General features: G+C 69.5%; 56 protein-coding genes and 1 pseudogene (2 of these 57 running past the window's edge). 34 read left to right on the top strand and 23 right to left on the bottom strand.

The features are described 5' to 3' along the window. From ND450_RS15575 to ND450_RS15565, 3 genes are all read right to left on the bottom strand, one after another. Positions 1-308: the 5' end (the start) of a tryptophan 2,3-dioxygenase family protein gene (locus ND450_RS15575; RefSeq protein ID WP_253326832.1), read on the bottom strand. The gene continues 892 nt to the left of window position 1, outside the view; the window shows 308 of its 1200 coding nt (coding positions 1-308); the start codon lies at positions 306-308; its stop codon lies beyond the left edge, outside the window. Next, positions 301-1350, bottom strand: a complete 1050-nt coding sequence (locus tag ND450_RS15570) for an acyl-CoA dehydrogenase family protein (RefSeq protein ID WP_253327929.1) — start codon at positions 1348-1350, stop codon at positions 301-303. Before ND450_RS15570 ends, ND450_RS15575 begins: the two co-directional genes overlap by 8 nt. A 145-nt stretch (positions 1351-1495) precedes the next feature. Next, positions 1496-2713, bottom strand: coding sequence for an MFS transporter (locus ND450_RS15565; protein WP_253326831.1), 1218 nt, complete (start codon positions 2711-2713; stop codon positions 1496-1498). Positions 2714-3532: 819 nt separating this feature from the next. Between ND450_RS15565 and ND450_RS15560 the strand changes: the two genes are divergently transcribed. The 4 genes from ND450_RS15560 (at position 3533) to ND450_RS15545 (ending at position 7989) form a co-directional block, all read left to right on the top strand. Beyond that, positions 3533-4513, top strand: a complete 981-nt coding sequence (locus tag ND450_RS15560; RefSeq protein ID WP_253326830.1) for a thiamine pyrophosphate-dependent dehydrogenase E1 component subunit alpha — start codon at positions 3533-3535, stop codon at positions 4511-4513. Beyond that, a complete protein-coding gene (locus ND450_RS15555; protein ID WP_253326829.1) occupies positions 4510-5523 on the top strand; it encodes an alpha-ketoacid dehydrogenase subunit beta in 1014 nt (337 codons plus the stop codon). The genes ND450_RS15560 and ND450_RS15555 overlap by 4 nt, the downstream gene beginning before the upstream one ends. Then, positions 5520-6689 carry a 2-oxo acid dehydrogenase subunit E2 gene (locus ND450_RS15550; RefSeq protein ID WP_253326828.1) on the top strand — a complete coding sequence of 390 codons (1170 nt, stop codon included), beginning with the start codon at positions 5520-5522 and terminating at the stop codon, positions 6687-6689. Before ND450_RS15555 ends, ND450_RS15550 begins: the two co-directional genes overlap by 4 nt. Positions 6690-6900: 211 nt before the next feature. Then, complete coding sequence (locus ND450_RS15545) at positions 6901-7989, top strand: GRAS family protein (protein ID WP_253326827.1); 1089 nt, start codon at positions 6901-6903, stop codon at positions 7987-7989. Between the two features lie 653 nt (positions 7990-8642). On the opposite strand, the gene ND450_RS15540 is transcribed toward ND450_RS15545, so the two are convergent. From ND450_RS15540 to ND450_RS15510, 7 genes and pseudogenes are all read right to left on the bottom strand, one after another. Next, positions 8643-9503 carry a hypothetical protein gene (locus ND450_RS15540; protein ID WP_253326826.1) on the bottom strand — a complete coding sequence of 287 codons (861 nt, stop codon included), beginning with the start codon at positions 9501-9503 and terminating at the stop codon, positions 8643-8645. Between the two features lie 809 nt (positions 9504-10312). Continuing rightward, entirely contained in the window at positions 10313-11065 is a 753-nt protein-coding gene (locus tag ND450_RS15535) for a WecB/TagA/CpsF family glycosyltransferase (protein ID WP_253326825.1), read from the bottom strand. Positions 11066-11390: 325 nt separating this feature from the next. Beyond that, a pseudogene (locus ND450_RS15530) lies at positions 11391-11729 on the bottom strand (cytochrome b); the annotation flags it as partial. A gap of 236 nt (positions 11730-11965) precedes the next feature. Continuing rightward, on the bottom strand, positions 11966-12448 hold the full coding sequence (locus tag ND450_RS15525) for a MarR family winged helix-turn-helix transcriptional regulator (RefSeq protein WP_253326824.1): 483 nt from the start codon (positions 12446-12448) through the stop codon (positions 11966-11968). 32 nt (positions 12449-12480) lie between these two features. Further along, positions 12481-12927: an SRPBCC family protein gene (locus ND450_RS15520; RefSeq protein WP_256557555.1), complete on the bottom strand. Its 447-nt coding sequence runs from the start codon at positions 12925-12927 to the stop codon at positions 12481-12483. A gap of 265 nt (positions 12928-13192) precedes the next feature. Continuing rightward, positions 13193-14557, bottom strand: a complete 1365-nt coding sequence (locus ND450_RS15515) for a cell wall metabolism sensor histidine kinase WalK (RefSeq protein WP_253327928.1) — start codon at positions 14555-14557, stop codon at positions 13193-13195. Then, complete coding sequence (locus tag ND450_RS15510; protein ID WP_253326822.1) at positions 14557-15240, bottom strand: response regulator transcription factor; 684 nt, start codon at positions 15238-15240, stop codon at positions 14557-14559. The genes ND450_RS15515 and ND450_RS15510 overlap by 1 nt, the downstream gene beginning before the upstream one ends. A 256-nt stretch (positions 15241-15496) precedes the next feature. Between ND450_RS15510 and ND450_RS15505 the strand changes: the two genes are divergently transcribed. From ND450_RS15505 to ND450_RS15495, 3 genes are all read left to right on the top strand, one after another. Then, positions 15497-15688, top strand: coding sequence for a hypothetical protein (locus ND450_RS15505; protein ID WP_253326821.1), 192 nt, complete (start codon positions 15497-15499; stop codon positions 15686-15688). A gap of 98 nt (positions 15689-15786) precedes the next feature. Then, the gene (locus ND450_RS15500) at positions 15787-16581 is read left to right on the top strand and encodes a DUF4142 domain-containing protein (RefSeq protein WP_253326820.1); all 795 of its coding nucleotides are present in this window, start codon (positions 15787-15789) and stop codon (positions 16579-16581) included. A gap of 169 nt (positions 16582-16750) precedes the next feature. Then, the gene (locus ND450_RS15495) at positions 16751-17254 is read left to right on the top strand and encodes an NAD(P)-binding protein (RefSeq protein ID WP_253326819.1); all 504 of its coding nucleotides are present in this window, start codon (positions 16751-16753) and stop codon (positions 17252-17254) included. A 466-nt stretch (positions 17255-17720) separates the two neighbouring features. On the opposite strand, the gene ND450_RS15490 is transcribed toward ND450_RS15495, so the two are convergent. Further along, complete coding sequence (locus ND450_RS15490; protein ID WP_253326818.1) at positions 17721-19109, bottom strand: KamA family radical SAM protein; 1389 nt, start codon at positions 19107-19109, stop codon at positions 17721-17723. Between the two features lie 130 nt (positions 19110-19239). Between ND450_RS15490 and ND450_RS15485 the strand changes: the two genes are divergently transcribed. Both ND450_RS15485 and ND450_RS15480 read left to right on the top strand, forming a co-directional pair. Continuing rightward, positions 19240-19704, top strand: a complete 465-nt coding sequence (locus tag ND450_RS15485) for an FxsA family protein (protein ID WP_089911510.1) — start codon at positions 19240-19242, stop codon at positions 19702-19704. Next, positions 19701-20261, top strand: coding sequence for a GNAT family N-acetyltransferase (locus tag ND450_RS15480; protein ID WP_253326817.1), 561 nt, complete (start codon positions 19701-19703; stop codon positions 20259-20261). Before ND450_RS15485 ends, ND450_RS15480 begins: the two co-directional genes overlap by 4 nt. On the opposite strand, the gene ND450_RS15475 is transcribed toward ND450_RS15480, so the two are convergent. Continuing rightward, positions 20258-20653, bottom strand: coding sequence for an SsgA family sporulation/cell division regulator (locus ND450_RS15475; protein ID WP_089911504.1), 396 nt, complete (start codon positions 20651-20653; stop codon positions 20258-20260). The two genes, ND450_RS15480 and ND450_RS15475, sit on opposite strands and share 4 nt — an antisense overlap. Before the next feature lie 102 nt (positions 20654-20755). On the opposite strand from ND450_RS15475, the gene ND450_RS15470 reads away from it, so the two are divergent. The 18 genes from ND450_RS15470 (at position 20756) to ND450_RS15380 (ending at position 40104) form a co-directional block, all read left to right on the top strand. Then, positions 20756-21715 carry a TIGR03885 family FMN-dependent LLM class oxidoreductase gene (locus tag ND450_RS15470; RefSeq protein ID WP_253326816.1) on the top strand — a complete coding sequence of 320 codons (960 nt, stop codon included), beginning with the start codon at positions 20756-20758 and terminating at the stop codon, positions 21713-21715. Continuing rightward, positions 21712-23220 (top strand): alpha-amylase family protein, encoded by a 1509-nt coding sequence (locus ND450_RS45855; RefSeq protein WP_305885221.1) that lies wholly within the window; start codon positions 21712-21714, stop codon positions 23218-23220. Before ND450_RS15470 ends, ND450_RS45855 begins: the two co-directional genes overlap by 4 nt. A 70-nt stretch (positions 23221-23290) precedes the next feature. After that, on the top strand, positions 23291-24301 hold the full coding sequence (locus ND450_RS15455) for an L-erythro-3,5-diaminohexanoate dehydrogenase (RefSeq protein WP_089911495.1): 1011 nt from the start codon (positions 23291-23293) through the stop codon (positions 24299-24301). Beyond that, entirely contained in the window at positions 24294-25841 is a 1548-nt protein-coding gene (locus ND450_RS15450; RefSeq protein ID WP_253327926.1) for an amidohydrolase, read from the top strand. The genes ND450_RS15455 and ND450_RS15450 overlap by 8 nt, the downstream gene beginning before the upstream one ends. Positions 25842-25844: 3 nt before the next feature. Next, a complete protein-coding gene (locus ND450_RS15445) occupies positions 25845-27413 on the top strand; it encodes a lysine 5,6-aminomutase subunit alpha (protein ID WP_253326815.1) in 1569 nt (522 codons plus the stop codon). Continuing rightward, positions 27410-28162, top strand: a complete 753-nt coding sequence (locus ND450_RS15440; protein WP_253326814.1) for an OAM dimerization domain-containing protein — start codon at positions 27410-27412, stop codon at positions 28160-28162. The genes ND450_RS15445 and ND450_RS15440 overlap by 4 nt, the downstream gene beginning before the upstream one ends. A gap of 26 nt (positions 28163-28188) precedes the next feature. Continuing rightward, positions 28189-28557, top strand: coding sequence for a hotdog fold domain-containing protein (locus tag ND450_RS15435; protein ID WP_253326813.1), 369 nt, complete (start codon positions 28189-28191; stop codon positions 28555-28557). A 68-nt stretch (positions 28558-28625) separates the two neighbouring features. Beyond that, positions 28626-30038, top strand: a complete 1413-nt coding sequence (locus ND450_RS15430; RefSeq protein ID WP_253326812.1) for a DUF4331 domain-containing protein — start codon at positions 28626-28628, stop codon at positions 30036-30038. 16 nt (positions 30039-30054) lie between these two features. Further along, positions 30055-31080 carry a hypothetical protein gene (locus ND450_RS15425; protein WP_253326811.1) on the top strand — a complete coding sequence of 342 codons (1026 nt, stop codon included), beginning with the start codon at positions 30055-30057 and terminating at the stop codon, positions 31078-31080. After that, positions 31077-32393, top strand: coding sequence for a nickel/cobalt transporter (locus tag ND450_RS15420; protein ID WP_253326810.1), 1317 nt, complete (start codon positions 31077-31079; stop codon positions 32391-32393). The genes ND450_RS15425 and ND450_RS15420 overlap by 4 nt, the downstream gene beginning before the upstream one ends. Positions 32394-32408: 15 nt before the next feature. Beyond that, the gene (locus ND450_RS15415) at positions 32409-32723 is read left to right on the top strand and encodes a hypothetical protein (protein ID WP_253326809.1); all 315 of its coding nucleotides are present in this window, start codon (positions 32409-32411) and stop codon (positions 32721-32723) included. 74 nt (positions 32724-32797) lie between these two features. Further along, complete coding sequence (locus tag ND450_RS15410) at positions 32798-33145, top strand: GntR family transcriptional regulator (RefSeq protein WP_089911465.1); 348 nt, start codon at positions 32798-32800, stop codon at positions 33143-33145. Positions 33146-33338: 193 nt separating this feature from the next. Next, a complete protein-coding gene (locus tag ND450_RS15405; protein ID WP_253326808.1) occupies positions 33339-33947 on the top strand; it encodes a trans-aconitate 2-methyltransferase in 609 nt (202 codons plus the stop codon). A 226-nt stretch (positions 33948-34173) separates the two neighbouring features. Then, on the top strand, positions 34174-35337 hold the full coding sequence (locus tag ND450_RS15400) for an acyl-CoA dehydrogenase family protein (protein ID WP_253326807.1): 1164 nt from the start codon (positions 34174-34176) through the stop codon (positions 35335-35337). After that, positions 35334-37325, top strand: a complete 1992-nt coding sequence (locus tag ND450_RS15395; RefSeq protein ID WP_253326806.1) for an acetate--CoA ligase family protein — start codon at positions 35334-35336, stop codon at positions 37323-37325. The genes ND450_RS15400 and ND450_RS15395 overlap by 4 nt, the downstream gene beginning before the upstream one ends. Positions 37326-37512: 187 nt before the next feature. Beyond that, positions 37513-38538, top strand: a complete 1026-nt coding sequence (gene rho, locus ND450_RS15390; RefSeq protein ID WP_371927710.1) for a transcription termination factor Rho — start codon at positions 37513-37515, stop codon at positions 38536-38538. Positions 38539-38549: 11 nt separating this feature from the next. Next, on the top strand, positions 38550-39674 hold the full coding sequence (locus ND450_RS15385; RefSeq protein WP_253326805.1) for a Glu/Leu/Phe/Val dehydrogenase dimerization domain-containing protein: 1125 nt from the start codon (positions 38550-38552) through the stop codon (positions 39672-39674). A gap of 10 nt (positions 39675-39684) precedes the next feature. Continuing rightward, on the top strand, positions 39685-40104 hold the full coding sequence (locus ND450_RS15380) for an SRPBCC family protein (protein ID WP_253326804.1): 420 nt from the start codon (positions 39685-39687) through the stop codon (positions 40102-40104). Here the strand turns inward: ND450_RS15380 and ND450_RS15375 are convergent. From ND450_RS15375 to ND450_RS15355, 5 genes are all read right to left on the bottom strand, one after another. Continuing rightward, positions 40101-40655: an EF-hand domain-containing protein gene (locus ND450_RS15375; protein ID WP_253326803.1), complete on the bottom strand. Its 555-nt coding sequence runs from the start codon at positions 40653-40655 to the stop codon at positions 40101-40103. The two genes, ND450_RS15380 and ND450_RS15375, sit on opposite strands and share 4 nt — an antisense overlap. A 17-nt stretch (positions 40656-40672) precedes the next feature. Next, entirely contained in the window at positions 40673-43066 is a 2394-nt protein-coding gene (locus ND450_RS15370; protein ID WP_253326802.1) for an excinuclease ABC subunit UvrA, read from the bottom strand. Between the two features lie 52 nt (positions 43067-43118). Further along, positions 43119-43835, bottom strand: a complete 717-nt coding sequence (locus ND450_RS15365; RefSeq protein WP_089911436.1) for a GNAT family N-acetyltransferase — start codon at positions 43833-43835, stop codon at positions 43119-43121. A 1-nt stretch (position 43836) separates the two neighbouring features. Continuing rightward, positions 43837-44391, bottom strand: coding sequence for an EF-hand domain-containing protein (locus tag ND450_RS15360; RefSeq protein ID WP_253326801.1), 555 nt, complete (start codon positions 44389-44391; stop codon positions 43837-43839). 69 nt (positions 44392-44460) lie between these two features. Then, entirely contained in the window at positions 44461-46521 is a 2061-nt protein-coding gene (locus tag ND450_RS15355; RefSeq protein WP_253326800.1) for a hypothetical protein, read from the bottom strand. Positions 46522-46783: 262 nt separating this feature from the next. Between ND450_RS15355 and ND450_RS15350 the strand changes: the two genes are divergently transcribed. From ND450_RS15350 to ND450_RS15340, 3 genes are all read left to right on the top strand, one after another. After that, a complete protein-coding gene (locus ND450_RS15350; protein ID WP_253326799.1) occupies positions 46784-47563 on the top strand; it encodes a DUF4239 domain-containing protein in 780 nt (259 codons plus the stop codon). Positions 47564-47655: 92 nt separating this feature from the next. Beyond that, positions 47656-48474 (top strand): helix-turn-helix transcriptional regulator, encoded by an 819-nt coding sequence (locus ND450_RS15345; RefSeq protein ID WP_253326798.1) that lies wholly within the window; start codon positions 47656-47658, stop codon positions 48472-48474. A 10-nt stretch (positions 48475-48484) separates the two neighbouring features. Next, a complete protein-coding gene (locus tag ND450_RS15340) occupies positions 48485-48652 on the top strand; it encodes a DUF397 domain-containing protein (RefSeq protein WP_253326797.1) in 168 nt (55 codons plus the stop codon). Here ND450_RS15340 and ND450_RS15335 read toward each other — a convergent pair. The 3 genes from ND450_RS15335 to ND450_RS15325 form a co-directional block, all read right to left on the bottom strand. After that, entirely contained in the window at positions 48630-48824 is a 195-nt protein-coding gene (locus tag ND450_RS15335; protein ID WP_253326796.1) for a PspC domain-containing protein, read from the bottom strand. The two genes, ND450_RS15340 and ND450_RS15335, sit on opposite strands and share 23 nt — an antisense overlap. A 120-nt stretch (positions 48825-48944) precedes the next feature. After that, positions 48945-49550 (bottom strand): TetR/AcrR family transcriptional regulator, encoded by a 606-nt coding sequence (locus tag ND450_RS15330; RefSeq protein ID WP_089911415.1) that lies wholly within the window; start codon positions 49548-49550, stop codon positions 48945-48947. A 27-nt stretch (positions 49551-49577) separates the two neighbouring features. Continuing rightward, positions 49578-50954 carry a class I adenylate-forming enzyme family protein gene (locus ND450_RS15325; RefSeq protein WP_253326795.1) on the bottom strand — a complete coding sequence of 459 codons (1377 nt, stop codon included), beginning with the start codon at positions 50952-50954 and terminating at the stop codon, positions 49578-49580. Positions 50955-51048: 94 nt separating this feature from the next. Between ND450_RS15325 and lnt the strand changes: the two genes are divergently transcribed. Genes lnt through ND450_RS15305 form a run of 4 tightly spaced genes read left to right on the top strand, consistent with a single transcriptional unit; the run spans position 51049 to position 54124 of the window. Next, a complete protein-coding gene (gene lnt, locus ND450_RS15320) occupies positions 51049-52539 on the top strand; it encodes an apolipoprotein N-acyltransferase (protein ID WP_253326794.1) in 1491 nt (496 codons plus the stop codon). Next, positions 52523-53290 carry a polyprenol monophosphomannose synthase gene (locus ND450_RS15315; protein WP_089911405.1) on the top strand — a complete coding sequence of 256 codons (768 nt, stop codon included), beginning with the start codon at positions 52523-52525 and terminating at the stop codon, positions 53288-53290. Before lnt ends, ND450_RS15315 begins: the two co-directional genes overlap by 17 nt. Before the next feature lie 58 nt (positions 53291-53348). After that, positions 53349-53633 carry a hypothetical protein gene (locus tag ND450_RS15310; RefSeq protein ID WP_089911401.1) on the top strand — a complete coding sequence of 95 codons (285 nt, stop codon included), beginning with the start codon at positions 53349-53351 and terminating at the stop codon, positions 53631-53633. Between the two features lie 17 nt (positions 53634-53650). Beyond that, positions 53651-54124, top strand: coding sequence for a TspO/MBR family protein (locus tag ND450_RS15305; protein WP_253326793.1), 474 nt, complete (start codon positions 53651-53653; stop codon positions 54122-54124). Here ND450_RS15305 and ND450_RS15300 read toward each other — a convergent pair. The 3 genes in view from ND450_RS15300 to ND450_RS15290 are tightly spaced (at most 48 nt apart) and all read right to left on the bottom strand, a layout consistent with a single transcriptional unit that may run on beyond the window. Continuing rightward, complete coding sequence (locus ND450_RS15300; RefSeq protein WP_253326792.1) at positions 54117-54545, bottom strand: DUF4383 domain-containing protein; 429 nt, start codon at positions 54543-54545, stop codon at positions 54117-54119. The genes ND450_RS15305 and ND450_RS15300 overlap by 8 nt on opposite strands. Before the next feature lie 8 nt (positions 54546-54553). After that, the gene (locus ND450_RS15295; protein ID WP_253326791.1) at positions 54554-54835 is read right to left on the bottom strand and encodes a hypothetical protein; all 282 of its coding nucleotides are present in this window, start codon (positions 54833-54835) and stop codon (positions 54554-54556) included. Positions 54836-54883: 48 nt separating this feature from the next. Further along, on the bottom strand, positions 54884-56567 hold the 3' portion of the coding sequence (locus ND450_RS15290; RefSeq protein WP_253326790.1) for an AAA family ATPase. 872 nt of this gene lie beyond the right edge of the window; only the last 1684 of its 2556 coding nucleotides appear in the window; its start codon lies off the right edge, out of view; it ends in the stop codon at positions 54884-54886.

The raw sequence follows: 56567 nt of genomic DNA, 5'->3' as shown, positions 1-56567 counted from the left end.
TGGACGTTCTCCGCCGTGGGGAGGAGGGGCTTCAGGACGTCCAGTGCCAGGTAGCTCCGGTAGGAGTACCGGTTCTCTGCTTTGTCCAGAACGCAGTTGTAGAACTGCGCCACCACCGGTCCGGTCGCGGTGTCGGCGCGGCTCGCTCTGACCTGTTCCAGGGTCTCGTCCCCGAGCCGGTCCTTGCCGTGCCGCAGAATCCGCAGGCGTGTCGAGCTCGCCAGGCCCGGTGTAGTGCTGCCTTGCTGTGCGTCGGTGACGGAGGCTGTCGCGGGCTCGTCCACTGTTGTCCCCCGTGGCTCAGACATCACGCTGGAGGCTGGGGGGAACCGCCGCGCCCATCCTGGTCAGCGCATAGGCTTGGTACGGTCCGGAGTAGACGTTGATGGCGTGGTTCAACCCGGCATGCGCATCGCGCCAGAAGCGCTGCAGGGGCCGATCCGACCGCAGGGCGTTTCCGCCTGAATGGCTGTAGAGGCGGTCCAGTGCCTCCACGGCGCGCCGGCTGCCGCGGACCTGGTCGCAGCGAGCGGCCGCGCGGAGCTCGAACGGCACCTCCTTCCCGGAGTCGACCATGTCCCACATCCGGCCCACGTTGGCCATCATCTGGACTCGCGCCGACTCCACCTCGGAGCAGCACTCGCTCAGCTGCGCCAGGAGAAAGTTGTCCTCGCGCACCAGCTGGCCGGACTCGTCGACCCGGTCGCGCTGGTAGTCGAAGGACGCGGCCAGGGCGCCGCGGCACATGCCGATGATGGAAGCGGTGATCGCGTTGGGGAAGATGGCGGACCAGGGCATGCGGAAGAGGTTCTCGGTCCTGCCCGCGTCCCGCGCCGCGTCGCCGTTGACGACCTTCTGCTCGGCGATGACGCGCTCGGCGGGAACGAACGCGCCGCTCACCGTGACGTCTTTGCTTCCGCTGCCACGCAGGCCGACCGCGTTCCACGACCCGTCGATGATCGTGTAGTCGCCACGGGGCAGCAGCATGTGCAGAGTGCCGTCGGAACCGACGCGATCGCCTTCGGCATCGACCACGGTCGCCCCCAGCCACGCCCAACCGCAGTGGTCCGTGCCGGACGAGAACGGCCACCTGCCGCTCAGCAAGTAGCCTCCCTCGACCTTCCGCGCCTTGCCGAACGGTGAGAACGGCGACGCGATCCAGGTGTCCGGGTCAGCCGCCCACACGTCGTGCTGAACGGACTCCGGCATCAAAGCCATCTGCCACGGGTGTGAACCCAGGACGCCCGCGACCCAGCCCGCAGCGCCGCAGGACTCGGCGGTCAGGATCACCGCGTCCAGGAATTCGCGCGGATCGGCCTCGAGACCACCGTGCTTGGCGGGTTGCAGCATGCGCACCACGCCGGTCTTCCGCAAGATGTCCGCGGTGTGCTCGGGAAGTGTGCCCATTTCCTCCGCTTCAGCGGCCTGGATCCCGAGCTGCACACGGGAACCCTCGATCTTCTCAAGAACATCGTTCACCATGTGATCTGGTCCTTCATCGTGAAGTGTTCAGTGCTTCTGTCTTCGTTCGGAGCTTCGATCGCGAATGCAGCAGATGCGCGGCCGCGGCAGCCGACAACGCGCAGAGGACCGGGAGGAGGAAGGTGGGTCGGGCCCCCAGCTCGTCTGCGATCGTGCCGACGGCGGCGGTGCCCGAACCGAAGCCGAGCGAGAGGCTGGACCACACCCAGTTCATCCCCTCGGTCTGGATCGCCACCGGAATCAGCTCGTCGAGCAGGTGAAAGGCGTTGATGACGGTCGGCGCCATGCTGAGACCGTTGACCGCGGAGCAGGCCATGAGAGCGAGAAGGCTGTCCGCGGTCAGGTAGAGGACGGGGAGCAGGCCGAACACCGAGGCGCTCAGGGCGAGCCGAAGCGACGCCGGCCCACTTCGCGTCCGTGAGCCGAACAGGATGGCCGCGACGCCACTGCCCACCGCGAAGCACGCCAGCACGAGACCGGCACCACCGGGCCGGTCCAGCTCGGCGGAACGTGCGACGAGCAGCACTTCCGCGGCGCCGCAGGTGGCTCCCACCGCGACGAGCATGACGAGCAGCAAAGGCATGCCTGGATACCGTGCGGCGAGGCGCCGATGCACTCGCGCGACAGGAGGTCGTCGGGGCGGTTCGGTGTGCCGCTGGAAAAGCAGCCAGGTCGCGCCGGCGGCGGTGAGGAGAAAAGCCGAAGCGACGGCCAGGTACGGGGAGACCTGGATTGCGAGAGCTGCCGTCAGAAGAGGACCGATCGCGAAGACGACCTCGTCCAGACCTGTCTCGACCGAGTAGGCGGCAGACCGCTCAGGGCTGTCGTCCGGCCACATCGTCGCCCACCGCGCTCGCGTCATCGGGCCGGTGTTGACCACCGAAGCGCCCAGGAGAGAAGCCAGGAGCAGGGTGATCGGAAGAGGTGTGCCCAGCGCGACCGAACCGAGCATCGTCGTGGCCAGCACGAAATGCGCGAAAATCGACAGGAGCAGCGTTCTGTGCTGTCCGAAGCGGTCCGCGACGATCCCCGCGGCGGGACTGCCGAGGGCGTTGCCGATGGTCCAGCAACCGCTCACCAACGCGGCTTCCCCGTACTGGCCGGTGGGCAGGGCCAGCAGCAAGAGCAGGCCGAGCGGATAGATTCCGACGAAGAGACGCGACAGCACGCCCGCGATGCAGAATGAAGCGGCACCTCGCTTGGAGAAGGCGCTGCGGTAACCGGCGAACACAGCGGACCTCCAAGGTTTTCGGACGAGTTGCTGGACCATTCCACGACAATTCACCGGGCTTGTGGAGATCATGTCGACGCAGCGTTCCGACACTGTGCATCGCGGATGGTCGCGAATGCGAGCGCCGTTTCACCTAGCGGAACGGTGCTCTGAGGAACCGGTCGGCGATGGTGCCGGCCGTGTCCGATCGGGAAGCTCGCCGAGGCGAACGGGCAACGTCTTCGATCCGAGGTTGACGGCTGGTGTCGATCCCGCGCTGAGACCGGAGGGCGGCCGCGCGGTGCGGGCGCCGGTGGACCCCTGCCTCGCGGGGACGGGCGAGTGCTGTAGTAGTCCGTCCGGCCGGGAACGCAGGCACGGCGATGGAGGTCCCGGCTCGAGGCTTGACTGCTCCCGATGCCGTCCTCGGGCCTGTGCCGGGTCGCTAACACGAGCTGTCGAATCTCAAAAGCAACTTTCGTACACAATCGTCGGGGAATTGTGTCGACTGGGGCCGATCTTCGTCGTGACGTGGACGGTGCACCTCCGAGGAAGTTGCAGATCATGTCCCTGCCTATTGCTCTTCCGGGGCCGCGTGCAGTTCCGAACCTGTCCCATGCGTTGGAATGAAGGCTTCTGCGGAACGGCGCGGCGTGCCAGGCTTCGAAAGGCCTGCTCCAGTGGTTCAAAAAGGACCGCTGCCGAGGTTTCTCGGATTTGTTCGAACGTTGTCGTCCAGTTGAACCGCAACGGGTGCTTCACGTGATCTCGCCCCCGCCGTGTACGAAAGTCAGTGCACCTGGTGTGCCCAGGTGGTCGTATTTCTGTGAGGAGACGAATGTGACCAGTGCAGCACCCCGGCTCGTCGGCGGCAGCGCCACCGCGACGGAGTTCACGGCACCCCGGCCCCGCACGGGCGCCGAGCCCCTGTCGCGGTTGTCGGCCGAGGACCTCGACACCTTGCTGATGATCCGCCACTTCGAACTGGCCCTGCTGGAACTGTTCTCACAGGGTCTGCTGCACGGCACCACGCACACCTGCCTCGGGCAGGAGTACATCCCCGTCGCGCTCTACCCGTTGCTGGACGAGGGCGACTACGTCTTCAGCAACCACCGCGGGCACGGCCACTACCTGGCCCGCTTCCAGGACCCGCACGGCCTGCTGGCGGAGATCATGGGACGCGAGGGCGCCGTGTGCCACGGAGTGGGCGGCAGCCAGCACATCTACCGCGACCGCTACCTGTCCACCGGCGTGCAGGGCGAGAGTCTGCCGGTGGCCGCGGGCGTCGCCCTGCACCTGCGACGGTCCGAGCCCGGACGGATCGCGGTGGTGCACGTCGGCGACGGCACCTGGGGCGAAGGCGCGGTGTACGAGGCGCTCAACATGGCCCAGTTGTGGCGGCTTCCCCTGCTGGTCGTCGTCGAGAACAACAAGATCGCCCAGTCCACCCCGACCGAGCGGCAGATGGCCGGCACCATCCAGGCGCGTGCGGCGGCTTTCGGCATCCGTCACCACCACGTCCTCTCCCAGGACGTCGCCAGGGTGCGCCGGGAGTTGTCGGGCCTGGTCGACGAAGTCCGCGCCCAGAACCAGCCTTTGGTCGTGGAGTTCGCCACGAACCGTGTGGGCCCGCACAGCAAGGGAGATGACTCCCGTCCCGCCGAGGTGGTGCGGCACGCGGCCGCGCACGACTGGTACCGCCGGTACGAGGAGCGGTATCCGGAGCAGTTCGCCGAGGCGGACCGGAGCCGGCGGCTGGCGATCGCCGAGGTCGTGCGCGAGGTCCAGGCCCGTCCCGTGTCCCGCTGGGAGCACTCGTGACCAGGCCGGAGCGGGTGATCGCCAACCTCAACCGGGCCCTGCACACGCTTCTCGAGGACGATCCCCGCGCTTACGTCATCGGTGAGGACATCGCCGACCCGTACGGCGGCGCCTTCAAGGCCGCCCGTGGCCTGTCGGACCGCCACCCGGAACGGGTGATCTCCTCGCCGATCAGCGAGGGCGGCATCGTAGGTGTGGCGGCCGGGCTCGCCCTGACCGGTAACCGCCCGGTCGTGGAGATGATGTTCTCCGATTTCGCCGCTCTCGCTTTCGACCAACTGCTGAACTTCGCCAGCAAGTCCGTGTCGATGTACGGCCGCGCCGTTGCGATGAGCATGGTGGTCCGCTGTCCCACCGGCGGCAACCGGGGTTACGGGCCGACCCACAGCCAGAGCCTGCAGAAGCACTTCATCGGCATTCCCGAGCTCAGCCTGCACGAGATGTCGCCGTTTCACGACAACGCGGACGTCCTCACCGCCATGTTCTCCCGTGAGCAACCGTGCATGCTGTTCGAGGACAAGACGCTCTACGCCCGCACGATGCACCAGGGCGGGATCGTCGACGACCTCTTCCGGTACGAGCTGCTCGACGACCCGAGCCGGACCGCGCGCGTGTTCCCCGTGGACTGCGCCGACCCGGACTGGATCATCCTGGCTCCCGGTGGCCTGACCGAGCGAGCCGTCGCCGCCATGCGCACCCTGCTGCTGGAGGAGGAGGTCACCTGCGAGCTCCTGGTGCCCTCCCAGCTCTACCCGTTCACCGTCGAACCGCTGCTCGAGACGCTCTCCCGGGCCCGCCGCATCTGCGTCGCGGAGGACAGCGCGGCAGGCGGCACCTGGGGCGAACTGCTCGCCCAGCAGTTGCACGAGCATCTGTGGCGCCGGCTGGCCCGCCCCGTGCTGCTGCTCAGCGCCCGACCGAGCGTCATCCCCACCGCCGCGCACCTGGAGCACACCGTCCTGCTCCAGGCGACCGCACTCCGCCGCGCTCTCACGGAGGCTTCCCAGTGATCAGCGTCAAGCTGCCCACCCTCAACACCAACGACGCCAGTTACGTCCTGGTCGAGTGGCTCGCCGAGCACGGCGCCCGCATCGAGAAGGGGCAGCCGCTGGTGGTGGTGGAGACCTCCAAGGCCCAGGAGGAGATCGACAGCGCCGCCGACGGCATCCTCCACACCCTCGTCGCGGGCGGCGCGGACTGCCGTCCCGGCCAGACCGTCGCCCACGTCTTCGACTCGGCGGACGAACGCCATGCCTACCTCTCCGCGCCGGCCGCCGGCCCCCCGGAGCCGGCAACCGATGCCGGCCCGACGCTCACCAAGGCGGCACGCGCCCTCGTGGAGCAGCACGGCCTGACCGACGACGTGCTGCGCGGACTGGGCCGCACCGTGATCCGCGCGGCCGACGTCGAGGCGCTGCTGCCCGGCGCCGCGCAAGCCGGTGCCGCCACCGGCCGGCACCTGTCGGCGCAGCAGCGGGCGGTGGGCTCCGTGGTCACCGAGTCGATGCGCACCATCCCGGCCGCTGCCGCCTACGCCAAAGTCGACGTCGGCCGGGCCCAGGACCTCGCCCGGCACCTGCGTCAGCGCACCGGCAGCGTCGTCTCCCTGCTCGGCCTGCTCGTCAAGGCGGTGGCGGACCAGCTCCCGGCGCACCCGGACCTGTTCGCCCGGCTCCTCGACGACGGCACCGTCCAGCCCGCCCCCCGCGCACACGTCGCGGTGGCGGTGGACGCCGGAAAGGGGCTGTACACCCCGGTCGTGCACAACCCCGCCGCGCTGAACGTCGCTCAGATCGCCGACCTGATAACAGGATTCCGCGACAAAGCCGTCCGCGGCACCTTCCGGACCGACGAACTCACCGGCGCCAACATCCTGATCTCCGCGCACACCGCCGAAGGCGTGGTCTTCGCTACCCCCATCGTCTTCCCCGGCCAGACCTGCGCGCTCTCTTTGGGCGGCATCGACGAGCAGCTCGTCCTGGACCAGCGGGGCAGGCCCGAAGTCCGCCGGTTCACCTACCTCGGTGTGGTCTACGACCACCGCGTGGTCAACGGCCGCGACGCGATGGCGTTCCTCGGCGACCTCAAACGAGCGCTGGAGGCGCCGGCCGCCCTGGCGGCCGGCGCCGAGGGTGACGAGGACGCGCCGGAGCAGGCGGGCGAACGCCCGGCCTGACGGCCCGACCTCGGCGCCCGGCGGTCCAGCCGGGTCGGGCCGCGAGGTTCGTGTCCAGCGCTCCACGAAGAAGCCATCGACGGCATTCGGATGCCGCTGGTGACGATGATCCCGTCGAAGGACCGGGTGTCCGGCTGGTCCGGCCGGTCGGCCTTCGGCGGTGCTCCGCAATGCCGAGAAGTTCCGGTCGTTCCTAGGAGGCTGCTGCCCGATGGAGAAGTTCGCCCTGCTGTGCGACGCCGTCGCCCACATCCACACCGGCCGCTGCGCGCAGGCCCGTCCCGCGCTGCGGAGCCTGCAGAAGCTGATCGGGCCCGAGGTGCGGCCCCAGGACGCGGCGTACGAGTTCTACCGCGCCGCACTGGTGAACCGCGTCGAGGAGCACGGCAGCCCCTCGGAGACCAACCTGTACACACAGGACTACGACCAGCCGCAGATCGATCTGTACTACCTGCTCACGACCCACCTGCCGTTCATGGACACGAGCCGGGTCGTCAACGAGCTGCTCGCCGGGCAGGTGGGCGCCGCGGACGACTTCGCCCTGATGTCGGTCGGCATCGGGCACGGCCGCCAGGAGAGCGCGCTGCTGCACGGCCTCGCGGCCGCGAACCCGGGACTGCGCCACTGCACGGTCATCGGTGTCGACCCCGACCGGGAGAGCCTGGCCACCGCCGAGGCCACCCTGCGGAAGGCCGCGGCCGAGCACGGTGTCGATCTGGACTTCCTCCCCGTGGCGAAGGTGGCCGAGGAACTCGACGACGACGACTGGATGAGCCTGTCCCGCATCGACGTCCCTCTGGTGGTCAACGCTTCTCTTGCGCTGCACCACATGCAGGACCCGAGTCCCGGGCACGACGCCCGGGACGAGTTCTTCCAGCGGTTGCGCATGCTGGACCCGTGCGGGGTGGTGCTGAACGAGTTCGACACCGACCATCACGAGGTGTCCTTCCCGCAGCGGTTCTTCAACTCGTGGCGGTTCTTCGGCACCATCCTGCGCGCCATCGAGGCCGCGCCCGCCACCCAGCGGGAGAAGGACCACATGAAGACGTTCTTCGCCCGCGAGATCATGAACATCGTCGGCTCGCGCACCGACGACCAGCGCTTCGAACGGCACGAGCCGGCCGCCACCTGGATCAACCGGCTGCGCCGCTGCGGCTTCGAGCCCTACGGTGACACCCCAGGGCTTCAGACACCCCCGCTCCCCGCGGACTTCACGGTTCGCGTACTGCCCGAGCAGGTCCGGCTCGGCTATCGCGGCGCTACGGTCTGCTCGGTCATCGGCGCACGCCCTGCCGGATGAGATCTCCCGGAGGCGGCCTCCGGACAACCGAACGCGCGGCCGTGCTCGGCGAACAGGTGCATGCCCTGAGAGGTCGAGAACGCGGCTGGCGTGCGGCTTGCCTGCAAGTGCGGTGTGACCGCCGTTGGGGTCGGCTGAGGTCTGGACCTCGTCGCGAAACGCTGGTCCACTCGCTTGCGTGAGCACCGGGGTGAGGGGCTGGACCGGCGTCGTCCAGCCCAGGCCTCCGCGCGGACGGTGACCGCGTTCCGCCGCGAGTCGGTTGGTGCAGGGAGCGGTGTGGCGGGTTCCTTCGGACAAGTCTCGGCGCAGCAGGCCGTCGACGTACCCGTTGGAACCGCGTCGTCGTCGGGGTCTGCCTGGCCGCGAAAGTAGGCCGGAACGCCGGTGGTGATGCCGAACTGCTGGTGACAACCCTTCTCTCCGCCTTGACCCCCAGATCGAGGTGCGGTGAACGACACCGACTCCGGCAGGCCGACCAAGATCCAGTGCCCGGGCTGGATGAGGTGAGCCGCTCGCTGGTCGCCCCGCCGTCGGCGTTCGCGACGCAGGCGACAGCCGCGCGGCGAGGGTTTAGGCGCCCTCCGGTCAGCAGGTGCTCTGGTCGGCAGCGGACATCAGGGGTGGACGCCGAGCGGAGGAGCAGGGGAGCGTCAGGAGCCGGATGAGCCGATCATCTCCCGCGGCCGCACGAGTGAGTGCTGCAGCAGTTCGTCCAGCCGGGAGCGCAACAATGCGCGGTACGGGTTCGGTCCGCACAGATCCGCCAGGGCGCTGACCGCCCGCGAGTGCAGGTCGCGGATCTCGCGGTCGTACAGTTGCACGGCATCCGGGGTGCTGGAGAGGTCGCGGAGCGCGATCCTGGCGTTGCTGCCGGCCTCCTCGCCGAGCCGGATCAGGTGCTGTCTGCGGTGGGTGCTCGCGATCTTGCACGCGCTGGCGAGCAGCAGCGGTGGTGTGCGGTCCGTTCCGGAGGAGTTCGCGGCGGCCTGATCGACCAGTGACCCGTAGAGCTTTCCGAATTCGCGCCATCGCGAACCGTCCGAGGGCGCGCAGGTCCTCGCTGCCATGACCGCGTCGCGTGCGTAAGCGTTGCTTCGGGTGCTTGACTTCGAATCGGCGTCGTTCGCCATGTCTTCGAGGTCGGTGGTCCACCCGCGGCGGAGGTCCTCCGAGATGTCGAGAGAACGCAGGTGGAGCAACGGCAACCCGGCCGCCGCCGCGCTCGTGCGGGTAGCCGCGCCGGCCCACCACAACGACGACATCACCGACACCGGCATGGCGTCGTGCGGAGAACCTCCCGCTGCCGCGGCGACGATGACGGCGAACAGCCGGGCGAACACCAGAGGAGGCTGCACCTGCGAGAGGAGTTCGGTGCTCGACGGGGGAGCTACCGCGGTGGCCCGGAGACCGGTCGCGAGGCGGAGGTCCGCGTCGACGCAGCGAACGGCGATGCGCAGGGTCCTGGCGAAGTTGCCGAGTGGAGGCTGGGCGCGTTTCTCGGTGATGGGCATGGTGGATCCCGACTGCTCAGCTGGAAGGAAGGGCCGGAGGTACCTGTGGCGCCGCTACAGCGCGCATCACAGCACGCCGTTCCCCGGCGGTGAAGCGATGCCCCGCGTCCCGTCATCTTCGGGCCGATGATCCTGGTAGATCGGGCATCGGGACGCGGGTTCGTGACCGACTCCCACAGCATGCCGCCAGAGGAGGACGTGGGACGAGACGGCACCCCGGGGGAGAGTCCCGCCGAGACCGCCACAGGGCATGACTTGCCGCGTCTGTGCCGCGCGGACACGGAGCCGGGGCACGGCGTCGGCGTCCGGGAACGACGGCGGGCTGTCCCGCCCTGAGCCCAGCGGGGCCGAACGATCCCGTCGCTGCCGTTCCGGCGTTCTGGTCGGCGTTCTCCGCTTGCACGTCCGGCTCTCGCGGTATGCCCGGCAGCCCGAGGCCGCGATGACAGCCGCTGTGGTCGGACAGCCCTCGGCGAGTGCTCGTGGCGATCTCAGGTTCAGCTGACGACGGACCACAGCCCACGACGGACCGAGCGCCCGAACTGCGTGCGGGACAGGACAATCTCGTACGGCTCGGAGGAGCGGCTTCCGACGACCGATGTCGGCTCCGGTCCCACCGCGGTGCGGACATCCGCTGCTGGTTGGTCACTCGGCCGGCAGGAGCGAGTTCGTCGGCGCTTCGCGGTGACGAGCCGCCGGTAGGTGCGGCGGCAGGGGAACAGCGCCGATTCGGTCGCTGATGGTTGCAGTGCAACGGTGTTGACGCCCACGCGCCGGTGCCACCGAAGCACCTCGCACAGCGCCACGAGTCACCGGCGGGTGGAGATCCGTTCCGCGGCGACCCTCCCCAGGAACAGCAGGTTGCCCAGCACGTACCGGCGGAACAGCCGCTTCGGCTCCAGCATCAGGCGGTACACCCACTCGACTCCTGCCTCGCGCATCCAGCTGGGAGCGCGGGAGACCTTGCCCGCGGCGAAGTCCAGGAACGCGCCGACCGCGACGCCCAGATGTGCCCCGGTGGCACCGAGGTGCTGGTTCAGCCACAACTCCTGCTTCGGGTTGCCCATCGCCACGATGAGCACCCTCGTGCTGCTTTCCCTGATCTGGCGCAGGATTCCGGCCTCCTCGGTCCGGCCGAAGAACCCGTGCCGGCAGCCCGCGACCCGGAGCCGGGGGATCTGGGCGGTGAGCTTCTCGGCGGCGGCCTCCGCGATTCCCGGTTCCCCGCCGAGGAAGAACACCGGTGCGTCGCGCTCCGCGGCCAGTTCGAGGATCCTCGGGGTGAAGTCGGTGCCGTTGAGGTTGTCCGGGAAACGTTTCCCCTGCGCCTTCGCGGCGATCGCCAGCCCGGACCCGTCGTTCAGCACGAGGTCCGCGGTGTCGAGGACTCGCCGGTAGGCGGGGTTGACACTGGTCACGTTGAGGGAGTGGGCGTTCACGTAGACCAGCAACGACTGGCCAGGCGAGTCGATGAGCTCGCCGACGGCGGCGAGCACCTGGTTGCTGGGCAGGCAAGCCACCCGGACGCCGAGCACGGTCACTGAGGGGACGCGCGAGCGCATGCTCCCATGGTGCCGTCGAGCGAAAGGGAGCTGAATCGGCTGATGTGGTGACGAAGAAGAATGGACACCGAATGTGGACATTCGCAGATCACAGGAATATTGGAATCGCTTCGATTCCACCACCGCACGAAAGTGAGCGACGATTATCCAGGCATTGTGTCGACGCCATGAACATCGAGTTTCCTCCTGGTCGGGGAATCGTGCTGCCGCGTGACTTCCCTGAATCGCGCATGACCTACCGCCCGGGTCACCGAGCTGCCGAGCATCGGGGAACACAGGACGAGACTCCGCGACCGGGTCACGGGGTCTCGTCCTGTCCAGCGGATCAGGCCTTCGGGTCGGAGGGCCTGCCCACGAGCTCGCTCGCCTCGTCCTGGGAGCTGGTGCCCTCCGAGGCGTGGATGTGCCTGCGCGCGTTCTGCAGGGCCACGGTCTCCTCGACCAGGTCCGGCGACAACGTGCTGCCCGCGACCGGGTGACCGGCCGAGCCCAGCTTGTTCTTCGGCACCGACGCGCCCTGATAGGCCGGCGGGATCGGGTGGCCGTGGTCGTCCACCGGGCCTAGCGGCTGGTGGATCTCGATGAACTCACCGTGCGGCAGCCGCTTGATGATGCCCGTCTCCACACCGTGCTCGAGCACCTCATGGTCCCCGCGCTGCAACCCCGCGCCGAGGCCGACGAGCAGTGCGCAGCCGCCGATGTCAAGATCTTCTGGGACCGCGACCGCGATGGTTCCGGCGAACAGGTCGTGAACATCGGTCTGGCAGGGGCGCTCGTCGCGGTGGAGTTCGTCGTGCGTACCGATGTCAGCTCGGTGGTCCCGAACAACCAGGTGGCGTTCGGGCCGCTGTCGCGCTGGTGGTCGCCGTCGACGCGGGGAGGTGGCTGGGCTGACTCCGGTCAGATCCAGCCGAGATCAGCGGTGGTCACCGCGGGCTCGCCGCCTGCTTCGGTGAACGCGGTCAGAGCGTTGACGAGTCCTCGCCGTTCGTCCTCGGGCATTCTCGCGACGATCTTCGCGATCGCCGCCCGCCGCCGTCGGGTCACACCGCGCACGACGCGGCGACCCTCGTCGGTCAGTTCGGCCACGACCTCACGGCGTGTTGCCGGGTTGGGCTGACGTGCGACCATCCCGGTCGACACCAGGCGGTCGACCATGCGGGTCACGGTGGACGGGTTGACGTCCAGCAGTTCGGCCAACGAGCTGAGCTTCATCGCTCCCCGGCTGTCCAGGACGACGAGCATCCGGAACTGCGGCAGGGTGAGGGTCTCCTCGAAGGCCGCGAGCGAGCGTGCGGACATGGCGACCAGTAGGCGCGAGGCTGTGAGCACGGCGTCGGTGAGCGCGTCGACGTCGTTCGCGCCGACCTTGGACCGGGTCATGCGACTGTTGTACCCCAACCTCGGTGCTGTGATCACAGAGCCGGTTGGTGTACTGCCTGTTTTGTACGGCATTCGGTGGCTACGACGGTTTCGAGGGCGTCGAGGGCGGATTCGACCCAGGTGTCGACCGTGCTCCGCGACGCTCCGGGTGGACCGGTCATGCGCACGGAGACCGCGCTGCGGTCTGCGGTCAGCCGGAGGACCTGGAGGGTGCCGTTGCAACTCGTCGTGGTTTCGCTGCCCCAGCTGATGCACAACCGTTCCCAGTCGATCGTGACCTGCCGCTCGACGTCGACATCAGCGTGCAGGCCCGGCAACCACAGGCGGATGAGGTTGGGGCCGGACAACTCGACCTCGATGGAGTCGGGCAGCCAGGCGGTCATGTTGTCGAGATCGGAGAGGACGTCGAAAACGGCGTCCGCGTCGGCGGGCATGGAACGGCTTCGGCTCAAAACGGAGTCCTTCCGGCAGGTTTCCATCCATCCTGTCCGGCTTGGCGGCCGCTGCGCCTGACGAGTGTCTAACGATCTTCTGTAGCGCCGGGTGACGGAGTGAGCGCCGTTGAGGCGGCAGGCGTGCTCGAGGTGGTCGAAGTGGTTGCCGGCGTCGAATGGCGCCGTTGCGTCACCACCGGCGTAGGCGCCTCGTTGTGCGTGGTCGTGGTGCTCAGCGGTTCCGGCTCGTCCTGTGTGGACACTCCACATGCGACAGTCAGGAGGCGCGCGACGGTGACCAGGGTGATTCTCATGCGAGGGCCTCCGGAAGCTCCACGACGAATCGCGCTCCACCGCCAGGGCGGTCCTCGACCCACACCTTGCCGTGATGGCGGCGGACGTGTTCGGCGACGAGCGCCAGGCCGAGGCCGCTGCCGGTGTCGGCGCCCCGGCTGCCGGCTCTGGCGCCACGGGTGAATCGTTCGAACACCTGGCTCCTCATGTCAGGAGGCACGCCGGGGCCTGCGTCGTCGACCTCGAGCCGGACGTTGCCGTCCTGGTGGAGCACGGCCAGCCGGACAGCGCCTCCAGCGTGCTGCCCGGCGTTCTCGATGAGGTTGCCGATGACCCGGTCGAGCCTGCGCCGGTCGCCGAGCACCAGTGGTGGTGGCGGCTCGACGACGATCTCGACTTCCTGGCCCAGTCGCAGACCGGCGGCCCCGTGTACGAGGCCACCGACGTCGAGCGGCTCGAAGTCGGCCTTGTCACCGTCCTGGTCGGCTCGGCTGATCTCCATCAGGTCGACCACCATGCGGGCGAACCTGTCGACCTCGGACGTGAGCAGCCCGAGCGCCTTGCCCGCCGTGCCGGGCAACTCCGCCTGCCGGCGCCGGAGCACCGCGGCAGCGTTGACCATGGTCGTGAGGGGCGAGCGGAGCTCGTGGCTGACGTCGCCCGCGAACCGGGCATCACGCAGCACGCGTTGCTCCAAGGCGTCGGCGGTCGTGTTGAACGTGCTGGCCAGTGGTCCGAGGTCGGGGTCGCGCTGGCTGGGTAGTCGTGCTTTCAGGTCGCCGCCCGCGATGCGCGACGCGGCGGCGGTCAGCTCGGTCAGCGGTCTCAGCGCGCGTCTGCTGGCCCATGAACCGAGGCTCACGCCGATCATGCCGCTGAGCACCGTTCCGGCGATCAGCAGACCGCTGAGGAAGCGGAACGTGCGGTCGAGCTGGACGAGCTGGAAGAGTTCGACGTAGACGCCCTGCCCGTCGGCCAGCGACTGGGCCACCGCGATCACCGGGATGCCGTCGGCTCGGAGGCGTTGCCTGGCGGGCGTGCCGTCGCGTGCCATGACGATCAGCTCGGCGGGAACGACGGCGGGATCGACCTGCCGTCCACTCGTCAGCACCTCGTCCCCGTGGAAGAGCATGATCGTCGAGTCCGGGTTGGTGGTGAGACCGGTCAGCAGTTCGGTCAGCCCGTCCGAGTTGGAGCGGACGGCCTCCTCGACCAGACGCAGGTTGACCTCCGCCTGACGGGTCGTGGCCTGCACGCGCTGCCTGAGCATGTAGTCCGACGCCAGGTTCCACGTAGCGATGGCCAGCAGGCTGGTGACGAGGACTGAACCGAGACCGAACGCGGCCGCCACCCGCCAGCGCAGCGAGAGGCGGGGCACCATCATCTCGGCGGGCCGATCTTGTAACCGGAACCGCGCACCGTCAGCACGAACACCGGATCTTCGGCGTTGTGCTCGACTTTCGTGCGCAGTCTGCGGATGTGCACGTCGAGCAGCCGGGTGTCGCCGTAGTAGTCGTACCCCCACACCCGCTGCAACAGCTGCTCCCTGGTGACGATGCGCCCACCGCCCCCGGCCAGTTCGGCGAGGAGGCGGAACTCGGTGCGTGTCAACCGGATCTCCTCGCCGCCGCGTTTGACGACGCCCTCGTCCGGCCAGATCTCCAGGTCCTCGATGCGGTAGGAGAGGTTCTCCCGCGTGCCGCCACGGCGCCGCAGCAGTGCTCGGATGCGGGCGGCGAGCTCGCTCGCCACCAGAGGTTTGGTCACGTAGTCGTCCGCGCCCGCTTCCAGCCCGGCGATGACGTCGGGCGTGTCGGTGCGCGCCGTCACGATGATGATCGGCAGATCGCCCTGAGCGCGCAGTCGCCTGCAGACCTGCAGACCGTCCACGCCGGGCAGCATGAGGTCGAGCAGGACGACATCGAAGGAGTCGGTGTCGAGCCGGTTCAACGCGTCTTCGCCCGAGACGGCCCCGTCCACGGCGAAGCCCTCGTCCGCGAGGGCCAGACCGAGAGCCTGGCGGATGCGCTCGTCGTCGTCCACGAGCAGCACGGAGAAATCCATGTCCCGCTTTTCTTCGTAGGTTTCCAGTGCTGCTCCTACCACGTCACCATGGTGACCGCATCACGGCTGACATGTATGCCTTCGGAAGGAGTTCGTAAGGTTGCACAATGCACGCGTCAGGCATGCTTGACGCCACGGGGGATCGCCCGTAGCGGGCGCGTGCCCGCGCGCTTCCGGGAAAGGTCAGACGTCAGCCGGCGAGAGACGGCCGGCGTCTGTCTCGGGATGATGAGAGGCCCTACCAGTCGTGACAGGCATGCCCACCACCGACGAAGGCATGACAGGGACGATCCTGGTGTGCGACGGGTGCGGGCGGTCGCGCCGCACCAGTGCCACAGGACTGTTCGCGTGGGACCTGCTGTGGCTGCAGGCCGATCAGGCAGGGTGGACCGGCTCCGACAGGCCGCTGGGCCCTCACTACTGCACGGTCTGCGTCGACAACGAGTAGATAACGTTTGCACAGTGCAATAATCGCGCCGGTCCGTTTGGTCCGTATCCCTCCGTGTCGGTAGACACGATCGCCGCTCTGCGCGGAGGTAGATCCACGTGCTCACACGTCTCGCCCAGGTGGTGACGGCGCTCGCGGTCTTTTGCTCGCTCGCGGCTCCGCAGGCGTCCGCCCAACCGGAATTCGGGCCGGAGTACACGCAGACCCAGTTCGGCCCCATGGGACCCGCGGGCAGGGACATGCTCGTCAAGGTTCGGCTGGCGGGATTGTGGGAGGGGCCCGCGGGCCGGTTGGGACTGGAGAAGTCCGCCAACCCTCTCGTCAAGGAGGCGGGCCGGCATCTGATCAGCGGCCACGCCGAACTGGACGCCAAGGTCCTCGAGCTCGGACGCACGCTGAACGTCCCGCTGCCCAGCGAGTCCAACGCGGACCAGAAGGGGTGGATCGCGGAGATGACCAACGCCCCGGCGGGCAGCGCCGAGTTCGACCGGGTCTTCGCCAACCGCCTCCGCGCGGCCCACGGTGGTGTCTACAAGTTCCTCGCCGTCGTTCGCACAGGCACCCGCAACACGCTGATCCGGGACTTCGCCAAGCGCTGCATGGAAGTGGTGCTCGACCACATCCAGGTTCTCGAAGCCACCGGCATGGTCGATTTCACCGATACGGAAGCCATCCCCCTCGCCGCGCTCGCCGCCGCACCGGTCAGCCCCGCGCCCGTTCCCGCTGTTCCCCCGGCGGTGCCGACCGTGCCCGGAACGCAGAACATCGCTCAGGAGAACGGAAGCGGCGGCTCCGACGCGATCCTCGGCGTCCTCGTGATGGCGGCCGTCGTGGGCGGGATCTACCTGTGGACAGGTGGACGGCCGCGCGGCCCGCGCTCGTCGCGTCAATGAGATCACATCGCAAGCGCCTCGCAAGGTTGCACAGTGCGGGTCTCCATCAGAATGGCGGAGCGGACGCCACCGGTCGGGGCGGGCGTCCGCACCAGGCCACCACGGGGAGATCCGGGTGCCGGCCGGCGGGATCGGCCGGCACCCGCCCGCGCAAGATGGGGAACGTCGGATGCGCTCACATGCCGTGCTCATCGGCTACAGCGCTCGCGGCCGCGTCGTCCTGAGCACGCTGTACGCCGGAGGTCATGCGACGGACTTCACCATCGTCGACTCCGACCCCGAACGCGTCGTGCAGGCCGGAGTGGACGGAGTGCGCGCCGTGGCGGGTGAAGGCTGGCGCCTGGACGTGCTGTGGTCGGCAGGCGTGCACACGTCGGACCACATCGTCGTCGCCGTGACCGACGATGCTCTGGCTTTGCGCATCACCTCGGTCGTGCGCAGCCTGAACGAGGCCGCCACGATCACCACTCTGGTCCACAGCACACAACTGCGGGAGCTCATCGAGTACCTCGGAGCCGATCACGTCCTGGTCGCGGACCGCGTCGGCGAGTGGGCGCTCGAGATGGACGGCCCCGTGTGCGATCACTTGCCGGAGCTGGAGTGGTCCGTGCTGGAGCGTGCCGCTGCCACGTGGAAGGCGTCTGCCCGCCTCTTGGAGAAACCGAGCCGGTGAACGGCCGCAGAACCAGGACGGCGCGTGGAGCAACGCCGCCGTGGGAATACCGCCTGCACCTGCCATGGTGAGATCTTACGAGTCCGATCAGTTTGGTGGCGCGCCGTTTTTCTTCTGGACGGGCTGGAAGAGATCGCCGACAGCAAGAACCGCCCTCGCAAGGAGTAAGGGCGTGATTGTGGTCTTGGCCGTTTGTCCTGGCTTCATGCGATGGAGTTCGCGTACGCCGGTGGTGCCGAGACGCTTGTGGTGGTGATGGGTGGCGGGTCGATGAGGGTAACCAGACCAATCTGCGATCTTGCGAGTCTCACGTGGACGGAGACGGTCATCCTTTGTGGACTTCCCGGGCCATCGTGGGGCCGTTGGACGTCGAGACGCAACGGGGTCCTATGGGGTCTGAACAGGCAAAAAATGCCGATGGGGCCGTCTCCGGGAGATGTCCCGAAAACGGCCCCGTCGTGACCCGTCAGCTCTGGTCGGCCCACCACTTCTGGCCGGTCTCGCCGAGCGTGGAGATCGGGTCGTAGTAGGGGTAGCGGCGGTCGAGTGCCTCCGGGTCCTCCAACTCGATCCCGGTCCGGTAGTTCTTGGTCCAGTAGGAAATGCCCAGGTCACGGTCATATTCGGCGAGCTGGTTGACCCAGCGCTTGCCCACGTACGGGACGTCGCAGACGATCCGCGGCGTCGCGTACCCAGGCAGATAGCCCATGATCGCGTGCTGCAGCTCCTGCGCCTCCCACACCGACACCCGCCAGTGCTCGGCGTTGGGGATCATGTCGCACATGTAGAAGTAGTACGGCAGGATGTTCGCTTCCCCTTGCAGCGCAAAGCAAAGGTCCAGCAGGTCGTCCGGCGTCGCGTTGACGCCCTTCATCAGCACGCCCTGGTTGCGGACGTCCCGCACGCCCACCTCGAGCGCGGTGCGGGCGGCCTCGGCGACCAGGGGCGTCACGGACTGGGCGTGGTTCACGTGCGTGTGGATGGCGAGGTTCACGCCGCGGCGTGAGGCCGTGCGGGCCACTCGTTCGAGGCCCTCGACGACTCGGGGCTGGAGCCAGTGCTGGGGCAGGCCCGCCAGGGCTTTCGTCGCCAGGCGGACGTCTCGGACCGTGTCGATGTCCAGCACGCGCATGAGGAACGACTCGAGTTGTGGCCACGGCACGTTCGCCACGTCGCCGCCGGAGACCACCACGTCGCGGACGCCCGGGGTCTTCTTCAGGTACTCGATCATCTGGTCCTGGCGGTCGACCGGCTTGAGCGAGAGCTTGTGCTTGTCGATCAACGGCGTGGAGTTGCCGACCAGGTCCATGCGGGTGCAGTGCCCGCAGTACTGCGGGCACGTGGACACCATCTCGGCGAGGACCTTGGTGGGGTAGCGGTGCGTGAGGCCCTCCACCACCCACATCTCCGCCTCGTGCAGCGAGTCGCGCTGCGAGTGCGGGTGGGACGGCCACCGGGTGTCGCGGTCGGAGGCGACCGGGAGCATGTAGCGGCGGACCGGGTCGTTCAGGAACGCCTCGGTGAAGGCGTCGGGGGTCAGGGGCGCGTCGACCGCCATCGTGTTGAACATCTGCGGCGGGATCAGCATCGACATCGTCGCGAAGGCGTCCATGTCCTTGGCGAGGTCGTCGTAGAACCTGTCGGTGAGCAGGTCGCCCGCGACCTTGCGGAGCTGCTTCACGTTCTTGACGCAGTTCACGCGTTGCCACTGGGCGTCGCGCCACTGCGCTTCGGTCACGTGCGACCAGCCGGGGAAGCGTCGCCAGTCGGGTTCGACCAGCTCACGGCGGACGTACGTGTACGGCTGGCGGTCCAGCCGCTCCAGCGCCGTGGGGGCGTCGTGCAGCGCGGTCATCCGTACTCCTCAGCGTCGAGGTCGCGTGAAGATATCCTGTCATACCGCTAGGCTGCCGTAAATATTTCAGCTCAACGCCTGGTCGTGGGGCGGTGGGGAGCAAACTGGCGGCGTGGTGCGTTGAGCAGGTATGCCCCTCTTCGCGCTGCTGCTGATCGGCTTCTTCGCCGAGATCGCGGTCCTCGTCGCCGTCGGCAACGCCATCGGCGGGCTCTGGGTGATCGCCCTGCTCCTGCTCAGCACCCTCGTCGGGTTGTCGCTGGTGCGCCGCCAGGGCGCGCAGACGATGGCGGCGTTCCGCGAGTCGGTGTTCCGGCGCCAGGAACCGCACCAGGAGATGGCCGACGGCGTGCTGATCGCGACGGCCGGTGCGCTCATCATGGTGCCGGGCTTCATCAGCGACGTCGTCGCGTTGTTCCTGCTCTTCCCGCCCACGCGGCGGTTGGTGAGCAGGCGGATCGCGCGCAAGGCGGAGGCGGCGGCGCTCAAGTTCGAGCACGAACGCCGCTTCGGTGCCGGTCAGGTCGTCGAGGGCGAGATCGTCGACGTCGAGACCGACCCGGTCGTCATCACGGAGCGGCGCGAGATCCGGTGATCCGCGCGTACCGGCCCGGCGACCTGGACGCGCTCTACGACATCTGCCTCGACACCGGCGACGGTGGCCGGGGCGCGCGTCACCTGTTCGAGGACCCGCGGCTGATGGGTCATGCCTACGTCGGCCCGTACGTGGCGTTCGAACCCGATCTGGTGTTCGTGGCGGAGGACGACGAGGGCGTCTGCGGTTATGCGCTCGCGACGGCCGACACGGAGGCCTTCGAGGACCGCTGCGACCGCGACTGGTGGCCTGACCTGCGCGTGCGCTACCCGTTGACGCCGGACCCGAACCGGATCGTGCGGCAGATCCACGCACCGGCCCGCGTCGACTCGATGCTGATCAAGGACTACCCGGCCCACGTGCACGCGAACCTGCTGCCGCGCGCGAAGGGGCAGGGGTTCGGCGGCACGCTGGTGCGCACCGTGCTCGAACGCCTCGAGAAGGGCGTCCATGTGCACGTGCGGCACCACAACACGCACGCGATCGGCTTCTGGGAGCACCTCGGGTTCCGTGTGATCGACTCCGCGGACAAGCTGGTGCTCGGCCTGCGCCTCTAACCGAGCAGGTCCTTCAGCAGCAGGTCGAAGTCGAGGACCTCCTGCCCGGCGGGCACGGCGGCGTAGGTCGACTTCAGGAACCGGCGCAGCTCCTCCGCCGACAGGTGGAACACCGCGTGCGAGTCCTCGGTCAGCAGTTCCAGCACCAGGACGTCGCCGTCCGCCGGACGCAGCCGCACGTCGCCGAGCCCGGTGGGGGAGAGCAGGCCCTCCGAGAGCAGCGCGCGCCCGACGAGCCAGGTCGACTCCTGGTCCCGCGTGTGAAAACGCAGGGTCACGGCATGCGGATCGTCTGATCGGTACTGGAGGTCGACGTCCATCGGCTCGGCCGAGCCGTCGGGCCTGATGAACTCGACGACGGTGGCGGTGCCGAGCCTGGTCTCGTTGAACATCGCCGTTCCTCCTCCGCGGTGAGGGTGCCTGCACTCCACACGGCTCCCGGTTCGGATCGGTTCAACGCTTCCTCGAAGAAGCTTTTGGGTACTTCGAAGCGCATGACCGTTTACGGCATCCACGCGTCACATGAGCAGATCCACCCATCCGGTCTGCTGGCCGCCGTGCGCCGCGCCGAGGAGGCCGGGTTCGGCGCCGCCATGAGCTCCGACCACTTCTCGCCGTGGAGCGCGCGCCAGGGCCAGTCCGGGTTCGCCTGGTCCTGGCTCGGCGCGGCGCTGCAGGCCACGAACCTGCCGTTCGGCGTGGTCACGGCCCCCGGCCAGCGCTACCACCCGGCGATCACGGCCCAGGCGATCGGCACGCTCGCCGCGATGTATCCCGGCCGGTTCTGGGCGGCGCTCGGCACCGGTGAGGCCAGCAACGAGCACATCACCGGCGACGGGTGGCCCCGCAAGGACGTCCGCACGCGACGACTCCGCGAGTGCGTCGACGTCATCCGCGCGCTCCTGCGCGGTGAGGAGGTGAGCCACGACGGCCTGGTCACGGTCGACCGCGCGAAGCTGTGGACACTGCCCGACGAGGTGCCGCTGCTGATCGGCGCCGCGGTGAGCCCCGCGACGGCCCGGTGGTGCGCCGAGTGGGCCGACGGCCTGATCACCGTCAACGCCCCGCCCGAACGGCTGCGCGAGGTCGCGGACGCCTACCGCGACGCCGGTGGCCGGGGCAAGCTCCACCTCCAGGTGCACCTGAGCTGGGACCCCGACGAGGACGCGGCCCTCGCCACGGCGCACGAGCAGTGGCGCAGCAACGTCTTCCAGCCGCCGGTCTGCTGGGACCTGGAGATGACCGACCACTTCGACGTCGTCTCCGAACGCGTCACGCCGGAGCAGGTCGCCGAGGTCGTGAACGTCTCCTCCGACCTGAAGTGGCACGCCGAGCAGCTCAACGCCTACGAGGAACTCGGCTTCGAGGAGATCTACCTGCACCACGTGGGCCAGGACCTGACCCCGTTCGTCGACGCGTTCGGCGAGCACGTGTTACCGGAGGTGAGCGCGTGATCCGCACGTCCGACGTCTGGTGGAAGAACGCCGTTCTCTACTGCCTCGACATCGAAACGTTCAGCGACGAGGGCTTCCGCGGTGCCACGGAACGCATCGACCACCTTCACGCCTTGGGCGTCACGTGTGTGTGGTTGATGCCGTTCTACCCGACGGCGGAACGCGACGACGGCTACGACATCACCGACTTCTACTCGGTCGACCCCAGGCTCGGCACGCTGGGCGACTTCGTGGAGTTCGTGCGCGCCGCACGCGACCGAGGCATGCGCGTGATCGCCGACCTCGTCGTCAACCACACCTCCGACCAGCACCCGTGGTTCCACGACCCGGCGAAGCGCGACTGGTACGTCTGGGCCGACGAGCCGCAGGAGGACGGGCCGCAGGGGATCACGTTCCCCGACAAGGAGGACAGCCTCTGGGAGTACTCGGAGGAGGTCGGCCGCTACTACCTGCACCGCTTCTACAAGCACCAGCCCGACCTCAACGTCAGCAATCCCGAGGTGCGCGACGAGATCGCCCGGATCATGGGCTTCTGGATGGAACTGGGGCTGAGCGGGTTCCGCGTCGACGCCGTCCCGTTCCTGCTGGAGCACAACGACCCCAAGGACGCCATCAAGCTCCCCGACCCGCACGAGTACCTCACGGACCTGAGGGCGTTCCTCAACCGCCGCAACGGCGAGGGCGTGCTGCTCGGCGAGGTGAACCTGCCGTACAAGGACACGATGCCCTTCTACGGCCAGGGCGTCGGCGACGAGCTCACGATGTGCTTCGACTTCGTCGGCATGCAGGCGATGTACCTGGCCCTGGCGCGGAAGTCGACCGGTCCGCTGGTCAAGGCCCTGCAGGAACGACCGAAGCCGCCGCGCGACGGCCACTGGGCCACGTTCGTCCGCAACCACGACGAGCTGACCCTGGACAAGCTGCCGCCCGACGAACGCCAGGAGGTCTTCGACGCGTTCGGCCCCGACCCGGACATGCAGCTCTACGGACGCGGCCTGCGCCGGCGCCTGCCCGGCATGCTCGACGGCGACCAGCGCCGCATCCGGATGGTCTACAGCCTCCTGTTCACCCTGCCGGGTACGCCGGTGCTCTTCTACGGCGAGGAGATCGGCCTGGAGGAGGACCTGTCGCTGGAAGGCAGGCTCGCGGTCCGGGTGCCGATGGACTGGGAGGCGGCGGGGGAGCAGCGCCACGACCCGGACTCGCTGCTGACGTGGATGCGGCAGCTGGTCGAGTGCTACCGCGAGTGCCCCGAGCTGGCGTGGGGCGAGGTGCAGGTGCTCGACGTCGGCGACCCGTCCGTCTTCGCCCACCGCGCCGACTGCGACGGAGGCGCCGTGATCGTCGTGCACAACTTCGCCGACCAGGACGTGACCGTGCGCGTTCCGGCCGAGGGGGTGCTCACCAACGTGCTCACCGGCGAGGACGTGAAGCCGGCGAAGACCGGGGCCAAGGTCGACCTGGCGCCCTACGACTGCCGTTGGTTCCGCCTGAAGGTCGAGTGATACTTGCGCAGTCTTTACGCTTCACGTGAAGATATCTTCGAGACAGCGTCGTCGACCGAAGGATTTTCGCGTGAGCGCGTACGGACTGCACCGTGTCCTCGACCCCGCCGGCGTCCTGCCCCAGCAGGCGTGGCGGCTCGACGCGGAACCCGTGCCCGCCGCGGACGAGGTGGTCGTCGCGGTCGAGCGGCTCAACCTCGACGCGGCGTCGTTCCGGCAGCTCAGGGAGCAGCACGGCAGCGGCGCCGCGGTCCGGCAGGCCGTGCTCGACATCGTCGCCGAGCGCGGCAAGATGCAGAACCCCGTCACCGGATCGGGCGGCATGCTGCTCGGCACCGTGCTCGAGGTCGGGCCGGAGTCACCGCTCGGGTTGAAGGCGGGCGACCGGATCGCGACGCTGGTCAGCCTCACGCTGACGCCGCTGAAGATCAACGACGGCCTGCAGGACTGGGACGGCGAGGACGAGCAGGTGCCGTGCCGCGGGACCGCCGTGCTGTTCGGGCGGTCCATCGCGGCCGTGCTGCCGGACGACATGCCGAACGAGCTGGCGCTGTCCGTGCTCGACGTGTGCGGTGCACCGGCGCTGACCGACCGTGTGGTGCGCAAGCACCCTGGTGGGTCGGTGCTGGTGCTCGGCGGTGGAGGCAAGTCCGGGTCGCTTTCTCTCGCGGCCGCGCGTCAGGCCGGTGCGTCGCGCCTCGTCGCGTTGGTGCCGACGGAACGTGAGGCCGCGCAGGTCCGTGAGTCCGGTCTCGCGGACGAGGTCGTGATCGCGGACGCACGCAATCCGGTCGCTGTGGCGGAGGCCGTGGGCAAGCAGGTCGACGTCACGGTCGTGTGCGTGGACGTGCCCGGATGCGAGCACGGCGCCATCCTCGCGACCGCGGACGGCGGCACGGTGATCTTCTTCTCGATGGCCACCTCGTTCAGCGCCGCCGCTCTGGGAGCGGAGGGTCTCGCGGCCGACGTGGAGATGATCGTCGGCAACGGCTATGTGCCCGGTCACGCCCGGTTCGCGTTGGACCTGGTCCGCAGCCAGCCGGGTGTGCGGGCCCTGTTCGAGCAACGGCAGACTGCGTGACGTGAGTACGCAACTTTTGGTCGGCGGCCGCATCTACGCACCGGATGCGACGGCGATGGCCGTCACGGACGGTGTCGTCGTGTGGATCGGGCAGGACTCGGTCGGACGCGCGCTGCACCCCGACGCCGAGGTCATCGAGCTGGGCGGCGCCTTCGTCGCGCCCGCGTTCGTCGACGCGCACGTGCACGCCACGTCCGCCGGCCTGCTCCTGACCGGCCTCGACCTGACCCGCACGTGCTCCGCGGACGAGCTGCTGCAGCAGGTCCGCGACGCCGAGGGGCCCCTCGTGTGGGGTCACGGGTGGGACGAGACGCGCTGGCAGGAGAACCGCCCGCCGACGCGCGCCGAGATCGACGAGGCCGCCGGGGGCAAGACGGTCTACCTGTCGCGCATCGACGTGCACTCGGCCCTGGTCTCCTCCGACCTGGTCACCGACGAGGCCCGGACCGCCGACGGCTACTCGGAGGACGGCCCTCTCTCGCGTGCCGCACACCACCACGTGCGCGGCACGGCGAAAGCCGCCATCACCTCCGAACAGCGCCAAGCGGCCCAACTGGCGTTCCTGCGCCACGCGGCGTCACAGGGCATCGCGTCCGTGCACGAGTGCGCGGGTCCGGACATCTCCGGCGAGGACGACCTGCGTGAGCTGCTCGCGCACACCGAAGGCCCCGAGGTCACGGCCTACTGGGGCGCCCACGAGCTGCCGGACGTTCCGGTGCGCGGCCTCGCGGGCGACCACTTCGTCGACGGCGCGATCGGCTCCCGCACCGCGGCCCTGACCGAGCCCTACGCCGACGCCGACACGTCCGGAGCGCTCTACCTGGACGCCCGCCAGATCGCCGACCACCTGGTCAAGTGCACCGAACTGGGCGTGCAGGCCGGGTTCCACGTCATCGGCGACGCGGGCATGGCCGCCGTCGTCGAGGGATTCGCGCTCGCGGAGAAGGCGCTCGGCACCCCCGAACTGGCCTCCGCCCGCCACCGCCTCGAACACGTCGAGATGGTGACGAAGGAGCAGGCGGAGAAACTGGCCGGGTGGGGCGTCATCGCCTCCGTCCAGCCGCTGTTCGACGCCGAGTGGGGCGGGCCGGACGGCATGTACGCGCAGCGGCTCGGGGCCGAGCGCGGAGTGGGGCTGAACCCCTTTTCCCGTCTCGCCGCCGCCGGTGTCGTGCTCGCGTTCGGGTCGGACACCCCGGTGACCGCCATCGACCCGTGGGCCGCCGTCAAGGCCGCCGTGCACCACAGGACCGACGGCCACGGCGTTTCGCCCCGTGCCGCCTTCACCGCCCACACGCGTGGCGGCTGGCGCGCGGCGGGCGTGGACGACGGCCTGACCGGCACGTTGCAGCCCGGCGCGCCCGCGACGTACGCGGTGTGGGAGACCGGTGACCTGGTCGTCGCCGGAAGCGACGCCCGCGTGCAGCGCTGGTCGACCGACCCGCGTTCGGGCGTGCCCGGACTGCCCGACCTCACCGGTCCCGCGCCCGTCTGCGTGCGGACCGTGCTGAACGGCCGGACTATCTACGAAAGGAAGTGACACGTGGCGTTGCTCGACCTCGATCCGAAGGTGGTCGCCACCGCGCGCAGGCTCGCGGCGCGGGCGGCCGAACCGGTGGTGTCCCTCGCGAAGGCGCACACCACCGTCGCCGTCGAGCGCGCCACCCTCCGCCTCGCGGGCATCACCGGCGCGGACTCGACGCACCGCGCCGGTGACGTCCCGTGGGTCAACCGCGTGATCGACACGGTCCGCGAGCAGTGCGGGCTGGAGCACGGCGTGGTGCTGCCCGCGTTCCACGCGTTGAAGCAGCACAACCTCGGCACGCTCACCGAACTCGCCGAGGCCACGGCCGCGGGACAGGTCCAGTTCACGATCCCGACCGGCAAGGACCTGACGGCGGCCCGGAAAGCCTCCACGTCCGCTGTCGCGAAGGGACTGAAGACGGTCGACCGCAACCGGGCCCAGCGCGACAAGCTCGTCGCCAAGTGGGGTGACCCGGCGCAGCGCCCGTGGATCTACCTGATCGTCGCGACCGGTGACATCGACGAGGACGTCGTCCAGGCCCAGAACGCGGCCCGCGCGGGTGCCGACATCATCGCGGTCATCCGCTCGACCGGCCAGTCGCTCCTGGACTACGTGCCGGAAGGCGCCACGCACCACGGGTTCGCGGGCACCTACGCCACGCAGGAGAACTTCCGGATCATGCGCGCGGCCCTCGACGACGTGTCGAAGGAGGTCGGCCGGTACGTGCGGCTGACCAACTACGCGTCCGGCCTGTGCATGCCCGAGATCGCCGTCCTGGCCGGGCTCCAGCGCCTCGACATGATGCTGAACGACTCGATGTACGGAATCCTGTTCCGCGACATCAACCCGATCCGCACGTTCGTCGACCAGCGCTTCTCCCGCCAGGTCCACGCCCGCGCGGGCATCATCATCAACACCGGCGAGGACAACTACCTCACCACCGCGGACGCCGTCGACGCCGCGCACACCGTCACCGTCTCCCAGCTCCTGAACGAGCACTTCGCCCACGAGGCGGGACTGCCCGACCACCTGCTGGGCCTCGGTCACGCCTTCGAGATCAACCCGAAGGTGCCCGACTCGTTCCGCCTCGAACTGGCGCACGCCCTGCTGGCGCGCGAACTCTTCCCGGACGCGCCGCTCAAGTGGATGCCGCCGACCAAGCACATGACCGGCGACGTCTTCGACGGCTACCTGCTGGACGGGTTCTTCAACCTCGCGGGCGTCCTGACAGGACAGTCCATCCTGCTCGTCGGCATGATGACCGAGGCCGTCGTGACTCCGTTCCTCTCGGACCGCGACCTGGCTCTGAAGAACGTCCGGTACGTGCTCAACGCGGCGGGCAGCCTCGCCGAGGACTTCCGGCCCGCGCCGGACGGGCTCATCGTCAAGCGAGCGCACCAGGTGCTGGGCGAGGCCGTGGACCTGTTGGAGCGCGTCGTCGACGACGGCCTGCTCAACGCCATCGCCGACGGCACGTTCGGCCTGATGAAGCGCCCGGCGGACAAGGGCAAGGGCGCGGACGGCGTCGTCGAGAAGGCCGAGACGTACTTCAACCCCGCGAGCGAGATGCTGGAGGCCGCGCAGTGAGCGACACCAAGAAGTACGTGCGGCCGTACGGCGACACCACGGGCGACGGCATGATCCAGACGTCCTTCACCCTGCCGATCCCCTTCGGTCCCAAGGCGGACGGCGCGGCGCTGCAGCTCGCGAACAAGATGGGCATGGACCCCGCGATGGTGGTCCACTCGAACCCCATCGGCGACGACTTCACGTTCTTCGTCGTCTACGGCTCGGTGAAGCACCTCGTGGACCTCGACGAGGTCAGGGTCGTCGAACGCGAGTACCCGCTGCTGTCACCGTCCGAAGTGAACAGCACCTTGAAGAAGGTGTTGCGGCGCAAGCTCGTTGTCGTCGGCGGCTGCATCGGCACGGACGCGCACACCGTCGGCATCGACGCGATCCTCAACATCAAGGGCTTTGCGGGCGAGAAGGGCCTCGAGTACTACCGCGAGCTGAAGGTCGTGAACCTCGGCGCACAGGTGAGCGTTCCCGAGCTCGTCCGCAGCGCGCGCGCCGAGAAGGCCGACGCCGTGCTGATCTCCCAGGTCGTCACCCAGCGGGACGCGCACATCCTGAACACGCAGGAGATGTCCGCGGCGTTCCGCGAGGCGATGGGGGACAGGCGTCCGCTGCTGGTCGCCGGCGGCCCGCGGTTCGACCCGCTGATGGCGGGCGAGCTGGGGGTTGACCGGGTGTTCTCCCGGGGTACCACGCCGGGCGAGGTCGCGAGCTACCTGGTGCACGCGATGCAGGCAAAGAGAGGGGTCGCCGCGTGAGTGGGGCTTTGGTCGAAGGTTTCTCGGTGACTCACCGCCGTTACGTGCCGCATTCGCACGCGCATTACGGCGGCAACCTGGTGGACGGGGCCTACGGGCTCGGCATGTTCGGGGACGTGGCGACCGAGCTGCTGACCCACACGGACGCCGACGAGGGGTTGTTCGCGGGCTACAGCTCGGTCGAGTTCGCGGCGCCGATCCAGGCCGGTGACGTCGTCGAGGCGACGGCGACGCTGGTGCGCATCGGAAAGCGGTCGCGGGAGATCGAGTTCGAGGCGCGGGTGGTGTGCCGTTCGGCGCCCGAACGCGGTCCTTCGGCGGCGGGCGTACTGCCTGAGCCGATTGTCGTAACGCGCGCCCGCGGCACGGTCGTCGCGCCGAAAGCCGCGGAATAACACGAAAATTTAGTCCGAACCGCCTGGCGTCCTGCTTCGAATCCCCGCCGTGGGAAGGGAGCAGGACAATGCCAAGTAGCAACAAACAGCGATTACGCCGGGGTGCGATCGCCGCGGCCGTGGTCGCGGTCGCGGCGGCGATACCGGCGGCACAGGCCTCGAGCCACCGCGAGGCACCGCTGATCGCCGCGGACCCTTCGGTCGACAACACCGACGTGTACGCCTTCACGAGCCCCGACAAGCCGGACACGGTCACGCTCGTCGCGAACTGGTTCGGGGTGCAGGAACCCAACGGTGGCCCCAATTACTACCCGTGGGCGACGGACGCGCGGTACGACCTCAACGTCGACTCCGACGGCGACGCCGTGCCGGACAAGACGTTCCGCTTCACGTTCACCACGGACGACCGGCGGGGCAAGGCGAACACCTTCCTCTACAACAACGGGCCGGTCACGTCGATCAACGACGACAACCTGTTGTTCCGCCAGAACTACACGCTCGAGCTCATCGAACCGGGCAAGACCACCCAGCTCGTCAAGGGCGGCCGCGCGGCTCCGTCGAACACCGGCCCCGCGTCGTTCCCGAACTTCGGCGCGATCAGGGACCAGGCGACGGCGAAGATCCCCGGTGGCGGCCAGGTCTACGTGGGACCGTCCGAGGACTCGTTCTTCCTGGACCTGCGGGTGTTCGACCTCCTCTACGGCGGGAACCTGAAGGAGGTCAACCAGGACACCCTGATGGGCTACAACGTCAACACCATCGCCATCCAGGTGCCCAAGACGATGCTCGCGCTGAAGGGCGACCCGAAGCGCAACCCGGTGATCGGCGTCTGGAGCGACACCGAGCGCCGCACGCTGAGGCTCGACCCCGGCAAGGCGACGCCGCAGGGCGGCTTCGTGCAGGTGTCGAGGCTCGGCAACCCCCTGGTCAACGAGGTGGTGTCGTCCGCGCCGCTCAAGGACGCGTTCAACGGCCTCGAACCCGTCAACGACGCGAAGGTCCAGGCGCTGCTGGACCGGGTCAACGACCCGGAACTGGCCCGGCTGATCCAGACGATCTACGGCATCCCCGCGCCGAAGACGCCCCGCGCCGACCTGGTCGAGATCTTCCTGACCGGCATCACGACGAAGGCCGGCGGCCCGATCAAGGCCGATCTCAACTCGCAGCTGAAGAACGCCGACGTGGACCCGAAGCGGTTCCAGCCGTCGGAGATGTTGCGGCTCAACATGTCCACGCCGGTGACCCGCAACCCGAACCGGCTCGGCGTGCTCGGCGGCGACCTCCAGGGGTTCCCGAACGGGCGCAGGCTCACCGACGACGTCGTGGACATCGAGATCCAGGCCGTGGTCGGAGCGGCGTTGACCGGCAAGCTCGTGCCGGCGCTCGCCAAGGGTGACCGCGTGAACGGCAACGACGTTCGCTTCGGTGACCGCTTCCCGTACGTCGGACTGCCGAGCAACCAGGCGGTCAACTCCCGCTAGACGAGGGTGCCCTCACATGTGGAAACCACTTCCGCTGCTGGCTGCCCTTCTGGCCGTCGCCGCCTGCGCTCCCCCGCAGGCGGCGACACCCGCCGCCACGCAGACCTCCTCCTTGCAGCGCAACGCCGAGGCGTTGCAGGCCAAGCTCCGCCGAACCCCTCAGGACGCCGCCGCGTGGGCCCAGCTCGGAGCCACGCACGTCGAGCTCGCCCGCGTCACGTTCGACCCCCAGCACCACCCCCGCGCCGAGAAGGCGCTCACCGAGTCGTTGCGGCTCAAGCCGGAAGGCAACGGTGAGGCGTTCATCGGCCGCGGAGCACTGGCGAACGCCCGGCACGAGTTCGCCGCCGCCCGCGACTGGGGACAGCGCGCGGTCGCGGTGCTGCCGGACTCGGCGGCGGCGCAGGGCGTGCTGGTCGACGCGCTGACGCAGCTCGGTGACGACACCGGTGCTTCGGTCGCGCTGCAACGCATGCTGGACCTGCGGCCGGGCGTGGCCTCGTTCACCCGAGCCGCCTACCACTTCGAGCTGCACGGCCGTCTGGACGAGGCGCGCGGGGCGATGGAGCGGGCACTGGAGTCCGCGACGACACCCGACCAGGCCGAGTTCTGCCGGCTGCACCTGGACGAACTGGCCGGGCGCGACCGTCCACTGGAGACCTACCGCGAGCTGGTGTCGAAAGCGCCGTCGCCGGAACACCTCGTCAAGTACGGCAGGGCACTGGACAAGGCGGGCAGGTCCGTCGAGGCGCGGGCGCAGTACGACCTGGCGTTGCAGCAGCTGCGCGCGTTGGGAGGCGACGACCTCACCGCGGCGTTGATCGCCGCGGACCACGGTGATCCCGCCGAGGCGTTGCGGTTCGCGGAGAAGGAGTGGGCGAAGCGGCAGAGCGTCTTCACGGCGGACGCCCTCTCCTGGGCCCTGCACGTCAACAAGCGTTCGGCGGAGGCGCTGCCGTACTCGGACAGGGCCGTCGCCCTGGGCTGGCGCGATCCCGAGGTGCTGCGGCACCGCGAGGCGATCCTGGGGAGTCTGCGATGAGGGTGTTCCTGCTGGTGCTGTTCGGGATGCTGTTGATGAGCGGGGTGGCGCAGGCCCACCCGCTGAGCAACCTGAGCGTGAACCACTACGACGGGCTGAAGGTGTTCCCCGACCGGATCGAGCTGCGGTCCGTCGTGGACAGTGCGGAGATCCCCACCCTGCAGGACAGGGAGTTCGTCGATGCCCGCAAGCGCTGTGCGGAACGCGCGAAGTCGCTGGACGCGATGGCCGACGAGCAGCGGCTCCGGTTCGAGGTGCTCGACGCCGGCGTCGTGCGCCCGCCGGGGGAGGCGGGCCTGCCCACGATGCGCCTGACGTGCGAGTACACGGCTCCGCTGCCGGTGCGCGGCGAGGTCGAGGTGACGTTCAGCGACTCGTACCTCGAGAACAAGCCCGGCTGGCGCGAGATCACCGTCATCGGTGTCGACATGGCGGTGTCGGGAGCGCCGTCCGACTCGGTGAGCAACGAACTGCGCACCTACCCGGACGACCTGCTGTCGTCCCCGCTGGACGTCCGGGCGGTGCGGTTCCTGGCACAACCGGGTGAGGGGTCCGCCGTGACCGCGCCCGGAGTCATCGGTGAAGCCACGAAGGCGGCCGTCGGACTGGTGGGTGATCTCACCCCGGTGGTCGGAATCGGTGCGGTCCTGCTGTCTCTGGTGCTGGGGGCGTCGCACGCGGCGCTGCCCGGCCACGGCAAGACCGTGATGGCCGCCTACCTGGCGGGTTCGCGAGGAACCCGCCGCGACGCATTCCTCGTGGGAGCCACGGTCACCATCACCCACACGGCGGGGGTACTGGTGCTGGGGCTGCTGCTCAGCGCGTCCAGCGCGATCGCGGGCGAGTCGGTGTTGCGCCGGCTCGGCATCGCGAGCGGCCTGCTGGTCGCGGTGATCGGAGGAGTGCTGCTCCGCTCGGCGGTGCTGGCACGTGGTCGCACGCGGCACGACCACGGACATGGTCATGGGCACGGTCATGGACACGGCCACGGACATGGTCATGGGCACCGCCGGGCGGGGCTCGTCGGAATGGGGGTGGCGGGCGGCCTGGTGCCGTCCCCCTCCGCCCTCGTCGTGCTGCTGGGCGCCATCGCGCTCGGCCGCACCTGGTTCGGCGTGGTGCTGGTGCTCGCCTACGGCCTCGGCATGGCGGCGACGCTGACCGCCGCGGGCCTGCTGCTCGTCTCGCTGCGGGACCGGTTCGGGCCGCGCCTGGCCCGCTTCCGCAGGCTCACGGACCTCACGCCGCTCGGCACCGCGGCACTGGTGATGGCAGTCGGAATCGGTCTGGCCACGCGCGCGCTGGCCGGTTGACCAAGGAGAAGGATCATGAAGAAGCTCATCGTGCTGGCCGCCACCGCCCTCGCGCTGGCCGCGTGCAGCACCACCGAAGGCACGCCCACCGCCCAGTTCGACGACGAACGCCAGGGCGACATCTCCTGCATGAAGCACCAGGAGCAGACACCGGGGGAGGCGTACTTCGACGAGGGCAACTGGGACACCGTCGTCTCGTTGTCGATCCTGCGCTACTACACCTCGAACGGCGCGAAGCCGTACTGCGACGGCAAAACCGCCACCGAGGCCGACCAGGGCTGGCGCAGGCTCTACGTGCAGATGGGTGCCGAGAAGAACAATCTGCGCTGAATCGACCGCAACCTCCGCCCCGTTCTCCCGTTGGTCAATACAGAAGTAGCTACAAGTCGGGGAGGACAGGCGCAGTGAAGATCGACCACCAGGGGGAGACTCCTCCGTACGAGCAGGTGCGAGTGCACTACGCGCACGCCATCTCGAACCGGGAACTGCCGGTGGGAGCGAAGCTGCCCACGGTGCGCGCCCTGGCGAAGGACCTGGGCCTGGCCGTGAACACCGTGGCGCGCGCCTACCGCGAACTCGAGGAGGCCGGCCTGGTCGAGACCAGGGGCCGGGCCGGCACCGTGGTCAGCGCGAACGGCGACAGCAACCGCGAGCGGGTGCGGGCGGCGGCGGCCCAGTACGCGGCGATGTCCGCGGAACTGGGCCTCTCGTCGCAGGAGGCCATGGAGATCGTGCGCGCGGCACTGCGGTAGCGGTCACCCACCCGGGTGGATCGCGTTTTCTGGAACTGCGAGGTTCCGGAACGGTCACCACCATGATCACGTTCCCGCTCCCGTGATCATGAAGGTGCGCCGCATGCCCGACGCGACGTTCGACCCGATCGCCGACCTGTACGACAGGTTCGCGTCCCTCACCTAGGACCCCTTCCGCCGCTGGATCTCGAGCGTGCTGCCCGCGTCCGGCGGCCGGGCGGTGGACCTGGGCTGCGGCTCGGGCCGTTTCCTGGACCTGCTGACCGACCGGTACGCCGAGGTGATCGGCGTCGACGCCTCCGCGCGCATGGTCGAACTGGCCCGGCCGCGGTTCCCGTCGGTGAAGTTCGACGTCGGCGACCTGTGGGACGCGACACCGGAACGGATCGGCGTCTTCGACCTCGTGCTGAGCGTCAACACCCTGCACCACCTCGGTTCCGACCCGGTGGCGTACCTGTCGCACGTGCGGCGGCTCGTCCGTCCCGGCGGGCAGGCCGTGATCATCGACGTCGTCCGCCACACTCCGTCGTGGGCCGCCAATCCGGTGGCCTACCGCGTCTACCGGTTCGGGCGCACCGTGCGTGGCGCGATCCGGGCCGGGGTGTCGCGCGGGTCCGTCGGTGACGCGCTGGCGGCCGTGCGGTTGAAGCGGCACGCGCGGTGGCAGAGTCTGGCGGCGGACGCGCACGTGGTGAGCCGTCAGGAGTTCCGCCGCTCCTACGGGCAGGTGTTCCCCGGAGCGGGGTTCAGCGACTCCGTCGAGTCCAGCGTGTGCGCGATGAGCTGGGTGCGGGAGCGGTAGCGGGGTGGTGACCGCCCCCGCGCCGCACGGCGGCCGAATGGACGTGTCAACCCACCGTTCGGCGATCTCTGGACAACTCCGCGTGGGCCTGCCGCCACCTATCGCACACACCCCCGGTCACCAGCGGATTTGTCACCCGTTCGCGCTCTTTCTTCGTCTCCTGGCGGAGCTAGGCTGCCTCCTGGACCGAGAATAACTGACTCGTCAGTCAATCTAGGGGTGCACGATGGGGCGGACCGTCCGCGACGGCCTGCGGCTCACGGCGGAACAGCACCAGCTCGTCGAGCTGGCCGGGAGGTTCGCCGCCGAGGAGATCCGCCCGCGGGCACGTGCCGTGGACGAGGCGGACGTCGAGTCGCCGCTCGACCTGTGGGAGAAGGCGTCCGCGCTCGGGCTGACCTCGTTCATGCTGCCCGCGGAGGTCGGTGGCGGCGGCGCGGACCTGCTGACGCAGGTGCTGATCCAGCAGGAGCTGTGCCACGGCGACATCGGCATCGGCAACCTGATCACGTCCAACGGCTTCTTCAGCGCCCCGGTCGAGCACCTCGGCACGCCCGAGCAGCGGGACCGGTTCCTCCGGCCGCTCACGAAGGACCGGCCGCCGCTCACCGCCGTCGCCGTGACGGAGCCCGGCAGCGGGTCGGACGCGGCGAGCATCCGGACGTCGGCACGACGCGACGGCGACGGGTACGTCCTCAACGGACAGAAGACCTGGATCTCCAACGCCCCGTACGCCGAGGTCTTCGTGATCTTCGCGACGGTGGACCCGGCGCTGAGGTCGCGTGGTGTCACGGCTTTCGTCGTCCCGCGGGACGCGCCGGGGCTCCGCGTCGGGCCGCCGTTCCGCAAGATGGGACAGCGGGCGATCGTCAACGCCGAGGTGTTCCTCGACGACGTGCGCGTGCCGGTGGACAACCGGCTCGGCGAGGAGGGGCAGGGGTTCGCCGGGCTGATGCGGACGTTCGACGCCTCGCGGATCCTCATCGGCGCGGCCACGACCGGACTCGCCCGCGCCGCACTGGACTTCGCCTCCGCCTACGCGGCGCAGCGCGAGCAGTTCGGGGTGCCGATCCACCGGCACCAGGCGGTGGCGTTCCGGCTCGCGGACATGGCCACCCGCGTCGACACCTCGCACCTGCTGACCGTGCGCGCGGCCACGTTGTACGACGAGGGGCACGCCGTGGCGCAGGAGTCGGCGATGGCCAAGCTCGTCGGGTCGGAGAACGCCATGTGGTGCACGCACGCGGCCGTGCAGACGTTGGGCGGCTACGGGTATTCGCGCGACTACCCCGTCGAACGCTGGATGCGCGACGCGAAGCTCGAGGAGATCGAGGAAGGCACCTCGGACATCCAGCGCCTCGTCATCGCCAGAGGCCTGGGTGCGCGATGATCTTCTCCGACCCCGCCTCCGTCGCCGTGGTGGGCGCCAGTGACGACCCGGCCAAGTGGGGCCACTGGCTCGCCCGCGGCGCCCTCACCGGTCACGAACGCCGTGCCGTGCACCTCGTGAACCGCGGCGGGGGTGCCGTGCTGGGGCGGCCCACGGTGCGTTCACTGTCCGAACTGGACGAAGCTCCCGAGCTGGTGGTCCTCGCCGTGCCCGCCGCGCACGTGCCGGCCGTGGTGGACGAGGCGCTGGCCGTCGGCGTGCGCGGGTTCGTCGGCATCACCGCCGGCATCGACGACCGGGTCATCCGCCGGATCCGCGAGGCGGGCGCACGGCTGCTCGGCCCGAACTGCCTGGGCGTGTTCGACGCGGCGACGTCGCTGCACCTCGCGTGGGGCCGGTTCCAGGCGGGATCGCTGGGCGTCGTGTCGCAGAGCGGGCAGGTCGGCCTGGAGATCGCCGGGCTCGCGGCGTCGTCGGGCATCGGGGTCTCGCGGTTCGTGTCGGTGGGCAACCAGGCGGACGTGACGGCGGCGGAAGCGTTGCTGGAGCTCGTCTCCCACGACCTGACCACAGTCGTGGGCGTGTACCTGGAGAGCTTCGGGCCCGGGATCGTGGCGGCCATGTCGGAACTGCGCGAGGCCGGCAAACCCGTGGTGCTCCTCACCGTCGGCTCGTCCGTCGCCGCCCAGGAGGCCGCCCGCACGCACACGGGCGCGCTGACGTCCTCTTTGGACGTGGTGGACGCGGCCTGCCGGAAGGCCGGGGCCCTCCGCGTGCCGACACCCGCGTCGCTGGTCGACCTCGCGGCCGTGCTGACCACCGGGGTACCGCGCGGGCGCAGGGTCGGCGTCGTCTCCGACTCGGGCGGTCAGGGCGCCATCGCGGCCGATCTGGCCGTGGCGAACGGATTGCAGGTGCCCGCTCTGTCCGCTGTGGACGATCTGCCCGCCGGCTCGTCGAAGCGCAACCCGATCGACCTCGCCGGGGCGGGGGAGCGGGACATGGCGAACTACGCCCGCGCGGTCGAGGTCCTCGTGCGCGGGGGCGAGGTCGACGCGGTCGTCCTGTCCGGCTACTTCGGCAGCTACGGCGAGGACACGCCGTCCCTGGAGGCGCTGGAGGTGGCCGTCGCCGACCAGATCTGCGCGCTGGCACGAAGATCCGGCGTCACCGTAGTGGTGCACAGCATGCGCGACGACTCCGCCGCGGTGCGCGCCTTACGAGCGGGCGGCGTACCGGTGCAGCACACGATCGAACGCGCGATGGCGTCAGTGGGCCACGCGAGCCGCCTGTCCGGAAGCTCCCCCGAGGTGGCGCCGCGGGCCGCGACGACCGGCCCCTTCCATCCCGGCTACCTGGCCGCCCGCGAACTCCTGAACTTCGTGGACTTCCCGCAGGCCCACGCCGTCACCACGACCGCCGACGTCGAGGCGACCACCCTGAAGGGCCCGTTCGCGCTCAAGGCCGACTGGCTGACCCACAAGAGCGAGCACGACGCCGTCAAGACGAACGTCACGAACCCGGCGGCCGCCTTCGAGGAGATGCGGGCACGCCTGGGCCCCGGCACGTACGTGCTCGAAGAGATGGACACGCGCGAGCACACCGTGGAGCTGATCATCGGCGCCCGGCACGACGACTCGTTCGGCCCGGTGGTGCTGGTGGGCGCGGGAGGCGTCCACGCGGAGCTGTTCAGGGACACCGTCGTCGAACTCGCGCCCGTCACACCCGCCACCGCGCGGGACATGCTGGGGCGCCTCGTCTCGGCCCCGCTCCTGGAGGGCTGGCGCGGTGCTCCCGCACCCGACGTCGCGGCACTGGCCGAGGTGATCGCGCAGGTCTCGCAGACGCTGGCGGCCAGGCCGGACCTCGCCGAGATCGAGCTGAACCCCGTGCGGGTGGGGCCGGACGGGGTGCTGGCGGTCGACGCGCTCGTCGTGTCCGGAATAACGAGCGCGGGTCCGGTGTTGTCTGCTACAGTCCGTTCGTAACCGGCGGTGCGCACGGCGCACGTAAGTTCCGATCCCGCTGCTGGACCATCCGAGATCCGCAGCGCACACCCCACCAGTTTCTGAAAGCTGGCGGACGCAGATCCAGCGCTCTCCTCCGGCACGGCCACGGCCTGCGCGCGGAGTCGACGAGGCGCACCTGAAGCAACCCTCCCGAAAGGACAGACCGATGCACATCGGTGTACTCGACATACGCAACAACAAGGCATTTCTCGTTGACGGACCTCAGGTTCCGCAGAGTCTCGTCCGGCAGCACGACCTGCGCCGCGGCGACCAGATCAGCGGTGAGGCCGAGAACGACAGGCTCACGAGCGTCGACACGGTCAACGGGCGCAAGCCGCACCGGCGGGCCAGGTTCGAGGACCTCACCCCGCTCTACCCCAACGAGAGGCTGCGGCTGGAGCACGACCCGGACGAGCTGACGAGCCGGGCGATCGACCTCGTCATGCCGGTCGGCAAGGGGCAGCGGGCGCTCGTCGTGGCGCCGCCCAAGGCCGGCAAGACCATTGTGCTGCAACAGATCGCGCAGGCGATCGCCAAGAACAGCCCCGAGGTCCACCTCATCGTCGCGCTCGTCGGTGAACGGCCCGAGGAGGTCACCGACATGCGCACGACCATTCCCGGCGAGATGTTCACCTCGACGTTCGACGAGCACCCGAACGAGCACATCCGGGTCGCCGAGCTCGCCGTGGAGCGGGCCAAGAGGCTCGTCGAGGAGGGGCAGGACGTGGTGATCCTGCTCGACTCGCTGACCCGGCTCGGGCGGGCCTACAACCTCGCCCAGCCCAACGGCGGTCGCATCCTCAGCGGTGGCATCGACGCCAGGGCGCTGACGCCGCCGAAGCAGTTCCTCGGGGCCGCGCGCAACATCGAGGACGGCGGCAGCCTCACGATCTTCGCCACGGCTCTCGTGGAGACCGGGTCGCTGGCCGACACGGCGATCTTCGAGGAGCTCAAGAGCACCGGCAACGCCGAGCTCAAGCTCGACCGCAGGGCGGCGCAGCGGCGGGTCTACCCCGCGATCGACCTGCAGCAGTCCAGCACGCGCAAGGCGGAACTGCTGGTCTCACCACAGGAACTGGCCATCACGGACGCCCTCAGGCGGGCGATGGCCGACCGCGAGATCGACGTCGTCGTCGACGGACTGCGCAAGACGCGGAGCAACGCCGAGTTCCTCCTCCAGATGTCGAGGTGATTGACTGACGGATGAGCTTTCTCGAGGTCACGTGGACCGATCCGGCCACGGGAGCGCGCGGGTTCCTCGTCATCGACCGGCTGGTGCGCGGGGTGAGCAGCGGGGGACTGCGCATGCGCGCGGGCTGCACGCTCGACGAGGTGCGCGGACTGGCCGAGGGCATGACCGCCAAGGAGGCCCTCAACTACGACCCCGAGGCGCGGTACGTCCCGCTGGGCGGCGCCAAGGGCGGTATCGACTTCGACCCCTACGACCCGCGCGCGAAACAGGTCCTCACCGCCTACCTGTACGCCATGTCGCCCTACGTCGAACGGTTCTGGACCATGGGGGAGGACCTGGGGCTGCGGCAGTCCGCCATCGACGAGGCCATCGCGGAGATCGGCCTCCAGTCGTCCATCCAGGCCGTCTACCCGCTCCTGGACGACGAGCGGAAGGCCCGCGAACGCCTCGCGGAGGCGTTCAGGACCACCGTCGACGGCATCGGCCTCGACGAACTGGTCGGCGGCTACGGCGTCGCGCAGGCCGCGCTGGCCGGCATCGAGCACCTCGGCCTGAGCAACCCCACCGCGTTCGTGCAGGGCTTCGGCTCCATGGGCGGCGCCACCGCGCGCTACCTCGCCAAGGCCGGGGTCAGGGTCGTCGGTCTCGCGGACGTCCACGGCGTCGTCGCCAACCCCGCCGGCCTCGACGTCGAAACCCTCCTGCTGTCCCGAGATGCGCACGGCGGCATCGACCGCGCGAAGCTGCGCCCGCAGGACCGGCGGCTCGACCGCGACGCGTGGCTCGACGTCGAGGCGGACGTCCTCGTGCCCGCCGCCACGAGCTACGCCATCAACGCCGCGAACGCGGGCAGGGTCACCGCGAAGCTGGTCGTCGAGGCCGCCAACATGCCCATCACCGCGGACGCCCACGTCGACGCGCTGGTCATCCCGGACGTCATCGCCAACTCCGCCACGAACTCCTGGTGGTGGTGGACCCTCTTCGGCGACGTCGACCCCACGGCCGAGTCGGCGTTCGCGAAGATCGGCGCGACCATGCGCCGGCTCGTCGCGCAGGTCGTCGACCAGCCTTCACCCCGCAAGGCGGCCCGGGAACTCGCGGTCGCGGCCCTCGATGAGATCGACGCGCGGTTCTAGAATCGCGACCATGCCAGGCCTGCGGAACACCAGCACGATCGCGGCCCCTCCGGAGCGGGTCTGGGCGGTGGTCGCCGACGTAGAACGCTGGCCCGAGCGGATCCCGACCGTCGACTCCGTGGAGCGCCTCGACGCCGGACCGCTCGCCGTCGGAGCGAGGACGAAGCTCAAGCAGCCCAGGCTGTCCGAGGCGATCTGGACGGTCACCGAGCTGACCGAGGGCGTGTCCTACACCTGGGAGTCGAAGTCGCCCGGCGTCACCGTCGTCGCCACGCACCTGGTCGAACCGCACCCGGAGGGCACGAAGCTCACCCTCTCGCTGACCGTCGAGGGGCCGCTGGCGGGCCTCGGCTGGCTGCTCACCAAAAAGATGACGCAGCGGTACGTCGAGACCGAGGCCGCGTCCATCAAGCAGGTCGCTGAGGGCTAGAGCGGCCCCAGCAGCCACGCCCCCGGCCCGTCCGCGTCCTCCGAGAAGTAGTAGGCCCGCAACGCCGCCAGCAGGTCCTCGGTCCCGATCAGACCGTCACCGTCGTGGTCGAGCCGGGCGTGCGCCGCCCGCGCGTCGGCCTCCGGCACGTTCATCAACGCGAGCGACCACAGGACGTGCTCCTCGACGCCCAGGTAGCCGTCGCCGTCGTGGTCGGCGACGGCCAGCAGCGCGTCCAGGTACGGCACGTAGACGTCGTCGAACGCCTCGGGCCGTCCCAGCAGGCCCCGCACGAACGCCGACTTGTACTCGGCCAGGCTGATCCGCTCGTCGTCGTTCGTGTCCGTCATGGCGGCGAGGTGACCCCAGACGCTGAGCAACTGCTCGTGGAACCGCTTGGCGGGCACGTCGTCGGGGGTGAGGCCGAAGGCCTCGGTCAGCCGGGCGCTCGCCAGGTCGAAGTCGGAGCGCTCGACGAACCCGTCCTGGTCGCTGTCGTAGGTGGCGAACCTGCGACTGAGCCTGCGATCCAGGAACGGCGTGATTTTCATGCTCCCTTGTTACCCGCTCACCGCTTCTTGCGTCGCGCCGGGGCACCCACGTAGTCCGCGAGGTGCTCGCCGGTCAGCGTCGAGCGGTCCGCCACCAGGTCGGCGGGGGTGCCCTCGAACACGACCTTGCCGCCGTCGTGGCCGGCACCGGGGCCCAGGTCGATGATCCAGTCGGCGTGCGCCATCACGGCCTGGTGGTGCTCGATCACGATCACCGACTTGCCCGACTCGACCAGGCGGTCGAGCAAGCCGAGGAGCTGTTCGACGTCCGCGAGGTGCAGGCCGGTCGTGGGCTCGTCGAGGACGTAGATCCCACCCTTGTCCGCCATGTGCGTGGCGAGCTTCAGGCGCTGCCGCTCACCGCCGGACAGCGTGGTCAGGGGCTGGCCCAGCGACAGGTAGCCGAGGCCGACGTCCTTCAAGCGCTCCAGGATCGCGTGCGCCGCGGGGGTGCGGGCCTCACCCGAGCCGAAGAACTCGACCGCCTCGGCGACGGGCATCGCGAGGACCTCGGAGATGTCGCGGCCGCCGAACTTGAACTCCAGCACCGCCTGGTCGAACCGCTTGCCCTCGCAGACGTCGCACGGCGACTCGATCGTCGCCATGATGCCGAGGTCGGTGAAGACCACGCCGGCGCCGTTGCAGTTCGGGCAGGCGCCCTCGGAGTTCGCGCTGAACAACGCGGGCTTCACGCCGTTGGCCTTGGCGAACGCCTTGCGGATCGGCTCCAGCAGCCCGGTGTAGGTCGCGGGGTTGGAGCGGCGCGAACCCTTGATCGGCGTCTGGTCGACCACGATCGCCCCCGAGTCCTTCGGGAGCGACTGGTGGATCAGCGACGACTTGCCCGACCCCGCCACCCCCGTGACGACGGTCAGCACGCCGAGCGGGATGTCCACGTCGACGTCGCGCAGGTTGTTCGCGGACGCCCCGCGGATCTCCAGAACGCCGGTCCTGTCCCGCACCGACGGCTTCAGCGACGCGCGGTCGTCGAGGTGGCGGCCGGTCACCGTGTCCGACTTGCGCAGCCCCTCCAGCGAGCCTTCGAAGCAGATCGTGCCGCCGCCCCGCCCGGCGCCCGGACCGAGGTCGACGACGTGGTCGGCGATCGCGATCGTCTCGGGCTTGTGCTCGACGACGAGGACGGTGTTCCCCTTGTCCCGCAACCGGAGCAGCAGGTTGTTCATGCGCTGGATGTCGTGCGGGTGCAGGCCGATCGTCGGCTCGTCGAACACGTACGTCACGTCGGTCAGGGCCGAGCCGAGGTGCCGGATCATCTTGACGCGCTGCGCCTCACCGCCGGACAGCGTGCCCGCCGGCCGGTTGAGCGACAGGTAGCCGAGGCCGATCTCGACGAACGAGTCGAGCGTGTGCGCCAGCTTCTCGATCAGCGGCGCGACGGACTTGTCCTTCACCCCGCGGATCCAGTCCGCGAGGTCGGTGATCTGCATGTCGCACAGGTCCGCGATCGAGACGCCCTTGATCTTGGACGACCGCGCCGCCTCGGTCAGGCGGGTGCCGTCGCAGTCGGGGCACGTGCCGAACGTCGCCGCGCGGTCCACGAACGCGCGGATGTGCGGCTGCAGCGCCTCGCGGTCCTTCGACAGCATGGACTTCTGCAGCTTCGGGATCAGGCCCTCGTAGGTCAGGTTGATGCCGTTGACCTTGATCTTGACCGGGTCCCGGTAGAGGAAGTCGTGCAGTTCCTTCTTGGTGTACTTGCGGATCGGCTTGGCCGGGTCGAGGAATCCGGACTGCGCGAACGTCTGCACGGTCCACTGGTTGTCGACGTTGTAGCCGGGCACCTTGATGGCGCCCTCGAGGATCGACTTCGACTCGTCGTAGATCTCGGTCATGTCGAGGTCGGAGACCTTGCCGCGCCCCTCGCACCTCGGGCACATGCCGCCCGTGATCGAGAACTCGCGGCGCTCCTTGACCTTCTGACCGCCCTTCTCGATCGTCACGGCGCCCGCGCCGGAGATCGAGGCGACGTTGAACGAGAACGCCTGCGGGCCGCCGATGTGCGGCGCGCCGAGGCGGCTGAACAGGATGCGCAGCATGGCGTTCACGTCGGTCGCGGTGCCGACGGTCGAGCGCGGGTCGGCGCCCATCCGCTGCTGGTCGACCAGGATCGCCGTGGTGATGCCCTCCAGCAGGTACACCTCGGGACGCGGCAGCGTGGGCATGAAGCCCTGGATGAACGCGCTGTAGGTCTCGTTGATCAGCCGCTGCGACTCCGCGGCGATCGTGCCGAACACGAGCGAGCTCTTGCCGGACCCGGAAACGCCGGTGAAGACCGTCAGGCGGCGCTTCGGGATCTCGACGTCGACGTCGCGCAGGTTGTTGACCCGCGCGCCCTGCACGCGGATCAGGTCGTGGGTGTCGGCATCGTGCGCCGCCGCTGTCCTGGTCATGGCGCAAAACTAACTCGGAGGCGCGGCTCCTGCCTTCTTGATTCCTGATCGGTTACGCACGAATCCGGTAGTGGTAGGTGCAGACCTCGCGGAACCCCGTGCGTTCGTACAGCCGGAACGCCGTGGTGTTCGCTTTCTCCATCTGCAGGTACATGTGGTTCGCCTCGCGCGCGGCCGCCCACGACGCTAAGGCGGCGAGCACGGACCGTGCGGCGCCTTGACCGCGTGCGTGCGGCAGCGTCGCCATGCCGAACACCCCGGCCCACCCGTCCTCGGCCACCACGCGTCCGACGGCCACCACCTGGCCGTCCACCTCCGCGTACGCGTACGCGCTGGGGTGCTCCACGCGGCTGAGCAGGTCGCGTTCGGCGCTCACGTCCCGGGTGGTCACGGCCTGCCACGCCGCCAGCCACTCGTCCGTCGGCCGGGGCGCCACCTCACCCGCGTCGGCGTGCGACTGGCGCAGCACGTCGGCGGTCGAGGCGATCTGCAGCGACATGTCGTGACCGCGTGCGTACCCCCTGTCGCCGAGCGTCCGATCGAGGTCGTCGGCGCACACGCCCGGCGTGATCTGGAACCGCACCCCGGACCCGCGCTCGGCGCAGAACTCCTCGGCGACGGCCACACGGTCCTCGCGGTCGTGCGGCAGCACCGCGCTCACCCACCAGGCGTCACCGGGGGAGTGCCGCAACCACCAGCCGCCCGCCTCTTCGACGTGCGCGGCAGGCTGAGCCCGTGCCGCGTGCTCCTGCAGCGTCTTGAGCAGCACGTCAGTCCAACGACCCCAGCAGCCAGTTGCCGGCCTCGGCGGGGTCCTCGGAGAAGTAGAACTCCCGGATCGCCGCCAGCAGGGCCTGTGTGGACAGCAGTCCGTCCTCGTCGGACAGCAGGTCGTGGATGCCGCGCGCGTCGCGTTCCGACAGCCCCATCAGCGCGCCGGTCCACTTGACGTGCTCCTCGACCGTGAGCTTCCCGTCGCCGTCACCGTCCGCGACCGCCATCACGGCGTCGAGGAACGGCAGGTAGCCCTTGTCGAACGACTCGGGCGTCTCCAGCATCCCGTTCGCGAACGCCGTCCGGTACTCGTCGACGCTGATCCGGCCGTCGCTGTCCTTGTCGGTCACCGACACCAGGTGCTCCCACAGACCTAAGAGCTCGTCGTGGAACCGGACGGCTTTCGGGTCATCGGCCGCCAGGCCGAAAGCTTTCGTCGTGCGCTCGCCCGCCTGGGTGAAGTCCTCCCGCTCGATGAACCCGTCGCCGTCGGTGTCGTACGTGCGGAACCGGCGGGCCAGCTTGCGTTCCAGGAAGGCGGTGATTTCCATGAGGCCCTTTTACCTCATTCGGCTGCGAAGCAACACGTCCGTTTCCATCCAGTGGGTGGATCTTCACGTTCAGCGGCGCCCACCTCCGGACAGGGCGCTCGCGACGACCGCCATGCCGAGCATCCCGATCACCGCCGCCACTCCGCCGACCGCCGGTTTCGACACCTGCTCGACGTGCGCGACCTTGCGCGGGGGTTCCGGCACACCGGGGTTCGTCACCGGCGGCTCGGGTGCGGGCGGCACCGGGGCGCTCGCCGACTCGATCCGGACGACCGCGCTCACGCTGACCGCCCCGCCCGCACCCGCGCCGGACACCGTCAGGCGGGAGTTGACCGGGGCGAGGACCTGGCAGGTGTAGGTGACGCGCTGACGGGGCTCCAGCACCGGGAACGTCCGCCGGCACGCCGCAGGCTCGCCCTCGACGCGGACGTCGGCGATCGGCACCTCCGACAGGTTGCCGACCGTGACCGTGACGACCACCGGTTCGCCTTCGGCCGCGCGGTCCTTCGACCAGGCCGCGCTGATCGACAGTCGCGGGTAGACGACCTGGACCTGCACGGACGCCGACGCCTCGACCTTGCCGCCGAGCCTGTCGGCCGCGGTGACGGTGGAGGTGAGCGCGCCGCTCTCGTCGCCCGCGGGGACAGTGCAGTCGACCGCGGCCGTGGCGCCGGGATCGAGCTGGCCCTGCATGGCGTCGCACTCGCCGTTCGCCCGCGCGGCCAGGCCGAAGAGCGGGGTGTCGCCGGTGTTCGTGACGGTCGTCGTGAACTCGACGGCCTGGCCGGGGAGCGCGGTCTTCGGTTCGGCCGGGGCGGCCGCGCTCAACGCCGGGCGCAGCACGTCGACGGCCGACTCCTTCCGCACGGACAGCGGATCGCCCGCGAGACTCGTGCCGGTGGCCGCGACGGTCGTCAGGTAGTCGTCGTCGGCCGCCGTGGACTCGCACGTGTGTGTTGCGGTGGCGTGTGGCGCGATCGTGCCGATCGGATTGCCGCACACCGTCACGTCCGCGGCCGGTGCGTCGCCGGCGTTGGTGACCGTGGCCGTCTGGGTGACGACGTCCTTCGCGTGGGCGGCGGGTTTCTCCGGGGCGACGGCGAGGGTGAGTTCGGGCAGCGGGAACGACCACGTGACGCTTTGGACCAGAAACGCGTCGTCCGCTCTCTTGAAGCCCAGCTCGGCGCTCTTGGTGCCGGGCTTCAGCACGTTCTCGTCGAGGGTCACCGTGCGCGCGTCGACGCTCATGTTGTTGAGGTGCTCAGCACCCTGTGCGGACGACACGAACGCGTTGCGCCCGCCGATCGACGTGCCGTTGACGAGCATCTGGTCGCCGTCCGTGGCCCAGTCGCCCTCGTAGGCGGTGAAGCCCACCCGGACGACCCCACCGGCGGGGTGGGTCGGCGCGATCGGTGTCGTCAGCACGGGTTTCCGCGTGGGGAGGCGGACGTGACCGCCGTGGACCGCGACGTGGCGCTTCGCGGGGGCGGCGGCGGTGGCGTCGGCGAACTTCCACACGACCGTCAGCGACCAGCCGCCGAAGCAGTCGAACCCTTGCGGCGCCCAGACGTTTCCGACCGTGACGGTGCCGCTCGTGAGCGCGCGGGTCACGTCGGCTTCGGCGCTGTAGAAGGCGTTGTCGGTGTGGGAGAGGTCGTCCGGGCTGTCGATGACGAACTCGCCGGGGGTGACGCGGGTGCCGTTGAGGACGACCGGATCCCGGGGCGTGCCCGGTGGGTCGACGGCGTCGTGGCAGGTGGCGCTGCCCGCCCAGCCGAGCTTGGCGTACGCGATCGTCGCACCGGCCGGGATCGTGAGCTCGGCGCTGGAGGAGTTGAACGTGGTCGCGTCGCCGTCGACGTCGTTCCACATCATGCGGTGGCCGTTGTTGAGCGCGGAAGGACCGCTTCCCTTGCGGTCCAACGCGTCCACACAGGACTGCGGCGGGTACTTGGGGTGGTGCCCGGCCTGCCCGGGCGTCGGACAGGTGAGGACGGAGTTGCCGACGACCACGACGTCGCCGTACACCGCCTCGTCGAACTGCGTGCGCCACACCTCGGCCGCGGCGACCGGCCCCGGCGTGAACAACGGGAGCAGCACCACGACGGCGATGAGGATCGGTACACGCATGCCACGCCTTCCGGTCGGGTCGGCGCACAGGTTGGCACGCTTCCGCGCGCTTGTCACCGCCCGTTGATCACGCCGTGCTCACTCTCCGTTCAGGATCTCCGGGGTCGGTTTCCCTGTTCGTGTCAACGGCTCCCTCGCGCGGGACCGATGTGGACGTGCTGTGTGCCCGATCATGGCCCCGTTGGTCTTGTCGAGCGCAGAACAGTGCCGGGAAGCGTGGTGTTGGTGGTGAAACGGTGCCGGCTGTGGGGAGATGGAGGCCATGTGGAGCGCGCTGGTCATCGTCCTCGCCTCGGTGGTCGTCACCGCCGTCGCCTGCCTCCTGTTCGGGGCCTCCCGCGCCCACGACCAGGCCGACGACAAGGACGCGGACTCCCGCGGCTTCCTCGGCGCGGTGATCAGCGGCCTGTTCATCGTCGCCCTGGCCTTCTACATGGTGATCGTCTGGGAGGAGGGCGGCTCCGCCGAGGACAACGCCTCCCGCGAGGCCGCCGCCGTCGCCGACGTCTACTGGCAGACCGCCGCCATGCCCCAGCCCCAGCGCGACCACATCCGCTCCCTGCTCACCGAGTACCCGAAACTGGTGGCGGACAAGGAATGGCCACTGCTCGCCCTCGGCGAGTCCGACGCCTCGACCGGCGTGGCCCTGAACGCCCTGCACGCCGAGATCGTGTCGCTGCCCGCCACCCCGGACGAGGTGAAGAGCGCGCGCGAACGGTCTCTGCAGGCGTTGCGCGAAGTGACGGATCTGCGCCGCGACCGCCTCGACTCGGCCGGCGGGCTCGACAACACCGGCAAGATCATGCTGTTCGGGACGATCGCGGGGGCCGTGGCGATGATCGTGTTCCCGTTGCTGATCGGGTTCACCTCGCGGAAGCGGCACATCCTGCAGATGAGCCTGACCGCGGCTCTCCTGTCGTTCGTGTGCGTGTTGTGCGTGGGGATGACGCAGCCGTTCGACGGGTGGTTCCGGGTGGAGCCTGAGTCGTTCACGAGTCTGACGGAGGAGTTGGCCGGGATACCGGTGGAGGAGAACCGGTGAGGTCGTAGAACCCTTCTACGCCTGCTTCTTTCGAGTCAATTCGGGGCCGAAGTGATGGAGGCGGGTGGAGCGGCGGCGCTAGCTTCGCCCGCATGCCAAAAAGAGTGTCCACTGTGCTGGGTCGCGAGTTCGGCGAAGCCCTCCGAGTCATGATCGCCAGAACCGGTCTCAAGGAGGCCGAGCTCGCCAGGAAGCTCGGCTGGGAACACGCCAAGCTGTCGGACCTGGTGAACGGCAAGGGCGGCAGCTCCCTCGAGGAACTCGCTTTCCTGCTCGGCGTGTGCGGCGTCAAGCCGGACGACTTCCAGTACCTGAAGCGCCTTTTCCTGGAGTCGCGGGAGAGGGGTTGGCTGCAGCTCTACAACTCTGCATTGCCTCCCCATGTCCGGACCCTGATCCAGCACGAACGGATGGCGAAGGAGATCGTGCACTGGAGCTCGCTCTACCTGCCGGGTCTGCTGCAGATCGAGCAGTACGCCCGCGCCATCGCCGAGGACTCGCCCTTCATCGAGGCTGAGGAAGTGCCGAACTGGGTGGCCGCGAGGATGGAGAGGCGAACCATCGTGGCAGGACACAGGAAGTTCGTCTTCTACGTGTACGAACCGGTCCTGCACGCACAGGTGGGCAACGCGGACGTGATGAGGGAACAGCTGCATGAGCTGCTGCGGATGTTGATTCGCCCGTACATCACCGTGCGGGTCCTGCCCGCAGGACGCGCGATCAGCGGCGACTTCACGCTCTTGAAGTTCGAGAAGTACGAGCCGGTCGTCTTCGAAGGAAGCTTGAACTCGGCGTTGTTCCTCGATGACAAGGCATCTACCGGCCTCTACCAAACTGCGGTGAAGACGATGGACCGTGTTGCCCTGGGTAGGGAAGAATCACGGGAGTTGATCACCAGCATCGTGTCCTGAGGAGGCTCGGATGACCGAGTGGCGGAAGAGCAGCTACAGCGCGACCGGCTCTGATTGCGTCGAGATCGGCCGTGGCGTCGGCATCCGGGACTCCAAGGCGCCCGCCGCCCACGTGCCGGTCGAGCCGGCAGCGTGGGAGGCGTTCCTGCGGCTGGTCAGTAGCCGCGGTCGGGCATGATCACCCAAAGCACGAGGTAGACGACGAACTGCGGTCCGGGCAGAAGGCAGGACAGCAGGAACAGAAGGCGCACGGTGCCCGCCTTCATCCCCCAGCGCTGGGAGAGCCCCGCGCAGACACCCGCGATCATCCGGTTGGTCCTGGGCCTGCTCAAAGCAACTGTCGTGGTCATGTACCCAGGATGCCCATTCCGCGCGATCTGTTGCATCGGGACCAACCCTGAATTGACCCGGATGAGCGAGGTCACGCGAATCCAGGGGCGCGAACCGCAACAGAACGGCCTTGGGAAGCGTCAGGCGACGGACGCCGTGGAGAGCTGGTCGACGAACCGCAGGCAGATGGTGCGCATGGTGTCGACCGTCATGGCCTGCGAGCCGGCCAGCACCTGCAAAGCCAGCCCGTCGAGCATGCTGACCAACATGTTCGCGAGTTCGACCGGGTCGCCGGACGCCGTGATGTCGCCGGAGGCCTGGCCCGCGCGGAAGATGCTCGCCACTATGTCGCGCCACTCGCCGTAGAAGCGCTCGTTGAGCTCCTGCAGTTCCGGGTTGCGGATGGCCTCGACCCAGAGCTCCACCCAGACCTTCCACGCCTCGACGGTCTCGGCGCCTTCGGGGAGGTACGACTCGACGACCATGCGCAGGCGGGTCAGCGGGGGCTCGTCGGACTCGAGGATCCAGCGGCGGCGGGTCACCGAGACCTCGAAGCAGTGCTCGAAGGCCGCGTCGGTGAGTTCGCGCTTGGTCTCGAAGTAGTAGTGGACCGTGCCACCCGAGACGCCGGCGTCCTTGGCAACGTCGGACACCCGGAGGTGGCGGAAGCCCTCGGCCGCGATCACCTTGCAGGTCGACGCGAGGATCTGCGCCTTGCGTTCGGCTTCGACGCTTGGACGGGGCATTCGTCACCTCCTGGTTTGTGCCGAACCTTACCGAAAGAGGGAACGGAGCTTGCGCTTGTCGACCTTTCCGACCTTCGTCAGGGGCAGTCGCGGCAGAACCGTGACCCCTCTGGGCTGGTAGAGCTCGCCCAGTTCGGCCACGACCGAATCGCGAATCCTGTCGACATCGACATCCGGTCCTTCCGCGACCAGGAACAGGTGCACCACCTCGCCCAACGCCTCGTCGGGCCTGCCGACGGCCGCGGCCTCGCGGATTCCGGGAAGCGTCACGACGAAGTCGTCGAGCAGACGCGAGTAAACGTTGTCAGAAGTCCTGCCGGTGACGATGACGTCCTTGCTGCGGTCGTTCAAATAGAGGAATCCTTCGGAATCCAAATGGCCCATGTCGCCGGTGTTGAACCAGCCATCCGCCGTTTCGCTCAACGGTGGTTCGTTCCAATAGCCCTCCATCACGAACGGGCCGCGCACCCACACGTCGCCGTCGCGGATCTCGACCTCCGTGAGCGGGTTGGGCTTGCCGACCGTGCGCAGCGTGTCCGGGCGGGAGAGGTCGACCGACGTCGCGGGCATCATCGTGATCGCCTTGGCCTCGGTCATGCCGTAGCCCTGGTTGACGACCGGTCCCCACTTCTCGATCGCCTGCCGCAGGCGCTTGGGGGCGAGCGGGGAGCCGCCCACGATGACGACGCCGAACTGCGGGCCCGGGCACTCGGGGTGGTCCAGGACCTCGTACATCATCGGCGGCACGAACATCGTCGCGGTGATCTGCTCGTCGCGGGCGAGGCGCACGAAGGTGTCCGCGTCGAACGTCGACGGGCCCAGCACCAGCTTCGACCCCGTGACCAGGGCGAGCTGGCACGCGCCCGCGCCGCTGCCGTGGGTGATGAGGGTGTTGCAGAGCATGTTCATGGGCGGCGTCTGCGAGAACGCCGACCAGCGGCTGTCGTCGCGGTGCACCGCGAGCTTCGGCAGGCCGGTGGTGCCGCCGGTGTACATGACCGTGGTGAACGACGGCGCCGGGGTGCGTTCGACCGGGTCGCCGGGCAGGTCGGCGAGGTCCCAGCCGTCGAGGCGGGTGCTGAACGCCGGGTCGACGACGACGCCGGAGACCTCGGCGCGTTCGATGAGCGCCTTCAGTTCGCTGGGGCCCGGTTCCGGCGGCACGTAGACCAGGCGCGCGCCGAGCAGGTGGACGGCGACGACCAGCAGGACCGCCTCGGGGGTGTTGCCGACGTACGCCGCCACGCCGTCGCCGGGGCCGATGCCGCGCCGGGCGAGGCCGTCGGCGAGCCGGAACAGCAGGTCACGGGCTTGTGCGCGGGTGAGTCTGGTGTCGCCGCCGATCAGGGCTTCACGTTCGTCGTCCGTGGACAGCCGTTCCAGCACAAGATCGACGTAAGTCATACGTCCTGTGTACTCCTGGGCCTCGTACGCTGATCGGGTGGTCGCACCCCCCATCGCGCCGGAATCGCCGGAATTGCCCGCGCGCAGGCGAAAAGTGAGCCGTCCGGTGCTTTTGCGCACGGCACTCGCCGTCGTCGGCGGCGTACTGGTCTACCTGAGCTTTCCGCCGCGTCCGCTGTGGTTCCTGGCCCCGGTCGGGTTCGCGTTGCTGGCTCATGTGATCTACGACAGGCGTGCGCGCGCCGGCTTCGGGTACGGGCTGTTGTTCGGCCTCGGGTTCATGGTGCCGCTGCTGCGGTGGACCGGGGAGTTCGTCGGACTGATCGCGTGGCTGCCGCTGGCGCTCGCGTGCGCGCTGATGATCTCGATCGGCACGGCCGCGATGGCGTTCGCGTCACGCGTGCCGGGGTGGCCGCTGTGGGCGGCGTGCCTGTGGGTCGCGGACGAGGCCCTGCGCGGGGTGTTCCCGTTCGGCGGCTTCACCTGGGGCAAGATCGCGTTCGGCCAGCCGGAGGGGTGGTTCCTGCCGCTCGCGTCGCTGGGCGGGGCGCCGCTGGTGACGTTCGCGGTCGTGCTGACCGGGTTCGGGCTGTTCTGGCTGGTCAGGAACTGGAAGCTGGCCGCGCCGCTGGTCGTCGTGCCGCTGGCGGTGGGCCTGGTGCTGCCCGTCGGGGTGGACGCGTCCGCCGGGACCGTCACCGTCGCCGCCATCCAGGGCAACGTGCCGCGCGCCGGTCTCGACTTCAACTCGCAGCGCCGCGCGGTGCTCGACAACCACGTGAAGAAGACGGTCGAACTCGCCGCCGACGTCGCGTCGGGCCAGGTCAGGCAGCCCGACATCGTCATCTGGCCGGAGAACTCCTCGGACATCGACCCGTTCCGCAACCCCGACGCCGCCGCGCGCATCGACGTGGCCGCGAAGTCCATCAAGGCGCCGATCGCGGTGGGCGCCGTCGTGGTCGACAAGGGCGACGGGCTGCCGCGCAACCAGGTGGTGCTCTGGGACCCGGAGAAGGGGCCGACGGACACCTACACGAAGCGCAAGCTGCAGCCGTTCGGCGAGACGATGCCGATGCGGTCGTTCTTCCGGCTGTTCGCCTCCGAGGTCGACCGGGCGGGCGTCTTCCAGCCCGGATCGGACCCGGAGGGTTTCGTCATGGGGCCTGCGAAGGTCGCGATTGACACATGTTACGAAGTGGCGTTCGACTCAGTGGTCCGCGACTCCGTGACGGCCGGCGCGACGATCATCGCGATCCCGACGAACAACGCCACGTTCGGCTACACGGAGATGACCTACCAGCAGCTTTCCATGTCCCGCGTGAGGGCGGTGGAGCACGGGCGCGCCGTGGTCGTGGCCGCCACCTCCGGGGTGAGCGCGATCGTCGAACCTGACGGTTCCGTCACACGGAAGACTGGGCTTTTCGAGCCGGGTGCCCTGGTCGCGACACTGCCGCTGCGGTCACAGACTACGCTGGCGACTTGGCTAGGAGCCTGGCCCGAGTGGGTGATTGCCGCTGCGGGTCTTGTGGCGTTGGTGCCGGGCTTCATACGACGACGGAAGGACTCGAATGGCGCGGCAGCCTGACCAGGAACTCGGGCAGGTGCTGGTGGTGATCCCGACCTACAACGAGCGGGACAACATCGGGAAGATCGTCAAGAGGTTGCACACGGCGCTGCCGGACGTGCACGTCCTCGTGGTCGACGACGGCAGCCCCGATGGCACCGGCCAGCTCGCCGACGAGATGGCGGCCGCGGACGACCGGGTCCACGTGATGCACCGCACCGAGAAGGCCGGTCTGGGCGCCGCGTACGTCGCGGGCTTCCAGTGGGCGCTCGACCGCAACTACGGCGTCATCTGCGAGATGGACGCCGACGGCTCGCACGCGCCGGAGCAGCTGCACCGCCTGCTCGACGCGCTGCCGAAGGCAGACCTGGTCCTCGGCTCGCGCTGGGTGCCGGGCGGCGAGGTCGTGAACTGGCCCGCGCAGCGCAAGTTCCTGTCGCTGGGCGGCTCGCTGTACTCGCGGCTCGCGCTGGGCGCGAACGTGCGCGACATGACGGGCGGCTTCCGGGCGTTCCGCGCGGACACCCTGCGCAAGCTGAACCTCGCCTCGGTCGCGTCGGCCGGCTACTGCTTCCAGATCGACCTGCTGTGGCGGACGATCGAGCTGGGCTTCCGGGTCCGCGAGGTGCCGATCACGTTCCTCGAGCGCGAGTTCGGCGAGTCGAAGATGAGCGGCAACATCGTGCGCGAGGCCCTGATCCGCGTGACGAAGTGGGGCCTGCGGCGCCGTGGCAACCAGGTCAAGGCGCTGCTCACCGGCAAGAAGAAGTAAGCGCGGTTGACTTGTCCGGCGGTTGCGAGCGCGACCGCCGGACAGCACTGTTGCACGCATGGGCCTCGCGGACCGGATGATCCGCCTGCTCTGGGCGGTCGGCGGTGAGGACGTCGCGTCCAGGGTCCTGAGAGCGCACTGGCGGCTGCTGCCGTCCGACGACCCGCTGGGCCGGGCGCTGCGGTCACGACTGGTGGAGGCGCTGCGCGCCGAGCTGCCCGGTCACGACGCCCAGATCCGCGAGGCCGTCCTGGTCGACGAACTGACGCTGCTGGGTCCCGGCCGGGAGAAGCCGAGCCGGGCCGCGGTGCTGGGGATCGTGCGTGCTTTGCCTCGGTCCTGAACGGGTACCACCGGGACATGACGCTGGTATCGGAACGCCACCCCGTCCGCGCTCTCGGGCTGTTCGCGGGGGCGGTGCTGGTCACCGCCGTGGTGGGCTCGCTGTTCTCCGTGTCGGCCGGATCGACGTACATGGCGCTGGAGCAGCCCTCCTGGGCGCCGCCCGCGTGGCTGTTCGGCCCGGTGTGGACGACGCTGTACGTGATGATCGCCGTCTCCGGCTGGCTGGCGTGGCGGGCCGGGGCCACGCGTCGTGAGCTGGCGTTGTTCGGCGGGCAGCTCGTCCTGAACGCGCTGTGGACGCCGTTGTTCTTCGGGCTCGGCTGGTTCTGGGTGGCGTTCGCCGAGATCGTGGTGCTGTGGCTCGCGGTCGCCGCCGTGCTCGTGGTGTTCTGGCGGCGCAGCACCGTCGCCGGGGTGCTGCTCGTGCCCTACCTGGCGTGGGTGAGCTTCGCGGGCGCGCTGAACCTGTCCATCGCGCTGCTCAATTGACCGGCGAGTCGCTGCGGGCGCGTTCCACCGCCGTCGTGATCACGCCGAGCAGGATCATCCCGGCGCCGAGGCCCAGGTGCAGCCAGTTGTCGGCGGTGTTGACCGGCAGGACGTTCGAGTCGCCGTGTTCGCCGATCGCCGAGCCGTAGACCCACAGCAGCACGTAGAGCCCGCCGCCCGCCACCAGGAACATGCGGGCGAACTGGGGCGTCTTCGCGGCGAGCAGGCCGAGCACGCCGAACAGCAGGTGCACGAGGTTGTGCAGGACGGACACGGCGAAGAGGCCGAGCAGGAGGGCTCCCGAGTGACCGGCGAAGCGCAGCTCGTCGTAGTGCGTGGTGATGCCGGGCACGAACCCGAGCACACCGACGAGCAGGAAGGCCGCGCCGATCACCGAGGACGCCGTTTGAACTGGTCGCATGCGGCTGGCTACCCGGCGACGGCCGGACTGAACTCCCGCAGCACCTCCATCCCGGTCATCGCGGGCGCGCCGGCCGGCTCCGGGCCGAGCACGCGGGCGAGGACCGGCCCCAGGACCTCGCGGAAGAACCGGTCGGCGTGGTCCTTCGACTCCCAGACGGCGATGACCCGGAACTCGTCGCCGTCCTGGCAGGCGTAGCGGGCGCGCAGGCCGTCCGGAACGGCCGCGCCCATCACCTGGTCGAGCTTGTCGAGGGAGCGGATGGGCGGGGTCGCGATGGTGAGCCACATGGTGTCCTCCTCGGTCGATGTGACTCGAACCTAGGAAGTTCGCGCTGGTCAGCCATCCGCCGGACTACTCGGTGCGGTACTCATCCACGCCGCGATCTGGCTGCGCGTGCGGAAGCCGAGCTTGGTGAGGATGTGCTGGACGTGGTTCTGGGCGGTCCGCTCGGAGATCACCAGCCTCCGCGCGATCTGGCGGTTGGTCAGGCCCGCGGTCACCAGTTCCGCGACCTCGTGCTCGCGGCTGCTCAGCTCGGTCGTGGTGAACGCCGTCATGCCCAGCGCGCGGATCGTGCGGTCGGCGGCGCGCTGCACGGCGTCGGCGTCGCGTCCCAGTGCGCGCAAGGCGGCCGCGAGGTGCCAGCGGGCCTCCGCGGCGAACGCCGGCGCGCCCGCCCGTGACGCCTCGTCGGCCGCGGTGGTCAGGTCGGCGACGGCCTGCTCGTGCTCACCGAGCGCCAGGTGGCCGCGGCCCAGCGCCAGCGTCACCGGGCCCATGTACGCGACGCCGTTGCCGGCCGCGTGCTCACCGCGGAACCCCGCGAGCCGGGGCAGGACCTGCCTCAGGTCGTCGGTCAGACCCAGCCCGGACGTCACGAGCACGGCGTCGACCAGACCGGGCAGCACGAAGAACGCGGGCAGCTCCCACTCGGCGACCGGGCCGCAGCGGCGGTAGAACTCCAGCGCCTCGTCGCGGAAACCCGCCCGCAGCAGCAGGAACGCCCGCGTGAGCTTCGACATCAACCGGAACCGCGGCGGCGGGTCGTGGAAGTGGCGGGCCAGCACGAGGCCGTCCTCTGAGACGTCGAGGTGGCAGGAGAGCCCGCACTGCAGGGCGAAGTAGGCGCCTGACGCGGGTTCGCGCTCGATCACGCGCATCCGGTCGTAGGCGCGGCGGCCCGTCTCCCTCGCCTCCGCGAACCGGCCCTGCGCCTGGGCGATGCAGGCCGTCACGACGTCGAGGTGCCACAGCGGGACCTGGCCGCCGACGCGCTCGCAGGCCCGTTCGAGTGCGGGCAGTTCCTCCTGCGCCGCGGCGAGCTCGCCGCTCTCGACCAATGCGTGGACGCGCCACAGCGAGCCCCACATCGCTCCGCGCGGGCTGTGCGTGCGGTGGGCGAGCGCGATCATCTCGGTGGCGAGCCCAAGGCGTTCTGCCCGGCCGGCCGGACCGGGACACGCCTCCTGCCTGGCGTGCAACGCCTCGGCGAGCGCCCTGTCGTCACCCCTGGCCAGCGCGAGCGCCTCGCGGCTCAGCCGGTCGAGCCGGTGCTGCTCGCCGCGGTAGAACGCCAGGTGGCTGCGCTGGGCCAGCAGGCGGGCGCGCGTCGCCGGGCGGACGTCGTGGCGGAGGGCGTTGTCGCACAACGGGGTGGCGACCGCGTTGACGCCCGCGCCGGGTGCGGCCTCGAGCACCAGGGCCGCCTCGGCGACCTGTTCGGGATCCGTGGCGAGTTCGGCGGCGCGCTGGGCGGCCTGGACGCACGTCGCCAGGTCCCCGGCGAAGTAGGCCGCCCTGCCGAGCGCGACCTGAACCTCGTTGCTGTCGCCCAGTTCCGCGGCCGCGCGGTACAGGCGCACGCCTTCCTCGTAGGCGAGCCGGGTCACCGCGTCCCGAGCCGCGCGGATGGTCCACACGCGCGCCTCTTCCGCCGCGCCGCAAGCGTGCCAATGCCGGGCGACGTCCGCGTAGCGCGTGCTGCCCGCCATGGCCTCCGCGATCCGGCGGTGCAGCACC

The sequence above is a fragment of the Lentzea sp. HUAS12 genome, from assembly GCF_024125735.1.
GTDB classification, from domain to species: domain Bacteria; phylum Actinomycetota; class Actinomycetes; order Mycobacteriales; family Pseudonocardiaceae; genus Lentzea; species Lentzea albida.
Note: the sequence above shows the minus strand (reverse complement) of the source record. Positions and strands in the feature narration are given on the sequence as shown.

Coding starts and splice junctions, on each gene's coding strand:
- ND450_RS15515 (WP_253327928.1), bottom strand. CDS start 14,557: ATGGTGCCCCGCCTCTCGCTGCGCTGGCGGGTGGCGGCCGCGTTCGGT.
- ND450_RS15535 (WP_253326825.1), bottom strand. CDS start 11,065: ATGCGCTCGCGCGTCCCCTCAGTGACCGTGCTCGGCGTCCGGGTGGCT.
- ND450_RS15430 (WP_253326812.1), top strand. CDS start 28,626: ATGCCAAGTAGCAACAAACAGCGATTACGCCGGGGTGCGATCGCCGCG.
- ND450_RS15325 (WP_253326795.1), bottom strand. CDS start 50,954: ATGACTTACGTCGATCTTGTGCTGGAACGGCTGTCCACGGACGACGAA.
- ND450_RS15355 (WP_253326800.1), bottom strand. CDS start 46,521: ATGCGTGTACCGATCCTCATCGCCGTCGTGGTGCTGCTCCCGTTGTTC.
- ND450_RS15395 (WP_253326806.1), top strand. CDS start 35,334: ATGATCTTCTCCGACCCCGCCTCCGTCGCCGTGGTGGGCGCCAGTGAC.
- ND450_RS15350 (WP_253326799.1), top strand. CDS start 46,784: ATGTGGAGCGCGCTGGTCATCGTCCTCGCCTCGGTGGTCGTCACCGCC.
- ND450_RS15570 (WP_253327929.1), bottom strand. CDS start 1,350: ATGCTGCAACCCGCCAAGCACGGTGGTCTCGAGGCCGATCCGCGCGAA.
- ND450_RS15380 (WP_253326804.1), top strand. CDS start 39,685: ATGCCAGGCCTGCGGAACACCAGCACGATCGCGGCCCCTCCGGAGCGG.
- ND450_RS15300 (WP_253326792.1), bottom strand. CDS start 54,545: ATGCGACCAGTTCAAACGGCGTCCTCGGTGATCGGCGCGGCCTTCCTG.
- ND450_RS15505 (WP_253326821.1), top strand. CDS start 15,497: ATGCCCACCACCGACGAAGGCATGACAGGGACGATCCTGGTGTGCGAC.
- ND450_RS15335 (WP_253326796.1), bottom strand. CDS start 48,824: ATGACCACGACAGTTGCTTTGAGCAGGCCCAGGACCAACCGGATGATC.
- ND450_RS15485 (WP_089911510.1), top strand. CDS start 19,240: ATGCCCCTCTTCGCGCTGCTGCTGATCGGCTTCTTCGCCGAGATCGCG.
- ND450_RS15345 (WP_253326798.1), top strand. CDS start 47,656: ATGCCAAAAAGAGTGTCCACTGTGCTGGGTCGCGAGTTCGGCGAAGCC.
- ND450_RS15475 (WP_089911504.1), bottom strand. CDS start 20,653: ATGTTCAACGAGACCAGGCTCGGCACCGCCACCGTCGTCGAGTTCATC.
- ND450_RS15415 (WP_253326809.1), top strand. CDS start 32,409: ATGAAGAAGCTCATCGTGCTGGCCGCCACCGCCCTCGCGCTGGCCGCG.
- ND450_RS15375 (WP_253326803.1), bottom strand. CDS start 40,655: ATGAAAATCACGCCGTTCCTGGATCGCAGGCTCAGTCGCAGGTTCGCC.
- ND450_RS15310 (WP_089911401.1), top strand. CDS start 53,349: ATGGGCCTCGCGGACCGGATGATCCGCCTGCTCTGGGCGGTCGGCGGT.
- ND450_RS15305 (WP_253326793.1), top strand. CDS start 53,651: ATGACGCTGGTATCGGAACGCCACCCCGTCCGCGCTCTCGGGCTGTTC.
- ND450_RS15420 (WP_253326810.1), top strand. CDS start 31,077: ATGAGGGTGTTCCTGCTGGTGCTGTTCGGGATGCTGTTGATGAGCGGG.
- ND450_RS15510 (WP_253326822.1), bottom strand. CDS start 15,240: ATGGATTTCTCCGTGCTGCTCGTGGACGACGACGAGCGCATCCGCCAG.
- ND450_RS15545 (WP_253326827.1), top strand. CDS start 6,901: ATGGAGAAGTTCGCCCTGCTGTGCGACGCCGTCGCCCACATCCACACC.
- rho (WP_371927710.1), top strand. CDS start 37,513: ATGCACATCGGTGTACTCGACATACGCAACAACAAGGCATTTCTCGTT.
- ND450_RS15370 (WP_253326802.1), bottom strand. CDS start 43,066: ATGACCAGGACAGCGGCGGCGCACGATGCCGACACCCACGACCTGATC.
- ND450_RS15520 (WP_256557555.1), bottom strand. CDS start 12,927: ATGGAAACCTGCCGGAAGGACTCCGTTTTGAGCCGAAGCCGTTCCATG.
- ND450_RS15385 (WP_253326805.1), top strand. CDS start 38,550: ATGAGCTTTCTCGAGGTCACGTGGACCGATCCGGCCACGGGAGCGCGC.
- ND450_RS15470 (WP_253326816.1), top strand. CDS start 20,756: ATGACCGTTTACGGCATCCACGCGTCACATGAGCAGATCCACCCATCC.
- ND450_RS15340 (WP_253326797.1), top strand. CDS start 48,485: ATGACCGAGTGGCGGAAGAGCAGCTACAGCGCGACCGGCTCTGATTGC.
- ND450_RS15330 (WP_089911415.1), bottom strand. CDS start 49,550: ATGCCCCGTCCAAGCGTCGAAGCCGAACGCAAGGCGCAGATCCTCGCG.
- ND450_RS15360 (WP_253326801.1), bottom strand. CDS start 44,391: ATGGAAATCACCGCCTTCCTGGAACGCAAGCTGGCCCGCCGGTTCCGC.
- ND450_RS15315 (WP_089911405.1), top strand. CDS start 52,523: ATGGCGCGGCAGCCTGACCAGGAACTCGGGCAGGTGCTGGTGGTGATC.
- ND450_RS15295 (WP_253326791.1), bottom strand. CDS start 54,835: ATGTGGCTCACCATCGCGACCCCGCCCATCCGCTCCCTCGACAAGCTC.
- ND450_RS15540 (WP_253326826.1), bottom strand. CDS start 9,503: ATGCCCATCACCGAGAAACGCGCCCAGCCTCCACTCGGCAACTTCGCC.
- ND450_RS15425 (WP_253326811.1), top strand. CDS start 30,055: ATGTGGAAACCACTTCCGCTGCTGGCTGCCCTTCTGGCCGTCGCCGCC.
- ND450_RS15490 (WP_253326818.1), bottom strand. CDS start 19,109: ATGACCGCGCTGCACGACGCCCCCACGGCGCTGGAGCGGCTGGACCGC.
- ND450_RS15525 (WP_253326824.1), bottom strand. CDS start 12,448: ATGACCCGGTCCAAGGTCGGCGCGAACGACGTCGACGCGCTCACCGAC.
- ND450_RS15400 (WP_253326807.1), top strand. CDS start 34,174: ATGGGGCGGACCGTCCGCGACGGCCTGCGGCTCACGGCGGAACAGCAC.
- ND450_RS15495 (WP_253326819.1), top strand. CDS start 16,751: ATGCGCTCACATGCCGTGCTCATCGGCTACAGCGCTCGCGGCCGCGTC.